Origin of the sequence: Actinomycetospora sp. (assembly GCF_036497585.1) — a bacterium.
In the GTDB taxonomy this organism is placed as follows: domain Bacteria; phylum Actinomycetota; class Actinomycetes; order Mycobacteriales; family Pseudonocardiaceae; genus Actinomycetospora.
The window spans coordinates 1-52,031 of record NZ_DASXJD010000166.1; the positions used below are offsets into that span (position 1 = coordinate 1).

Consider the following 52,031-nt stretch of genomic DNA (forward strand, 5'->3'; position numbering starts at 1 on the left):
GGAGGCGGCCCCGACGGCGGGGACGGCGCCCGGGCCGGCGACGGCGGCGTCGGGCCCCGCGACGGCGGCGTCGGGCCCCGCGACGGCGGCGTCGGGCCCCGCGACGGCGGCGTCGGGCCTGACCACCGCGATGGCCGGTGCCGGGACGGGCGCGACGCCGTCGGGACCCACCGCCTCGGGCCGGACCGCCTCCGGGCGGACCCCGTCCGGGCGCACGCGGGCCGGGTCGAGCCGGCGGCGCATCGGCGCGGGCCTCGTCGAGATCGCGCCGGAGCCGGCGGCCGATCCCGCCGAGGCGGTGATGGCCGAGGCCGTGGTGCCGGAGTCGAGCCGGTACTGCGGCGTGTGCGACGCCCCGGTCGGGCGCGGACGCGACGGGCGGCCCGGGCGCACCGAGGGCTTCTGCCCGCAGTGCGGCACCCGGTTCTCGTTCACTCCGACCCTGCGCCGGGGCGATCTCGTGGCCGGGCAGTACGAGGTTCTCGGCGCGCTCGCCCACGGCGGCCTCGGCTGGGTGTACCTGGCCCGCGACCGGAAGGTCCGCGACCGCTGGGTGGTGCTCAAGGGGCTGCTCAACACCGGGGACGCCGCCGCGCTGGCCGCCGCCGACGCGGAGCAGGGCTTCCTCGCCCAGCTCGTGCACCCGCGCATCGTGCGGATCTACAACGTCGTCACCGGCGACGACGGCGCGACCTACATCGTCATGGAGTACCTCGGGGGCCGCTCGCTCAAGGCGATGCGGGACCCCCGCGAGCCGATGCCCCCCGAGCAGGCCCTCGCCTACGTGCTGGAGGTCCTGCCCGCGCTCTCGCACATGCACGAGCGGGGACTGCTCTACTGCGACTTCAAGCCCGACAACATCGTGCAGACGGGGACCGACCTGACCCTGATCGACCTCGGCGCGGTCCGCCGCATCGACGACCCTGGGGGCGACGTCTGGGGCACCGTCGGCTACCAGGCCCCCGAGATCTCCCCCGATGGCGCCGGCCCCTCGGTGGCCTCGGACGTCTACACGGTCGGGCGGACGCTCGCCGTCCTCGTCACCACGTTCGACTTCCACCGCACGATGCGCGACCGGCTCCCGGACCCGCATGAGGCCCCCGCGCTCGCCCACGAGCCGCTGCGGCGCCTGCTCGCCCGCGCCACCCACCACGACCCGGCCCGGCGGTTCGCCTCGATCGACGAGATGGCCGACCAGATGGTGGGGGTGCTGCGGCGCCTGACCGCCCACCAGGCCACGCCGGCGCCGCGTCTGTCGACGATGTTCGCCGCGCCCCCGGCGTCGGCCGGGATCACCGCGCCCTCCACGCCGGAGGAGCTCGCGGACGCCATGCCCGCCCCGCTGCCCGACCCGGACGACCCGGCGACCCCCGAGCTGGTGTCCGCGGCCGCGCAGGGCCCGCGCGCCGTCCTCGCCGCGGTCTCCGCCGACGACGCCCCCGACACCGACCAGGCCCGGCTGTCCGCCGTCGTCGCCCACCTCGACGCCGGCGACGTCGAGGCCGCGGGCCACGCCCTCGCCGAGCACGCCGTGCCCGGCGAGTGGACGTGGACGTGGCTGCGGGCCCGGCACGCGGCCGCCGCCGGGGAGGCCGACACCGCCGCCGGGCTCGTCGACGAGGTCGCCGACGCGCTGCCCGGCGAGCTGGCGCCGGAGTTCACCCTCGCCGCGCTCGGCGAGTACCGGGCCGCCCGCGACGGCGAGCGCGCCGGGCCGGTCGTCGTCGAGCGGTTCGCCGACATCTGGCGCACCGACCACACCTGGACCGGGGCCGCGTTCGCGCTGGCCCGGCTCCGCGCCGCCGCCACGGACCGTGCCGGGGCGGTCGCGGTGCTCGACGAGGTCCCCGCGAGCTCGGTGCACGTGGCCGACGCCCGGGTCGCCGCGGTGCACGTCCTCCTCGACTCGCGCGACGGCCGGGATCTGACACGCTCCACGGTCATGGAGGCGGGAGCACGGGCCGAGGCGATCGACCTCGACGCGCTGCGCGCCGCCGAGCTGCAGACCAGCGTGCTCGAGGCCGCCCGCCGCCTCGACGACGCCACGGGCGGTGACGCCGCCACCCTGTTCGACTGCCCGCTCGACGATCACGGGCTGGGCCTGGGCATCGAGGAGCGCTACCGGCTGCGCGCCCGCTTCGCGGGCACGGCCGCCGGGCGGTTCGCCCTGGTCGACGCCGCGAACGACGCCCGCCCGTGGACCGCCCGATGAGCCGGGGCGGGACGACGACGGCCGGCGGCGCGGCCTGCGACAGCTGCGGCGAGCACGGCGAGCCCGGCGACCGGTTCTGCGAGGGGTGCGGCGCGCCGCTGCCCGCCACCGAGGGCCCGCCGCCCCAGGAGCGGGAGGTCACCCGGGCCCGCCCGATCACCGCGCGCACCACCGCGCCGGGCACCGACCCCGCGCCCGACGGGGAGTCGCTCGACGGCGTCGCCACCGCGCCCGGTCCGGGTCCCGACGACGGGCAGCGGGACGGCGGCGGCGATGGCGATGGCGACGGCCTGGGCTACGACCCGGACGACCGCGACCACGCCGAGCGGTCGGTGCCCGGCGCCGCGGCCGTCACCGACGTCGGCCGGGTCCGTCCCGCCAACGAGGACGCGTTCGGCCTGGTCCGGCTCCCGCTCGGGGAGTCCGGCCGGGACATCGTCGTCGGCGTGGTCTGCGACGGGGTCGGCTCGGTGCCGGGCAGCGCGGCGGCCTCGGCGGTGGCGTGCACGACCGTGCTGGCCACCGCCCGCGACGCCGTGTCCCACCCCGACCCCGCCGACCCCGGGCTGGCCGACACCGGCGGCGTCGACGTCACCGAGCTCGCCTACGCCTGCGCCGAGGCGGCCGTCGACGCCGTCTCCGCGCTCGGCGGCCCCGGCCGCGACTCCCCCGCGTGCACCTACGTCGCGGGCATGGTCGTCGGCGACGTGCTCGTCGTGTCCTGGATCGGCGACAGCCGCGCGTACTGGCTGGTCCCCGACGAGCCCGACGCCTCGTGCGTGCTCACCACCGACGACTCCTGGGCCGCCGAGGCGGTCGCGGTGGGGCTGCTCGCACCGGAGGCCGCGTACGCCGACCCGCGCGCCCACGCCATCACCCGCTGGGTGGCCGCCGACGGTCCGCCCGGGCCGGCCCACGTGGTGGCGCACGCCGCCGACCGTCCCGGCGTCCTGCTGATCTGCAGCGACGGGCTCTGGAACCACATCCCGCACCCGGCCGACCTCGCCCGCCTCGTCCACGACGACGGGCCGCCCACCACGGCGCGCGCCATGCTGACGGCGGCGCTGGAGGACGGCGGCACCGACAACACCACCCTCGTCGTCGTCGACGTCGCGCCGGAGGGGAGCCCCGAATGACCGCGCCCGCCCCGTCGTTCACCCTCGAGGCGTTCCACAACGAATACCTGCCCGAGGGCGGCGGCGAGGTCGACGCGATCGTCTCGGTCACGGGCGCCGGCCTGGGCGCCGTGACGACGGGCACCGACGCCGCCGAGGTCATCGTCATCGACTGCTCGGGCTCGATGGGCGACCCGGCCACCAAGATCGCCGCGGCGCGGCGCGCGACCCGCGCCGCGCTCGACGCCCTGCCCGACGGCGTCGTGTTCGCCGTGATCGCCGGGCGGCACGACGCGCGGATGGTGTTCCCGCAGGCCGAGCGCATGGTGGTGCTCGACCGCGTCACCCGCCGTCAGGCGCACGCCGCGGTCGAGCACCTCCGCCCGAGCGGCGGCACCGCGATCGGTACCTGGCTCCGGCTCGCCGAGCGGCTCCTCTCGCCCCACCCGCGCCGGCTGCGGCACGCGATCGTGCTGACCGACGGCCGCGACGAGCACGAGACGCCCGAGGACCTCGCCGCCGCGCTGGACGTCTGCGACGGCGCGTTCACCTGCGACGCCCGCGGGATCGGCACCGACTGGGTGGTCGACGAGGTCCGCGGGATCGCCTCGCGGCTGCTCGGCACGGCGGACATCGTCGCGGAGCCCGAGCACCTGGCGGCCGACTTCGAGGGCATCGTCGGGCGGGCGATGGGTAAGGGCGCGGGCGACGTCGCGCTGCGCGTGTGGACCCCGCGCGGCGCGCGGGTCACGTCGGTGAAACAGGTGTCCCCCACCGTCGAGGACCTCACCGACCGCCGCACCCCCGACCCGGCGAAGCCGCTCGTCGGGCTCTACCCCACCGGGGCGTGGGGCGACGAGACCCGGGAGTACCACGTGCGCGTCGCGCTCGACCCGCTGTCCGCCGGCGAGGAGATCCTGGCGGCGCGGGTCGGGATCGCCGCCCCGTCGATCTCCGACGCGCCGCTCGACGAGACCCGGGTCCGGGTGACCTGGACGCCGGACTCCGCGCTGTCGACCCGGCTCGACCGCCGCGTCGCCCACTACACCGGGCAGGCCGAGCTCGCCGAGGCCATCCAGGAGGGCCTCGACGCCCGCCGCACCGGCGACGTCCGGACCGCCACCGCGCGCCTCGGCCGCGCGGTCGCGCTCGCCGCGGCGTCGGGCAACGAGGACACCTCGGCGCTGCTGGCCCGCGTCGTCGACGTGGAGGACCCGGCCACCGGTCGCGTCCGGCTGCGTCGGGAGGTCACCGCGGCCGACGAGATGACCCTGGACGTGCGGTCCACCCGGACCGCGCGGGTGCGGGAGGGCTGACCGGCGTTGACGAGCACCCATCGGTGCCGGAACGGGCACGACTCCGGGACGCCGGACTTCTGCGACGAGTGCGGTGTGCCGATCGAGGGCGGGTCGGCTCCCGGGTCGGTGGCTCCCGGGTCGGCGGCCGCCGGGCCGGCGGCTCCCGCGCCGTCCCCGGCACCGGCGCCCGAGGCCTACCCGGGCGAGGCGTGCCCGCTGTGCGGTACCCCGCGCAGCGGCCGCTTCTGCGAGGAGGACGGGCACGACTTCGTCGTCTCCGGGTCCGTCCCCGCGCCGTCGGCGCCGGCCTCCCCTCCGGAACCGGTCGCCGGCGTCGCGACCCCGCCCGGGGACGGGGACGGCTGGGTCGTCACCGTGGAGGCCGACCGCCGCTACTACGAGAGCGTGCTCGCCCGGGAGGGCCCCGACATCGGCGAGGTCAGCTTCCCGAACTACTACCCGAGCGCGGAGATCCCGCTGGCCGGTACGGAGATCCGGATCGGGCGGCGCCGGGTCCACGGGTCGACGCCCCCGCCGCAGGTCGACCTCGCCGGCCCGCCGCTGGACCCGGGGGTGTCCCACCTGCACGCGGTGCTGCTGCCGTTGCCGGACGAGCAGGGCGCCGAGGGCTGGTCGGTGCTCGACCCCGGCTCCACCAACGGCACGACGATCAACTACTCGGACGACCCGATCGCCCTCGACACGGTGGTGCCGCTGCGCGACGGCGACCGGGTGCACGTCGGCGCGTTCACGACGCTGGTGCTGCACCGCCGCTGAGGACATCGCCGCGGCCGGCCGGTCGCCGGGACTCCGGGCCCGCCGCAGCGGCACACCGCCGTGGACCTGCTGACCGACCGGCCGGCCGTCACCTCGGCATGGCGTCCGCCTTCCGTTCGTCGACCTCGCTCGACTCCTCGGAGCCGACGGGCGTGGCCGACCTGACGGACGCCGGCCGCACCGTGAGCTTCACCATCGGAGCGACCCGCTGGGAGGGCACCGTCGTGATCTCCTCCTCCGGCTCCCCGGCGACCGGCCCCGTCACGGGCTCGGCCACCTCGCGACGCTCGGGGCTGGTCCACCGGCCGTCGGAGCGGCGCAGCATCCCGGGTAGGAGGGTCCGCATCGCGAGGTAGGCGTCGATCAGGCGCAGCACCGGGAACGCGAGGAAGGCGGCGAAGTAGCGGGTCCGGCGCTCGATGAGGACGACCACGCACGTCAGGAGGAAGTCCGGCGCGAGGATCCCGAAGAGGAGGGCCGGGAGGCTCATGTGGGCCGAGAGAACGGCGTACAGGGGACCCTCGACGGGCCAGGTGAGCGCGGCCGGGACGAGGCCCGGCAGCACCAGCACGAGGACGAGGAGAGGGAGCAGGAGGAAGGTGATGGCCGCGGTCACCAGCTCGAGCAGCAGCAGGCAGAGCATCAGGCCGAACAGGCTCGGTCGCGGTGGCAGCCGCCGGACGGTCTGCCAGAGCCCGAGCGACCAGCGCCGTGTCTGGCGCACGTAGTCGATGAGTCGGACCGGGTCCTGGGTCTCCGCCATCGCTTTGAGGGTGAAGCCGACCCGGCCGAGCTTGTGCCGGTACAGCTCGAACGTCATGTTGAAGTCCTCGATCACGAGCCCGGGCGGGTTCATGTCGATCTCGGGCAGGACCCGGGTCCGGTACATGCTGGCGAACCCCGGCACGATGTGGGTCGCGTTCACCCGGGCCCAGGTCTGCCCGAACTTGATCAGCCGCTGGGTCAGCGTGTAGATGCGCTGCCGGTGGCAGACGAGGATCTTGCCCATGAGGGACAGGCGGTCGCCGTCCCAGGCGCTGCGCACCGACCCGGCGACCGCGGCGACGCCCTGGTCGGCGAACATCGGCAGCGCGGCCTCGAAGTACCCGGGCAGGATGCGGGTGTCGGCGTCGAGGAGCAGGACGTAGTCGAAGCGCTCGACCAGCCCGAACCGGGCGATCGCCTCCTCGAGGGCCCCGGCCTTCCCCAGATTGGTCGCCGTCGAGATGACGTTGACCCCCATCCGTTCGGCCAGCTCGACGGTGCGGTCGGTGGACCCGTCGGAGACGACGTGGACCTGGTCGGCCGGGATGAGCGCGATGATCGCGGCGAGGCTCTCGGTGATCACGACCTCCTCGTTGTGCGCCGGCATCAGCACGGCCACCTGCGACAGGTCGGGCACCGGGACGGGCGGGACCACCTCGGTGGCGCTCCCCCAGCCACCGTGACGCCGGGCGCGCCGGCGGGCGCGGCGACGTCGCCACGCGGCGAGCGGGTGCTCGTCGACGAGACGGCAGAGCCCGATGAGGCCCCAGATGAGGATGTTGAGACCGACGATGCCCATCGCGAGCAGCCAGACGGGGATCATCCGGAACCTCCGGTCGAGGACGGGGACGCCGCGTGCGGTGCGAGATCCGCCCACAGCGCCGGGTCGGGCGGGGCGTACATCCAGAGGAAGACCGAGTGCACGCCGAAGGGTTCGGCGACGGCGCGCTTGGCCTGGAGGCTGGCGGCGTTCTCGAACCAGACCTCGTGCTCGCCGGTCGAGTCGCTGTAGCGGAACCAGGGCGACTGGCTGAGCGGGTCCCACTGCACGGTCACGCCGTGCGAGGACGCCAGAGACACGGCCTGCGCGTAGGAGATGGTGGCCCCCTGGTCGCCGGACCAGTCGTAGCCGGCCTGGTCGAGGCCGAGGACGAGCTTCTGTGGCGGGATCACGGTGGTGGCGTAGGCCAGCACGTCGTGCACCCAGCCAGCCGGTGCGATCGGACCGGGCGGCGACGTCGACCAGTGGTAGTCGTAGGTCATGAGCCGCACCTCGTCGGCGGCGGCACCGATCGCGGCGTAGTCCTGGGCGACGTTGCGCTGGTCGCTCCCGGCGTCGTCGGTCTTGGCGAACACCGCGACCGAGAGCGTCTTGTGCGCGCCGTGCAGGGAGTCGGCGAGCTCGCGGACGAACGCCGAGAAGGCCTCGCGGTCGTCGCCCTGCAGCTCCTCGTAGTCCAGGTCGATGCCCGCGTAGTTCTGGGACACGGCGAGCTGGGTGATCGAGGAGATGTTGCGCTTCATCGTCGCCGGGTCGTGCAGCACCGGCGCCACCGCATCGTAGGAGAACTCGCCGCCCACCAGGTTGGACACGCTGGGCAGGAGCGGCACCCCGAGCGCCCGCAGCTTCGCCATCGTGGTGTTGGCCGTCGCGGTGTCGCGCCGCGGCACGGCCGACTGCACGGCCCCCGTCGGGCCGACGTTGTAGATCCACGGCGAGATCTCGTCGACGACGTGGCGGTTCGCCTCGACCGCAGCCGTCCCGGCACCCAGGTCCCAGTACGGGATCGCCGCGATCACGGTGCCCGGGGGTGGGACCTCGGCCGCGGCCGCCGACCCACTGCCTCCGCGGTCGCCCATCACGGCCACCCCGCCCATGACGGCGACGACCGCCGCGACGGCGAGCGCGAGGAGCAGGAGGCTGGGCCTTCGGCGTGGCGGGGCTCCATGGACGGCCCTCCTCTCGGAATCGGGGGGTTGGGGGTCGGGAGGAGTGGTCATGCCGGCCTTGTCACAGCCACGTACCGGCCCTGCTGGTCCGCGACGACCGCGTCGATGACGTCGTCGAGGTCACGGGTGGGCCGGAACCCGAGGAGCCGCTCGGCGAGCCCGCAGTCGGGCACCCGTCGTTGGAGATCCTCGTAGCCGCGCCCGTAGACCTCCTCGTAGGAGCGGCGCACGATCGTGCTCGACGAGCCGGTCCGGTCGATGACCCGGGCCGCGAGCTCGGCGATGCTGACCGGTTCGGACCGGCCGATGTTCACCGCGCTGCCGGTCGCCTCGTCGCAGGCGGCCAGGGCGACGATGGCCGGGACGACGTCGAGCACGTGGCAGAAGCACCGGATCTGCTCGCCGGTGCCGAACACCGTGAGCGGTTCGCCCGCCAGGGCCTGCGCGACGAAGCGGGGCACCACCATCCCGTACAGCCCGGTCTGGCGGGGTCCGACGGTGTTGAACAGCCGGGCGATCACCCCGTGCATGCCGTAGGCCTCGACGGAGGCGCCGACGAGGCTCTCGTCGAGCGCCTTGGCCTCGGAGTACGACCACCGGTACCGAAGGGGCGACCCGACGATGCGGTCGTCGTCCTCGCGCAGGCCGATCTTGGTGTTCTTGCCGTAGACCTCGCTGCTCGACGCCACGAGGAGCCGCGCGCCGTGCCGGCGGGCCGCCTCGAGCACGGTGTCGGTGCCGTGCACGTTGACGCGGATGCCCTCGACGGTGCGGTCGCGGACGACGAAGGCGCCCACGGCGGCGGCCAGGTGGAAGACGGTGTCGGCACCGGCGGTGAGGTCGTCGACGAGCTCGGCGTCGAGGACCGACCCCCGCTGGAACGCCAGCGCGGGGTCGTCGACCACGCCGTGCAGGTTCTCGAGCGAGCCGGTCGAGAGGTCGTCGAGCCCGACGACCTCGTGCCCCTCCGCGAGGAGGTGCTCCACGAGGTGGGATCCGATGAAGCCGGCCGCGCCGGTGACGAGCGCGCGCATCACGCACCCCCCACCAGGGTCCGGGCCGGGGCGTCGTCGTGCTCGGCCGGTCGTGGCTGTGGGACCACGTCCCCCAGCACCTCGGTCACCCCGGCGAGCGGGCGTCGCCGCCCGTCGAGCCGCTCGTAGAGGTCGTCGATCCGTGCGGTGACCGCCGCCATCCCGTAGTGCGTCATGACGGCGGGCTCGCTGCGGCGCGGGCGCTCGGCCACCAGCTCCTCGGCCATCGCCTCGCGCAACCCGACGACGTCGCCGGGCACCTGGCGGGCGCGGTCGGTGGGGATGCCGTCGAGTGCTGGGCAGGTGGTGTAGAGCGCCGGGACACCGTTGGTGAGGGCCTCGAGGACGCTGAGCCCGAACGTCTCCTGCTCGGAGCTCGCGATGAAGAGGTCGAGCGCGGACAGCACCGCGGCCACGTCGTGGCGCTCGCCGGCGAAGGCCACGAAGGGGGCGGCCCCGGTCGTCCGGGCCACCTCCTCCAGGTGGGCCCGTTCGTCCCCGCCACCGACGACGAGGAGCCGGACGGTCGGGCCGAGCAGGGGCGCCGCGGCCTCGATGACCATGTCGAAGCGCTTGTTGGGGTCGAGGCGCCCCAGCACACCGATCACGGTGGCCGACGAGGGGAGGTCGAGCTCGTCGCGCACCTCCGCCCCGGCGACCGGGTCGGCGGCGACCCGGTCGAGGTCGAGCCCGTTCGGGATGATCTCGATCTTCCGGGCCGGCACGCCCCACCGCTCGAGCCGGTCGCGGACCGCGGTCGACACGGCGATCGTGACGTCCGAGCAGACATCGCTGGCGAGGTAGAGCGCCCGGACCCCGGCGGTCATCCGCCGGCGCTCGAGGTGGGTCTCGCCGATGGAGTGCTCGGTCGTCACGACGATCGGGACACCCGCGAGACGGGCCGCGAGCCGCCCGTAGATGCACGAGCGGTAGAGGTGGACGTGCACCACGTCGTAGCGGCCGCGGCGCATGAGCGCGGCGAGGTGGAGCAGGGCGGGGAGCTCGGTGTTGCGGGTCATCCCCAGGTTACGCACCCGGCCGCCGTCACGGACGATCATGTCGGCCACCGGTCCGGGGTTGTAGAGGGTGACCACGTCGGCGTCGTGGCGGGTGTGCCGCAGCAGCGAGCGCAGCTGCAGCTCGGCGCCGCCGACGCCGAGACCGGTGATGACGTGCAGGACCTTCACGAACGACCTCCGGGGGTGTCGGGAGCCACCGCCGCGCCCCGGGCGGGCGCGGCGGGCAGGGCGGCGAGGGTGCGGAGCAGGATCACGGTGTCGAGCCACGTCGAGCGGTACTCGACGTACTGGCGGTCGAAGCGGGCCCGGTCGTCGAGCGGGGTGTCACCGCACAATCCGTGGACCTGGGCCCAGCCGGTGAGCCCGGCCCGGGCCCGGAGGCGGTGCAGATAGCCCGGGACGGTGCGGGCGAACACCGCGGCGTACGCCGGGCGCTCGGGGCGCGGACCGACCAGCGCGAGGTCCCCCCGCAGGACGCCGAGCAGCTGGGGGAGCTCGTCGACGTGGGTGCGCCGCAGGAGGCGTCCCCAGGCGGTGACCCGGTGGGCGGGCACGACCCACCCGTCGTCCCCGCCCCCGGCGACCGTGCGCAGCTTGACCACGCGGACCGCGGCGCCCGCGCGGCCGACCCGCCACTGCCGGTAGAAGGCCGGGCCGGGGCCGGCGAGCCGACCCGGGCCGCCGAGGACGGCGGCGAGGAGGACCCACGGCCCGGTGAGTACGAGCAGTGCCGAGGCGAGCAGCAGCTCCCCCGCGCGGTGCAGCCGCGCACCGACCGCGGTGTCCCCGCGGACCGGGCGCAGCGGGACGAGCGTGGTGCCCCACAGGTCGTCGAGGTGGCCGTGGGGGACGTCGAGGCCGGCGCTGGGGAAGCGCGGCACGACCCAGACCCGGGCACCCGCCTCGCGGGCCCCCAGCAGCCCCTCCTCCAGGACGCCCGGCGACGGCGGGCCGGCCACCCCCGGACAGCCCGGCTCCTCGGCCGCGGTGGGGCACACGATGACCCGCCGCACCCCGAGACGCCGGACGAGACCGGGCAGTTCGCCGACGCCGCCCCGCAGGATCGCCCCGTCGTGCGGATCGGTCTGCGGGCCGTCGTCGTCGAGCACGCCGACCGGGTCGAGGCCGAGCTCCGGGCGGGCGCGCATCGTGGCCGTCAACGCGCGTGCGGTGGGGCCGGCGCCGACCACCAGCGTCGGCTCGCCCCCGACCCGCCGGCGACGGTGCCGCTGGGCGGCGCCGACGCCGGCACGCTCGAGGGGGAGCAGCACGGCGGCGACGGCGACCGCGGCGACCGGTACCCACGGCGCGCCCCGTCCCGCGCCGGCCAGCACGAGCAACGGCAGCGGCAGGGTCACCGCGGCGACGAGCCGGGGAACCCGCAGCCCGACGAACGTCGTGATCCGCGGGCGGTAGGAGCCGTCGGCGGCGAGCACGCAGACGGCCACCAGCCCGTAGGCGAGGGCGAGGAGGCCGGGCAGCCCGACGAGCGCGGCGGCCACCGCGACCGCCGCGCCGTCGAGACACCCGACCAGCGCGGCGGCCCCGTCGGCCCGCGAGGGCGCGTGCGACGGCGTGCGCGGCCCGCGCCGCGACGCCGTCTCCGGGGCTGCCGTCATCACGTCACCAGCGCCGAGGTGGGCGTCGAGGCGACGATGCTGCGGGCGGTGGCCTTCGCGGCGTGCGCGGAGCCGTAGGCGAAGCGCATGACCGGACCGAGGCTCGGGGCCACCGCGGGGCCGCAGAAGTACAGGCCCGGCACCGACGACCGGTAGTCCTCGGTGACCGACGGGGTGCCGCCCAGCGTGCGGATGCGCGCGCGCAGGGCCTCGTCGAGGAAGCCGATCCGGGTCAGGTCGATCCGGTACCCGGTCCCGGCCATGACGTGGTCGGCGTGCAGCACCCGCCGCCGACCGGAAGCATCCCGCAGGTCGAGCCGCACCTCGTCGCCGTCGGTGCCCGCCCCCTCGATCCGGTGGCCGGTGAGGATCGGGACGACCCCCTCGACGCGTGGCCGCAGCCAGTACGCCCCCGCCGGCCCGAGCGCCGAACGGGCGCGCGAGAGCCGCACGGACGACGGCAACCGGTGGTAGAGGTCGGGCTGGTTGGAGTAGAACCACGTGCCCCAGCCGGACCCGAGCGGTGCCTCGGGCTCCCGCACCCGCCGCCAGAAGGAACGCTGCGCGGCGAGCGGGTCGCCGTTCCAGGCGATGTGGTCCTCGCGGGCGACCAGCCGGGTGTCCGCCCCCGCCTCGTGGAGCAGCGCCGCGCTCTCCAGTGCCGACTGTCCGGCACCGAGCACCACGACGCGACGGCCGGAGAAGTCGGCCATGTCGGTCTGGTCGCTGGTGTGGGAGACCAGCCGGGCGGGCACGCCGGCCAGCTCCGGCGGCATCGACGCGGAGCCGGTGAGCCCGACGGCGACGACCACGCGGGAGGCGTGGACGACCTCGCCGTCGCCGAGCTCCACCCGGAACCCGTGCTCGTCCTGGGCCAGCCCGACGACCGGGGTGTCCTCGATGTCGGACACGAGCTCGCGGGCGAACCACTCGCCGTAGGCGATGAAGGTGTCGAGCGCGACCGGGAGGCCGTAGTCGGCGTAGGGCGTCTCGGTGCGGCGGCAGTAGGTCTCGAGCCGGTGGGTGCCCTGCGGGTCGGAGAGGCTCGACGCGAACCCCTGCGACTTGAGGTACATGCCCTTCGGCATGGTCTTCCAGGCCTGCATGACGCTGCCGAACTGCCGGACCCGCAGGCCCGTCGGTGCGAGGTGGGCCCCGAGCGACAGGCCGTAGGGGCCCGCGCCGATGACCACGACGTCGGTGCGGTCCTGCATGGTGGTGTCCTCCCCGGTGGTGCTGCTGGCGGTGACGGATGTGGTGGTGCGTGGCCGGCGGACGGATCGGGCGATCCCGGCCGCGCCGCGCCGGGCGGCCTCGGTGCCCGTGCGGGTGGCCATGAGCGCGAAGGGCAGCGGGTCGTCGACGGCGAACCAGGCCGGCTCGTCGATCCCACGCAGCGAGGCCGCCCAGGTGCGGCCGTCGAGCTCGCCGCGGCGGAGGTGGGTGAGCGCGGCGACGGGGTCGTAGGGCTCCACGACGAAGCGGCGCGGCAGCGGCGGGTCGGCGGGCACCCGCCGGCCGGTGAGGTCGAGGTGCGCGGCCACGGCCACGTCGATGCCGCGGGCCCCGCGGAAGACCCGGAACTGCGCCCCGAAGCGGGGGTTGGCGTCGAGCAGCTTGGCCCGACCGTCGCGGGGGTCGACCCGCAGGTCGAGGTCGACGACCCCGCGGTAGCCGAGGCGGCGCAGGAACCGGGTCGCGGCGTCCGCGAGCTCGGGCCACGGCTCGACCCGGCCGAGGCTGGTGAGCCCCGCGTGCGCCGGGTACGAGCGCTCCTTGACCCCGGTGCCGACGAAGACCGCCTCGCCGTGGCCGTCGAGGTAGGCGTGCACGAACCAGTCCTGCGGCCCGTCGTCCGCGCCCCCCGCGGGCAGGTACTCCTGCACCAGGAGCGACCGCGGGCGCGCGCCCGCCTCCGCCGCGACCTCGGCCAGGTCGGCGGGGGTGCGGACGACGGACGTGCTCGGGCGGCCCCCGCGGTCACCGAGACGCTTGACGACGAGCGGGAGACCGAGCTCCTCGCCGAGGTCGCGCACCCGGTCGGGGTCGGCGACCCGCTGGGTGCGCGGGGTCGGCATGCCGTGCTCGTCGCACAACAGGGGGAGCGCCGCCTTGTCGGCGAGCCGACGCGGCAGGTCCGGCGGGAGGCGGGGGAAGCGGAAGCGGTCGCGCAACTCGTCGCCGTGCTCGGCGAGCAGCATCGCGCCGGCGTCGTCGGTGGTCAGCAGCACCGCCGGGGTGCCGAGCGTGTCGGCGATGCGACCGAGCCCGGCCAGCACCCCCGCGGTGTCGGCGGGGTCGGGCCACCACGGCCAGCGCCGCGCCAGGTGGCGCGAGCGCGCGGCCGGCGCCCAGCGGTGCTCGTGCACGGCGTGCACGGCCACCCCGCGCGCCCCGAGCGAGCGGATGACACCGAGGGCGCCGTGGTGCATGGGGTTGGCGTCGGTCTTGAGCAGCACGGCGGGCACGGAGGTGTCGAGCAGACCGTCCGGGGGCCCGCCGCGGCGGAGCAGGAGCACTGGCGTCACACCACCTCGCGCGCCGTGCCCGGCGCGTCGAACCGGTAGGTCGCGTCCAGCACCCGCGGACACCGCCGCACCCACCCGTGGTCCACGCCCGGGTGGACGACCTGCACCACCGCGAGGTCCCACTCCCGCGAGCCCGGGTCGGCCACGGACGCGAGCTCCCGGCCGTCGTCGAGACGGATCGCCCGCACGAGCGGGTCGTGGTAGGCGACGTCCGCGCCGCGGTCGAGCAGGGTGGCGATCAGCGGGAGCGCCGGCGACTCGCGCACGTCACGGACCCCGGCCTTGTAGCTCACCCCGGCCACGACCACCCGTGCGCCGGCGAGGTCGATCCCGTCGCCGGCAAGGACCTCGCCGGCGCGGTCGGCCACCCGGCGTGGTCGGTCCTCGATCGCGTGCATGGTCGCGTCCACCAGCGGCGCCGGCGTGCCCGACGAACGGAGCTGGGCGAGCAGGTAGTGCGGGTCGCAGGGGATGCAGTGCCCCCCGACGCCGGGCCCCGGGAACACCGCGAGGAAGCCGTAGGGCTTGGTGCCCGCCGCGAGGGTGACCTCGATGGCGTCGAGGCCGAAGGCGCCGCAGGCGTCGGCGAACTCGTTGGCCAGCGCCAGGGAGACCGCCCGGAAGATGTTCTCGTAGAGCTTGGTGAGCTCCGCGGCCTCGGGTGAGCTGACCAGGAACACCGAGTCGGTGAGGGCGGAGACCACCTGGGCGGCCGCCGACGCGCAGTCCGCGGTGATCCCGCCGACCACACGCGGGGTCTCCCGCTGGCGGTGGTCGTGGTTGCCGGGGTCGATCCGCTCCGGGCTGAACGCGACGAACACGTCGCTGCCGGGCACCAGCCCGCGGGCGTGCAGCGGCCCGGCGAGGAGCTCCCGGGTGGTGCCGACGTAGGTCGTCGAGGTCAGGATGATCGTCTGACCGGGCCGGGCGTGCGCCACGACCGTCTCGCAGGCCGCGCGCATCGCGCGCAGGTCGGGGCTGCGGTCGGCGAGGACGGGTGTCGGGACGCAGATGATGACGACGTCCGCGGCGTCCAGCGTCGCGGGGTCGGTGGTCAGGTCCAGCCGACCGGCCTCCAGGACGAGCTCGAGGGTCCGGCGTGCCTCGTCGTCGAGGTCGACGTCGCGGTCGGCGATCTCGGCGAGCCGCGCCGGGTCGACGTCGAGACCGATCACCCGCTGCGCCGCGTGCTCAACGACCAGGGCGGTCGGCAGCCCGACGTACCCCAGCCCGACCACCGCGACCGCCCCGAGGCGCTCCGAGTCCGCGGGGCGGGTGAACGCGACGAGGTCCTTCGCCAGCAACCGCTCGCGACCGTTGATCGCGAGGGAGAGCTGGGGGGTGGTGGCGACCATCGAGGGTTCCCTCCTGGCGGTGATCCGCGGCGGGGCGTGCTGCCCGCCGATCACCACCCTGCGGTGCGCACGGCCGAAGGAGATCGGTCAACCACACCAGTCGTCCTACGCAGCGCAGGCGAACGTCCCGCGCCCGCCGCCACCACGGCGGTGACCGCGGCGAGGTGGTCGAGGCCGTGCCGGAGGTCGAACTCGCGGGCGACCGCGGCGGCCTCGACCCCCTCGGCAGAGCACCGATCGGGATCGGAGAGCCGGGCCGCCACGGCGGCCGCGAGGGCGGCCTCGTCGTCGGGCGGCACGAGGGCGCCGGTCCCCTCCCCCACGGCGTCGGCGAGGCCGGGGACACCGCTCGCGACCACGGCCCGCCCGGTCGCGAGGGCCTCGAGCAGCGCTAGCGAGAGCCCCTCCCAGCGGGAGGGCAGGACGACGACGTCGGCGGCCGCCAGCCACGGCCGCACATCGGCCACGGCACCGACCACCTCGATGCCGGGCTGCCGCGGGACGGCCGCCGCGCCGGGGTCCCCGACGAGCAGCAGCCGGGCCCCGGGCACGGCCGCGCGCACCGCGGGCCAGGCGCGCAGCGCGACGTCCTGGCCCTTCTGGCGGCACACCCGCCCGACGCAGACCGCCAGCGGTTCGTCGGGCCCGAGCAGCAGCGCCGCCCGCGCGGTGCGCCGTGCGGCCGGGCCTGCCGGGCGGAACCGGGTGAGGTCGACGCCGTTGCGGACCACCTCCAGCGGCCCGGGCACGCCCGCCTCGACGGCGAGGCCCGCCTCGCCCGGACCGACGCAGACGCACAGGTCGGTCCAGCGGGCGCCGAACCTCTCCCACGCGCGGGCCGCCCCGGCGAGCGCAGGCCCGACGGCGAGCCACGACCAACCGTGCGGAGAGACGATCGTCGGGACCGCGCCACGGATCGCCAGCCGACCCGCGAGCGCGGCCTTGGACGAATGCAGGTGCACGACGTCGGGCCGAGCGAGATCCATCAGTGCCCGCAGGTCCCGGATCTCACGGACGACCCACGGGCCGGGCGCGCGCCGTGCCGACCACGTCAGGTGCGGGATGCCGCGACGGACCAGCGCGACCGGCAGGGCGCCGGTGCCGGGGCACGCCACCGCGACCTCCCAGCCGCGCTTGCGCTGGTCGGCCACGATGCGCTCCGCACAGACCGCCGTCCCGCCCTCCACCGGCTGGGCGACGTGCAGGACACGGGGCGCCACCGGTCAGCCCCGGCCGGCGGTCGACAGCGGCGGCCCCTCCCGGCTGGCCGGGCGGGCGCCGGCGGCCTCCCGGACCTCGGCGGCGGCGTGGCGTCCCCGCTTGGCTGCCAGCCGCAGCGCCCCGTCCCGGTCACCGACGTAGGTCCGGGGCAGGGCGAGCGGGCCGGGGTCGGGCGGTCGCCCGGTCGCGCAGGCGTGGTCGTAGCCCGCGGCGGCGACGGCGGTGACCGTGCGGGCGTCGTGGGCGCCGTAGGGGTAGCAGAACCCCGTCACCGGCCGCCCCACCAGATCGGAGAGGACGTGGCCGCTCGCCGACACCTCGCGGGCGAGGCCCGCGGCGTCGATCGACCCGTCGAGCCGCACGTGGGTCATCCCGTGCGCGCCGACCTCCATGCCCGCGTCCGCCACCGCGGCCACGTCGGCGGCGGTCATCAGGTCCTTGCGGTCGCCCTCCGGGTCCCAGTGGTTCTGCCCGCCGAGCATTCCGGCGACGACGTAGACCGTGGCGCCGAAGCCGTGCCGGTGCAGTAGTGGCACGACGGTGTCGGCGAAGTCGCGGTACCCGTCGTCGAACGTGAGGCCCACGAGGCCGCGGGCGGCGCCGCGGCTGCGGGCGGCGAGCAGCTCCCCCACCCCGACCCCGCGCAGCCCGCCGCGGCGCAGCCAGGAGAACTGGGCGTCGAGCCGCTCGGGGCGCACCGTCACCAGGTAGGGGTCGTCCCGGTAGTCCGCGACCGAGTGGTACATCAGGATCCAGGGCTTCACCGGACCACGTCCTCCCCTGCCGCGCCCCGGGTAGCGAGCTCGTCGTCCGGCGGCCCGTCCGGTGACCCCTCCGGCGGGTCATCGATCGGGGAGCGGGGGCCAGGGACCGTGGGGGCGCCGGCGCGGCCGGCACGTCCTCGGCGTCGTCGCCGCAGGAAGTGGTGGGTGAGCCCGGCGAGGGCGGCCAGCAGGCCCAGCACGGCTGCGACGGCCGCGCCGAGCTCGAGCAACCCGCGCAGCCCCGGCGAGATCAGCGGCGGCGCCGGTGGCGGCGGCACGGGTCCTTGAACGTAGGCCGCGCTCTGCACCCAGCCGACGGCCCCGACGACGAGGCCCGCCGCGACGCCCTCGGTGTCCGGCGGCGGGGGCGGGGTGTCCCACGTCACGGGTTGCCACGCCGGCGCCGGGGCGACCCACGGGCTCGACGTCCAGTACACCCACGAGCCGGTGGACGTGCGGCGGTACACCTCGAACTGCGTGGGTACGGTGGAGCGGTACTGCGCGGCGAGGTGGATCGGCACACCGGGTGTGGCCGTCACCGTGCACTGGCCGAGGTCCAGCCGCGGTAAGAGGGTCGCGTCGCCGTTGGTGTAGGAGCTGACGGTGACGGTCTCCGTCGCCGGCACACCCGGGGCCGGCGGCGTCCAGCGGTAGTCGGCGGTGTTCTGGCCGAAGCCCGACGCCTCCCAGCAGTCCGGGACCGTCGTGGAACTCTGGCTCAGGTCGCCGTTGGGCATGGCGGTCGCCGCGGGCGGGGGTGCGGTGTGGACCGGTCCGCCCGGTCCCCCGACGACCTGGCTCACCGTTCGGACGGCCAGCGTCCCAGCGCGCTGCTGGTCGGCCAGCCAGCCGGCGAACTGGTCGAACAGCGCCGGGCTCGTCGAGAGGTTCCCGCAGGTGGTGCACGCCTCGTGGTGGAAGATGAGCGGCACCCAGCCCCCGCCGGCGGCCTGGGCGCCGGTGACCAGCCCCTCGAGGTCGGCGAGGGTCGTCGCCGTCGTGATGTCGGGCGGCGTCCGGATCGCGTACGGGTCACGTGGGGGCACGCTCTCACCGGGGACACAGTCCGGGCACGTGGCGCTCACCGGACCGACCCCGCCACGGTCCAGGCGCGCGCTGGCGTAGCCGCAGTCGCGCGCCGCGGCCTCGACCGGCGGCGAGGCCGCGCCGAACGGGTAGGCGAACGAGACCGGGTCGAAGCCCCAGGAGTGCAGGGTGGCGCGGTCGTCGCAGATCTGGCGAGCCGTCTCGTCCGGCGCGTCCTCGGTGAGGTTCGGGTGCGAGACCGTGTGTCCACCGATCTCGTCGCCGGAGGCCGCGATCTGCGCGAGATCGGCGCGGGTCATGTAGTTCGGCTGGCCGATGGCGCCGGAGTTGATGAAGAAGGTCCCGACGAGACCGTGCTGCTGCATCGTCTGCAGGTACTGCATCTGGCCGGCGAGGCCGTCGTCGAAGGTCAGCGAGACGATCGGGAGTGTCGGGCCGGAGGCGGCGACCGGCGCCGGCGCGGCAGCCGGGGCAGGGCTCGGCGGCGCCGCAGCCGGCGGCGCCGCAGCCGGCGGGGCGACGGCCGGGACCAGGAACCCCACCGCGACGGCGATCGCCGCGAACACGGCCAGCACCGCCACCATGAGCAGGCGCGATCCACCCGTGGCGCGAGCGCCCTGCTCGGAGCCGGGCTGCTCGGAGCCGCCCTGTTCCGGTCCGGTCCTCGTCATCGTGCCCCCACCGGATCGGATCGGACGTCGACGGTGCCCGTGAGACCGGCGGATCGGGCCAGCGCGACCGCCTCGAGCCTGCTGTGCACCCCGAGCTTGGCGTACAGGTTGCCGATGTGGCTGCGCACGGTGTGCGCGGAGAGCCGCAGGTGCTCGGCCAGCGTCGCGGTGGACTTCCCATCCACCATCGCCGCGAGGATCTCCCGCTCACGGTCGGTGAGCCGGTCCAGCGGACCGTCCCGACGAGCGCCCCGGGCGTCCGCCCGCAGCCGGTCCAGTGCCGCTGCGAGCTGCGCGGGCGGGAACCATCCTCGACCGTGTGCGGCTCCCCGGATCATCGCCACGAGCTCGCCGACGTCGGCCTCCTTCGAGACCCACCCCTCCGCACCGAGCAAGGCCACCTCACCGGCGGTCCGGGGGTCCTCGTCGGCCGAGAGGGCGACGACATGGGCGCCCGGGAGCCGACGGCGCAGCGCGAGGATCAGCTCCCGGCGCTCGTCGTCGAGCGGCGAGACCTCGAGGACGACCACGTCGGGCCTCGCCCGCACGGCGTGCGCCACCGCGGTCTCCACCCCGGTGGGCCCACGGCTGTCGACCACGAGGTCGGGCTCCGCGCCGAGCCGGGCGGCCAGCGCCTCGACCAGCATCTGGTGGTCGTCGAGGAGGAGGATCCGCAGCGTCACGAGAAGCATGGTGGGGGCAGGGCGGATCGGGGACCTCGTGCAACTTGACCAGGAGGTGCTGGGGCGGACGCGGGAACGTCGGGTCACCGCGCGCCGAGCAGGGCGTGCCGGGTGGCCAGCGCGGCCGCCTCGAGGCGGGTGTGGGCGCCGAGCTTGGTCAGGACCGCCTGCACATGGGTCCGGACGGTGGTCACCGAGATGCCGAGCCCCGCCGCGATCTCGGACGTGCCGCGGCCTTGGACGATCAGCCGCAGGCACTCCCGCTCGCGAGCGGTGAGGTGCGCGGCGAGCCGCCGGATGTCGTCGTCCTCGCCTCGGGGCGCCGCAGCGCGCCGGCGAGGAGGGAGCTCCACCGCGATCTCGCCGTCGAGGACGCGGTGGATCGCGTCGACGAGGGCCGTGACACCCCGGGTCTTGTGGACGAAGCCGCGCGCCCCGAGGTCGAGGGCACGGCGGGCGGCGCCGTCGTCGGTGTCCGCGGTCACCATGACGATCCGCGTGCCCGAGCTGGCGGCGAGGAGGCCGGGGATCAGGTCGAGCCCGTCGCCGTCGGCGAAGGTGCGGTCGAGCAGGCAGATGGCCGGCCGGTGCTCCGCGACGGCGGCGAGGACATCGGAGGCCCGGTGGGCGACCGCCCGGACCTCGAGCCGACGCTGCCCGAGCACGGTGCTCAACGCGTCAGCGAACACCCCGTGGTCGTCCCCGACGACCACCGCGGTCACGCCCGCACCTCCCGTCCCGACACCGGCGGCCTCCTCGTGTCCCGGTCCCGCAGCACGACCTCGGCCAGGGCGCCTCCCCCGCGGCGTGGACGCGATGTCACGTCGGCCGCGAGCCCGTGGGCGGGCGAGCGCACGATCGCGAGGCCTTTGCCGCGCGCGCCCGCCGGGCCCCGCTCGGGGCCCGGCCCGTCGTCGAGGACCCGCATCCGGGCACCCGCCGCGGCGTCGAACTCCCCCTCGACCCGCACGGCTGCGACGAGCGCCGAGAGCGTCACCACCTCGTGGCCGATGTCGTGGAGCAGTGCGGCGTCGGCCGTGTACACGCTCTGGGCCCCCTCTCGGTCCCCCCGGATCGCTCCCCCGCGGTGTGCTCCCCATCGTCGGGATCTCCGTGCTCCGCGGCGACGACCGATAGGCCGCGGGAACGGCGGACGTTCGAACCCCGTCCCGGTGCCCGAAGGTCCCGGGCTCATCGGGCATCCCGCAGCGCCCGGACCGCGTCGACCCGCGTGTGCACCCCGAGCTTGCGGAAGATCTCGTTGATGTGCGTCCGCACCGTGTTGTACGACAGCCCGAGGTGCTGGCCGATCGACCGGTTGGCGCGGCCCTCGGCGAGGGCGTCCAGGACCTCGCGCTCACGCTCGGTCAGCCGCGCGAGCGGGCACCCGGACCGACCGGCGATCGCGTCCGCCCGCAGCGACGCCAGCAGCTCGCCGTGCACCTCGCGGGGGAAGAAGGCCCCGCCCATCACCACGCCTCGCAGCACCCGCAGGAGGTCGTCGGCGCTGCACCGTCGGTCCAGCCAGGCCGCGGCACCGGCGCGGGCGGCGTCGAGGGGGCCACCGACCGCGTCGTCGACGGAGAGCACGACGACCCGTGCCGCGGCGGGTGAGGCATCGACGGCGGCCACGGCGTCGGCCGGGTCCGAGACGTCGATGAGCACCACGTCGGCTTCCGGTCCGTCGACCAGGTCCAGATCGGGCTCGACCGCCATGCGACGGCCGAGCGCTTCGGCGAGGAGTCGGGAACCGGTGAGGTACCGGACACGGAACGAACCCATGCCAGGACGCTAGTTCGGATCTCGCCGCGGGCCCTCATCCATCTTGACGGACGGCGAACGCATGCGGGGAGCTCCCGCGGCCGACGTGACATTTTCGCAATGCGGGCGGCGGCCAACCAACGGGACGGGTCGGACGTCATTCGAGCAAGTGACGACGGTCGAGTCCCGGGGGATCCATGACCAGCGTTCTGATCGCCGACGACCACCTGCTCTTCACCGACCTGGTCGGCGCCTACCTCGTCGATCGCGGCATCGCGCTCGCGGGCGTCGCGGCGACCGAGGCCGAGGCGCTGGCAGGCACCCGCGCGAGCCCGCTCGACGTCTGCCTCGTCGACCCGGCTGCGCTGGCGGAGGGCCCTCCCGCGGCCTTCCTCTCGCGGCTGGTACGGGCCGCCCCGGAAACCGCCGTCCTCGTCCTCACCGGGAGGCCGCACCCCGGACCCGCCGCGGCCGCGGCCGCCGGTGCCGCCGGCTACCTGCTCAAGAGCGCCTCGGGGGACGAGCTCGTCGCGGCGATCGAAGGCGTTGCGCGCGGCGAGGTCGGGCTCGGGGTCGTCGCCGCGGCGGAGGCCCTCGGGCCCGACGTTCCCTCCGGGGAAGGCGCGGCGACCGACGGCGTCGCCGACGCACTCCGCCGGCTGGCGCGGCTGCGCGCCCGGGAGCGGGAGTGCCTGGAGCTGATCGTGAACGGCGCCTCGACCGAGGAGATGGCCGAGACCATGGGCGTCACCGTGGCCACCGTGCGCAGCCATGTCAGGGCCGTGCTGGCCGCCCTCGGCGTGCACTCCCGGCTCGGCGCGGCGTCCTTCGTGCTGCGGTACGGGCTCGTCGGCCCGGTGCCGCACGCGAGCTGACGGCCGGCGCTCCGCGGGTCAGGTCGTGCCGGCCTGCCACTGCGCCCAGGACAGCGCCCAGTCGCCCCAGCGGTCCCACACCGGCAGCGCCGGGCCGCCGGAGTTGGCGACCTCGACGACGTCACCGACGCCGAAGTGGTCGAAGAACCACTGCGCGTCGGCCGGGCTGAGGTTGACGCACCCGTGGGAGACGTTGTCGCTGCCCTGCTGGGCGACCGACCACGGCGCCGCGTGCACGAACTCGCCGTCGTTGGAGATGCGCTCGTCGAGGAGCACGGTCTCCTTGTAGTAGCCGGGCTGGCCGGGCATGACACCGTAGGTGGCGGAGTCCATGACGACGCTGGGCTGCTTGTCGGAGATGACGTGCGTGCCGGTGTGGGTCGGGAACTGCGGCGACCCGAGGCTGATCTTCATGGTCTTGACGAGCGCGCCGTTGTCGAAGATCTGCATTTGCTCGGCGCCGCCGTCGGCCTTGGCCACCCAGGCGTCGTGCACGTGGAAGGTCTCGTGGACGTCCTTGGCGCCGAAGGCGCCGCCGCCGAGGTCCGCGCCGAAGAGCTTGCTGTCCAGGGTGATCGAGGTGCCCGGCTTCCAGTACGCCTGCGGCCGGTAGTCCACCTGGGTCGAGGAGATCCAGTGCCACGCGCCGGGCTGGGGCGGATTCGAGGTCACCGCCAGCGCCTTGACGGCCGCGTCCTTGTCGGTCACCGCGTGGGAGAAGGTCACCGCGACCGGCTGCCCGACCCCGACGTTCGTGCTGCCCGGGTCCACCGCCGCGCTGTCGGTCTGCTTGGGCGCGAGCGTCGACACCGTCGACTGCAGATGCGTCGGGGTGCCCTGCGGGGTCACCGCGTCCGCGACGACGGTGTAGCTGCGCCCGTAGGCGAGCGGTTCGGTGGTGGTCCAGGTGGCGCCGTCCGGCGAGGTCGTCCCGGTGACGGCGTCCCCGGAGGGATCGGTCATGTGCACCGCGGTGATCCGGCCGCCGTCGGCGTGCACGTGCACCGGGGCGGTGGGGTTGACGTCCGCGGCGGGGTCGACGGTCACCCGCGGCCCGGGCGGGGGCACCGCGGCCGACGGGGAGCCGGACACCGCCGGCGAGGAGGACGTGCCGGAGGCCGATCCGCTCCCGGAGCACCCGGCCGCGCCGAGCACCAGGGCGGCCGCCAGGCCGAGCATCGCGACAGTGCGCCGCCGTGGCGTCGATCCGTGCCGGTCGGTCCCCGCGCGCACCGCACGCCACCTCGTCACACCACGCCCCCGCTCCCCGGCGCCGAGCGCGCCGGCGACGACGGTCCCACACACGCTGCGTCCGCCAGGTCATCGGGTCGGCGTGTTTCCGCAGGTCCAGCGCCTGATTCGTACCCTGCTGGGCGCCGCGCGCCCGGTTCGTGCGGGAGTGCGCCGTTACCGTGGACGCTCACAGTGGGCGCCGCCCGCGTAGGTGCGCGGGCGTGGACGTGAGCGCGACGACGATGTCCCGTCCAGGACGGCGGCGACTGCGGAGGCCCTCACGTCGTTCACTGGTACCGGCGGTAACAGGTAACCGTCAACGTGACCGTCACGGCACGTGATCCACGTCGAACCGGACGAACCCGGGGTTGGCTTCGAGCGCACTCGAAGGCCTAGCGTCGGGTCCATGACGGCACTGGGCCTCCCCGACGCGCCGACCGCGGAGCCGCACGTCCACCCGGCGAGCCGGCTGCGCACGATCCTGGACTCGGTCGCGGCCGAGGACGGCTCGCTGCCGCCGCTCAACGAGGAGCTCGTCCGCGCGATGAGGCTGCCCGACGACCTCCCCGAGCCCCTGGGGATCTCCGAGGTCGCCGAGATCACCGGCATCACGGCGCACACGCTGCGCTACTACGAGCGGATCGGGCTCGTCGAGACCGCGCGCGACGCCGCGGGCCGGCGGGTCTACGACCGCGACGCCCTCGGCCGCATCGCCTTCGTCACCTGGCTGCGGCTCTCCGGCATGCCGATCGCCTCGGTCGGCCGCTACCTCGAGCTCGTCAAGGCCGGTCCCGACACCCGGGACGAGCGGCTCGCGCTCCTGCTCGAGCAGCGCGCGGCGATCGTCGCGCAGCTGCGCGACCTGCAGGGCGCCCTCGCCGTCGTCGACTACAAGATCACGACCTACGGCGGCAGCTGCGGAGCCTGACCGCCGGGCGCCCGGGGGTGGTGGGCCCGCGACTCACCCGCACGGACGTCACCCCCGCACGACGGTCGCAGCGAGTAACCTCCCCCGGCGAGCGGGCGGCGGACGGAGCGGCGGGGGGACGGCGTGTCGGTGACGGAGGTGGGCGCCGGCGCCACGATCGGCCGCTACCGCCTCGAGGAGCTGCTCGGCCGGGGTGGCATGGGCGAGGTGTGGCGCGCCTACGACACCGGCCGCGAACGCACCGTCGGCCTCAAGCTGCTGCTGCAGCCGCTCGCGCACGACGCCGAGTTCGTCGCCCGGTTCCGGCGCGAGGCCCGGCTCGCCGCGCGGCTCTCCGATCCGCACATCCTGCCGATCCACGACTTCGGGGAGCTCGAGGGCCGCCTCTACATCGACATGCGGCTCGTCGACGGCCCCGACCTCGCCAAGGTGGTCTCGGGCGGGCCCGTCCCGCCCGACCGCACCGCCGCCGTCGTCGCCCAGATCGCGAGTGCCCTCGACGCCGCCCACGCCGGCGGCCTGGTCCACCGCGACGTCAAGCCCGCCAACGTGCTGCTGGCCGCGCGCGACCCGGTGTTCGCCTACCTCACCGACTTCGGCGTGGCCGCCGAGCAGGACCGCTCGGAGAACCTCACGAGCGCGGGCACGATCATCGGGACGCTCGCCTACCTCGCCCCGGAGACCTTCGAGGGCCGCCCCCCGGGCCCGTCGTCGGACATCTACGCGCTCGGGTGCGTGCTCGCCGAGGCGCTCATCGGCCACCCGCCGTTCCGGACCTCCACCCCGCTCGACGCGATGCGCGCCCACTTCGACGAGCCGCCGCCGCGCCCCTCCGAGCAGGTGCCCGGCGTCCCGCCGGCGTTCGACGAGGTCGTCGCCCGCGCGATGGCCAAGGACCCGGCGCGGCGCTACCAGACCGCAGCGGAGCTGGGCGCGGCCGTGACGGCGGCCGTCACCGCACCGGTGTCCCCGCCCCGGGCGGTCCCGTCGGTCGACGCCACCGCCGCCGTCCCGACGACGGCGGCGCCCACCTCGGCGGCCCCGGCGCCCGCCGCGTCCCCGGCGCCCTCGGCCCCGCCCGCCACCACGGGGGGCGGCAGCCGTACCTCGGTCGGCCGGCCCCCGGCCGTCCCCCTCGAGCTCCCCGCGCCGCCGGTGGGGCGGATGGCACTGCGGCCGGACTACCGGGTGTCGCCGGGCCCGCTGCGCTACCCCTCGCCCATGCCGTTCCTGGGCAACCAGTCGTTCGTCGACACGGTGCGGCAGTGGCTGCACTTCTCCCCGGGCGGTTCGCTGCTGCTCACCGGGGCGGCCGGATCGGGGCGGACCACCGTTGTCGCCCGCGCGCTCGACGAGCTGCACACCGAACTGGTGACCGAGACCGAGCCGACCCCGGTCGTCGTCGTGTGGGAGCCGCTCGGGCGTCCCGCCACGCCCGAGGAGCTCGTCCTGCGCTGGACGCGGGGCCTCGCCGAGGCCCTGGAGCGCGCGGGGGTCGTACCCCGCCTGTCCTCCGAGGTCGCCGAGCTGCTCGACGTCACCAACCGCCGCGCGCACTACGCTCTCGGGCTCGCCGAGGCCGAGCAGGACTTCGTGCGGCTGGTGGCGGCGCTCGCCGAGGAGGCGGCCTCCGGGTCGGGCTCGCGGCGGTGGTTCCGGCGGGGCGGCTCGGAGCCCTGGTCGGGCCGGCTGGTCGTGGTCCTCGACGACGTCGACGAGCTCACCGCGGACGAGGCCGGGCCCGCGGCGTTCGAGACCATCGTGCGCGCGCTGGCGAACGTCCTCACCACGACGCCGGTGCACTTCGTGTTCGCGGCGGGCGTCGATGTGCTCGACCTCACCCGGCGGTCCGGGACCCGCGCGAGCGGCACCTTCTCGACGATCTTCGGGCGGGCGCTCTACGTGCACGGGCTCGGCCCGGGCGCCGCGGCCGAGCTGCTGCGCGGCGTCCTGCGGTCCGGGGGCGCCGAGCCGGGCGCCGGGGAGCTGGCCGACCACCTGGAATACCGCTCGCAGGGGCTGCCCCGGCCCCTCCTCGCCGAGCTCGACGAGCTGGTCGAGTGGCACCCCGACGGGCCGCACGTGGTGATCGACCAGCCGACCGCGCTCGCGATCTCGTTCCACGCCGCGCTGCAGCGCCGGCTCGGGCCGCTCTGGGCGCAGGCGCGCCCCCGCGGGCCGCTCACCCACGCCGTCGACGTCGACCGGCGCCGGTACGCGGCCCACCTCGTCGTCGACTGGGTCCTCGACCGGCGCGGGACGACGTTCACCGCCTCGGACTTCCTGGCCGACCGCACGGCCGCGCGGAGCCGCGGCCGGGACCTCGCCTCCGACGACGAGTGCCTCGAGCTGCTGCGCGAGCTCGTCCCGATCGGGCTCCTCGAGTCCCGCGAACCCGACTCCCCCGCCGCCACGTTCATCGGCGCCCCCGGTCCGACCGAGACGGTCTACCGGCTCCCGCGCGCCGTCCTCGACGCCGCCGCCCTCGTCACCCCCGCGCCCGAGCTCGGCCGCGTGGGCGACGGGCGCTACGTCCTCGTCGAGGAGCTCGGACGCCGCGCGCTCGGGCGGACCTACCGGGCGCACGACACCTTCACCAACCGGGACGTCGCGATCAAGCTGCTCGACGTCCGCGAGCAGAAGCACGACGACGTCGCGCGCGCCCGCTTCCGCCGCGAGGTCGCCCTCTCCCGCCGCCTCGACCATCCGCTGCTCGCCGTCACGGCCGGCGTCCTCGACGACCACGGGCGCCTCGGGCTGGTCCACGAGTTCGTCCCCGGGCTGCCCCTCGACGAGCTGCTCGCGCGCGGCCCGCTCGCGCCGCCGGTGGCCGTCGACCTCACCCTCGGGCTGCTCGACCTGCTGCACCACCTCGCCGGGGCCGGGGTCTCGCGGCTCGACCTCACGCCGTCGCACATCGTGGTCACCCCGGACGGCCGGCCCGTCGTCGTCGAGCTGGGGCTCGGGCGGACCGCCGACGCGGACGGGGTGCCGGAGCGGCTGACCGCACCGGGCCTCGTCGTCGGGACCCCGCTCTACCTGTCGCCCGAGCAGCTGCGGGGCAGGCCGGTGGACGCGCGCTCCGACCTGTACTCGCTCGGGCTGATCCTCGTCGAGATGCTCACCGGCGTGCCCGCCCGGCGCGGGTCGGCGGCGACGATCATCGCCCAGGCGCCGACCCACCGTGTCGAGGTCGGCACGCTGCCCTGCTCGCGGGAGCTGCGCGAGGTCCTGGTGCGGCTGCTCGATCCGGACCCCGACGCCCGCTTCGCCGACGCCGCGGCCCTCGCGGGCGCGCTGGCGGCGGTGCCGGAACGGTAGGTGCGCTTCGCGCTCGTGAGCACTTTCCGGGGCTATAGCCCCGGAAAGTGCTCACGGGCCTTCGGCACATCCCTCCGCCTCGAGGAACGCGTCGCGCAGCGACTCGACCATCGCCGGGTCGGGGTGCTCCCACAGCCCGCGGTCGACCGCCTCGAGCAGCCGTTCCGCCATGCCGTGCAGCGCCCACGGATTGGCGTCGCGCAGGAACGCGCGGTTCTGCTCGTCGAGGACGTAGTTCTCGGTGAGCGAGCCGTACATCCAGTCGCTGACCGTGCCCGCCGTCGCGTCCCAGCCGAAGAGATAGTCGACGGTGGCAGCCATCTCGAAGGCGCCCTTGTAGCCGTGGCGGCGCATGGCGGCCATCCAGCGCGGGTTCACGACGCGGCTGCGGAACACCCGCGCGGTCTCCTCGACCAGGGAGCGGGTGCGCACCGACTCCGGCCGCGTGGAGTCCCCGACGTAGGCCGCGGGCGCGGCGCCGGTCAGCGCCCGCACCGTCGCGATCATGCCGCCGTGGTACTGGTAGTAGTCGTCGGAGTCGGCGATGTCGTGCTCGCGGGTGTCGATGTTCTTCGCCGCGACCGCGATCCGCCGGTACGCCGCGCGCATCTGGTCGGTCGCGGACTCGCCGTGCCGGTCGCGGCCGTACGCGTGCCCGCCCCAGGTCGTGTAGATCTCGGCGAGGTCGGCGTCGCCGCGCCAGTCCCGGGAGTCCATCGCCTGCAGCAGGCCCGCCCCGTACGCCCCGGGCGGCGAGCCGAAGATCCGGGTGGTGGCGTCGCGCCAGCTGCTGCCGGTCGCCGCGTCGGCCCGGGCGTGGGCGGCGACGAAGTTGTCCTCGTCGGCCTCCTCGAGGCTCGCGACGAGCGCGACGGCGTCGTCCATGGTCGCCACCACGTGCGGGAAGGCGTCGCGGAAGAACCCGGAGATGCGCAGCACCACGTCGACGCGGGGCCGGCCGAGCTCCGCGGTCGGGGTGACCTCCAGCCCCGTCACCCGTCGCGACGCCTCGTCCCACACCGGCCGCACGCCCAGCAGCGCGAGGGCCTCGGCGATGTCGTCGCCGCTGGTCCGCATCGCGGCGGTCCCCCACAGCGAGAGACCGACGCTGGTGGGCCACTCGCCGTCGTGGTCGGCGCGGTAGCGCTCGAGCAGCGAGTCCGCGAGCATCTGGCCGGTCTCCCAGGCCAGCCGCGACGGCACCGCGCGCGGGTCGATCGAGTAGAAGTTCCGGCCGGTCGGGAGTACGTTCACCAGCCCGCGCAGCGGCGAGCCCGACGGGCCCGCGTCCACGTGGCCGCCGCCCAGGGCGTGCAGGACGCCGTCGATCTCCTCGGTCGTGCGGTCCAGACGCGGCACGACCTCGGTCGCCGCGAAGCGCAGGATCCGCACCACCGTGTCGTCGTCGGTGCGCCCCAGGACCTCGGTGACGACGTCCGACGCCTCCTCCGCGGCCCAGTCCCGCTTCTCCATCCCGACGACGAGGCTGCTCGCGAGCTCCTCGGCCCGGTCGACGTCGATCCTCGACGCCGCACCGGCTGCCTCGTCGAGACCCAGCGCCTCCCGGAGCCCGGGCAGCGCCTGCGTGCCCGACCACATCTGCCGCGCCCGCAGGATCGCGAGCACCATGTCGACCCGCTCCTGCCCGGCCGGGGCGCGCCCGAGGACGTGCAGGCCGTCGCGGATCTGGGCGTCCTTGATCTCGCAGAGCCAGCCGTCGAGGTGCATGACGAACTCGTCGAAACGCTCGTCGTCGGGCTGGCCGGTGACGCCGAGGTCGTGGTCGAGCTTCGCCGCCTGGATGAGCTGCCAGATCTGGCCGCGGATGGCCTCGATCTTGCCGGGGTCCATGGCCTGGATGGAGGCGTACTCGTCGAGCAGCTGCTCGAGGCGGGCGAGGTCGCCGTACGACTCGGCGCGCGCCATCGGCGGCACGAGGTGGTCCACGAGGGTGGCGTGGGCGCGGCGCTTGGCCTGGGTGCCCTCGCCGGGGTCGTTGACGAGGAAGGGGTAGACCAGCGGGAGGTCGCCGAGGATGGGGTCGGGGGCGCATGACGCGGAGAGGGCCGCCGTCTTGCCCGGCAGCCACTCGAGGTTGCCGTGCTTGCCGACGTGGACGACGGCGTGGGCTCCGAACCCGTGTTGATCCTCTCTGGCCTGCACCCAGCGGTAGGCCGCGAGGTAGTGGTGGCTCGGCGGCAGGTCCGGGTCGTGGTAGATCGCGATCGGGTTCTCCCCGAACCCCCGCGGCGGCTGCATCATGACGACGACGTGGTCGCGGACCAGGGCGGCGAGCACGATCGCCTGCTCGCCGGTCGCGTCGTCGAGGAACATGCTGCCCGGCGGCGGACCCCAGTGCTGCTCGACGTCGGCGCGGAAGTCCTCGGGGAGGGTGCGGAACCACGCGGTGTACTCAGCGGCCGGGATGCGCACCGGGTTGGCGGCGAGCTGCTCCTCGGTGAGCCAGTCCTGGTCGTGGCCGCCGGCGTCGATGAGGGAGCGGATGAGGAGGTCGCCGTCCTGCTCCGCGAGGCCCGGGACGTCGCCGACGCGGTAGCCCGCGTCGCGCATGGACTGCAGCAGGGCGACGACGGAGGCCGGGGTGTCGAGCCCGACGGCGTTGCCGATGCGCGCGTGCTTCGTCGGGTAGGCGGAGAGGACGAGCGCGATCTTCTTGTCGGCGTTGTCCAGGTGCCGCAGCCGGCCGTGGTTCACGGCGAGCCCGGCGACGCGCGCGGCCCGCTCGGGGTCGGCGACGTAGACCGGCAGGCCGTCCTCGTCGGTCTCCTTGAAGCTGAACGGCACCGTGATGATGCGGCCGTCGAACTCCGGGACGGCGACCTGGTTGGCGGCGTCGAGGGGGCTCACGCCGTCGTCGTCGGCGAGCCACTCGTCGCGGGTGCGGGTCAGGCAGAGTGCCTGGAGGATCGGGACGTCGAGACCGGCGAGCGCCCCGGTGTCCCAGGACTCGTCGTCCTGCCCTGCGGAGGCGGTCGCGGGCTTCGACCCACCCGCGGCCAGCACCGTCGTGACCAGGACGTCGGCGTGGCGCAGGCGCTCGAGGAGCTCGTCGTCGGGGGCGCGCAGGCTGGCGCAGAACAGCGGCTCCGGGACCCCGCCGGCGGCGACGACCGCGTGGCACAGGGCGTCGACGAACGCGGTGTTCCCGGCCATGTGATGGGCGCGGTAGTAGACGACGGCGACCCGGGGCCTGCCCTCTGGTGCCAGCGAAGCCCTATCGGCGTGCTCCCCTCGACTGCTTGCATCCGGTGACAGTTTCGCCACATCGTCGTCCGACCAGCCGGGCAGCCGACCCCACGACGGCATCTCCGCCGGCGGCGCGAACCCGTACCCGGTCAGCAGCACGGTGTCCGAGAGGAACGCGGCGAGCTCGCGCAGGTTCTCCGGCCCGCCCTGGGCGAGGTAGAGGTGCGCCTGGGTCGCGACGCCCACCGGCACCGTCGAGGACTCCATGAGCTGCGCGTCCGGCGCCTGCTCCCCACCGAGCACCACGACCGGGAGCGGCCCGGCGAGCAGCGCCTCGAGCCCCGCCTCCCACGCCTGCCGGCCGCCGAGGAGCCGCACGACGACGAGGTCGACGCCGTCGAGGAGCGCCGGCAGGTCCTGCTGCGGATCGACCCGGGCGGGGTTGGCCCACCGCCAGGGCACGGCCGGGCCGTCGCTGCCGTCGCTGCCCTCGCTCCCGGCCCGGGCCGAGCGGAGGTCGGTGTCGGAGGTCGAGAGGAGCAGCAGCACGCAGGACATCTCACCATCTGTCTAGATGCTGGGCCATGGCCCCGTACTGTGTGACCATGCTCCGCTCCCGGCCTGACGCCTGCCCGGGCGCCTGGCGCCGGCACGACGCGGCCGACGGTGCGCTGGCCCGCTTCCGGCCCGTGGGCGGCGCGACCAGTCCGGCCGAGCTGCGGATGCTCGCCGGCGCCGCGGCGCTCGGCGGCTCGCCCCTCGAGCTCACCTCCCGGGGATCGTGGCAGGTCCGCGGCCTCGCGGCCAGCACCGCCGACGACCTCGCCGACGCCCTGCGCGCCGACCGCCCCGACGCGCTCCTCGACGCGCGGGGCCGCGACATCCCCTGCGGGCTGCTCGCCTCCCCCCGCTCGACCCGGCTCGACGAGGTCGCGGGGCGGCTCGCCGAGGCCCTCCGGGGCCGGACAGACGTGCCGGGCCGGCTGCTGATCGCGCTCCAGGACGGGCCGGGCGGGGACGTCAGCGGGCAGGGCGCCGACATCACCGTCGTCCTGACGCCGAGTGGACCCCGGTCGGGCGAGAACGCTCGATCCGGCCCCCGTAGCGGTCCTCTCGACGCCGAACCGACCGCGGCGCTCCTGCTCGACGGTCCCCACGGCGTCGTCGACACCGGCCTGCGCCACCTCGACCCCGCGGCAATCGCCCTCGCCGCCGTCGACGCCTTCACCGCCCGCCGCAACACCGCCTGGCGGGTGCGGGAGCTCGACGAGGGCACCCGCGCCGCCGTCGTCGCCGACGTCCGCGACCGCACCACGGCGGACGTCGTGACCCCGGAGCTCCTCCCTGGCCCGCCCGACCCCACCGCCCTCGGCCCCGGCGAGGACGGCACCCTCGAGGTCCTCCCCCGCCTCGGCGAGCTGGACGGACCCGCGGTCGCGACCCTCGTCACCGTCCTGGAAGCCCAGGACGCGACCCTGCGCGCCACCCCGTGGCGCACCCTCGTCCTGCGCGGCCTCACCGACCCCGACGACGCCGTCCGCCGGGTCGCCGGCCTCGTCGAGACCGACCCGACGTCACGCTGGCGCGGGCTCTCGGCGTGCGTGGGGGCGCCGCGCTGCGTGAAGTCGCTGGCCGACGTGCGTGGTGACCTCGCCGACGCCGTCGCGTCGGGCCACGCGGGCGGCCGGGTCCGCCAGCACTGGGTGGGGTGCGCTCGGGCGTGCGGGACACCGGGCGGTCGGGTCGCGGTGGTCGAGGCGCTGGACGTCAGCAGCGGTGCGGGGGGCCGCGATGAGCAGCGAGGGACCTACCGCACGGTGGTCCGCTCGGGAAGGGTGACCGGATGACCTCGGGCAGCGCCGGCAGCGTCGCCGACCAGCACGGGATCCACGAGCCGGCCTCGCCGGCGATCCCGGCTTACGTCGCCGACGGAGCCGAGATCTACCGCCGCTCCTTCGCGATCATCCGGGCGGAGGCCGACCTGGGCCGGCTGCCCGACGACGCCCACGACCTCGTCGTCCGCATGATCCACTCCTGCGGGATGACCGACCTGGCCGCCGACACGGACGTCTCCCCCGGCGCCGTCGCCGCCGCGCACGAGGCGCTGCGCGCGGGCGCCCCGGTGCTCTGCGACGCGATGATGGTGGCATCGGGGATCACCCGGCGGTTCCTGCCCGCGGGCAACGACGTCGTCTGCATGCTGCACGACCCCGACGTCCCCGCGACGGCGGCGGCCCTGGGCACCACCCGCAGCGCCGCCGCGCTCGAGAAGTGGCTGCCGCTGCTCGAGGGTGCGGTGGTCGCGATCGGCAACGCCCCGACCGCGCTCTTCCGGCTGCTCGAGCTCGTCGAGGCCGGGGCGCCGCGACCCGCCGTCGTGCTGGGCCTGCCCGTCGGGTTCGTGGGCGCGATGGAGTCGAAGGCGGCGCTGGTGGCCCACCCGGCCCGGCTCGAGCACGTGGTGGTGCACGGCCGGCGGGGCGGCTCGGCGATGACCGTCGGCGCCGTCAACGCCCTCGCGCTCGGCGCGGGCGCATGAGCGGGCGGCTGTACGGGGTCGGGGTCGGTCCGGGCGACCCGGGGCTGGTGACGCTGCGGGCCGTCGAGCTCATCCGCGCCGCGGACGTGGTGGCCTTCCACTGCGCGCGCCACGGCCGGTCGAACGCGCGGGCGATCGTGGCCGACCACCTCGGGTCGCAGATCGAGGAGCCGCTGACCTACCCGGTCACCACCGAGGACACCGACGACTACCAGGGCCGCATCGACGCCTTCTACACCGAGGCCGCCGCCCGGCTGGCCGCGCACCTCGACGCCGGCCGCGACGTGGTGGTGCTCGCCGAGGGCGACCCGTTCTTCTACGGCTCCTACATGCACCTGCACAAGCGGCTGGCGCACCGGTACGACGCCGAGGTCGTGCCGGGGGTGACGAGCGTGGCGGCCGCGGCGGCGGCCCTCGGGACCCCGCTGGTGGAGCGCGACGAGGTCCTGACGGTGCTGCCGGGCACGCTGGACGAGGACGAGCTCGCGCGCCGGCTCGCGGACACCGACGCGGCGGCAGTGATGAAGCTGGGCCGGACGTTCACGGGCGTCCGGACGGCGCTGCGGCGCTCGGGCCGGTCCGACGAGGCGCACTACGTCGAGCGGGCCAGCACGGCGAACGAGCGGCAAGGGCGGTTCGAGGACGTCGACCCGGCGTCGGTGCCGTACTTCTCGGTCGGGATCGTGCCGTCGCGGGTGCACGTGGCGACGACGGGTGCGGCACGGGCGGACGGGGATGCGGCGCGTGGTGCCAGCGAAGCCCTATCGGCGTGCTCCCCTGCATTGCTTGCACCCGGTGGCAGGGAGGCCACGTCGTCGAGCACCAGCCGGACGAGCCCAGGCGCCGTCACTGTCGTCGGCCTCGGCCCGGGCGCCCGCGATCGGCTGACCCCCGAGGCCGCCACCGCGCTGGCCGAGGCGGACGACGTCGTCGGCTACACCACCTACGTCGCCCGCGTGCCCCCGAACCCCCGCCAGCGCGTCCACGGGTCGGACAACCGCGTGGAGTCCGAGCGGGCCGCGTTCGCCCTGGACCTGGCACGGGCCGGCCGTCGGGTCGCCGTCGTGTCCTCCGGCGATCCCGGGGTGTTCGCGATGGCGTCCGCGGTGGTCGAGGTGGCGGCGGAGGACTACCCCGACGTGCCCGTCCGCGTCGTCCCCGGCGTCACCGCCGCACACGCCGTCGCCGCGAAGATCGGCGCGCCGCTGGGCCACGACTTCGCGACGATCAGCCTGTCGGACCGGCTGAAGTCCTGGGACGTCGTCGAACGCCGGCTCGCCGCCGTCGCCGAGACGGACATGGTCGTCACCCTCTACAACCCGGCCAGCCGATCACGGACCTGGCAGGTCGAGGCGGCGCAACGGATCCTGCTGAAGCACCGGGAACCCTCGACCCCGGTGATCGTCGGGCGCGATGTCGACGGGCCGGAGGAGTCGGTGCGCGTCGTCGAGCTCGGGTCGCTGGAACCGGGAGAGGTCGACATGCGCACCCTGCTCATCGTCGGGTCCTCGCAGACCCGGTGGGCCCGCACCGGCGCCGTCTACACCCCGCGGCGCTATTGGTAGGTGCGCTGCGCGCTCGTGAGTACTTTCGGTGGCTATAGCGACCACAACTACTCACCTGCCGGAGGCATCCCATGCAGACTCTCGTCGACCTCAACGCCGACGCCGGCGAGAGCCTGGGCCGCTGGAAGCTCGGCCACGACGCGGCGCTCATGGAGCACGTGACCTCGGTGAACGTCGCGTGCGGCTTCCACGCCAGCGACCCGGTGACGATGCGCGAGTCGGTGCGCACCGCGACGCGCACCGGCACCGCGATCGGCGCCCACCCCGGCCTGCCCGACCTCGTGGGCTTCGGGCGCCGGCGCATGGCGCTGCGCCCCGACGAGGCGGCCCAGATCGTGCTCTACCAGGTCGGCGCGCTGCAGGCGACGGCCCGCGCGGAGGGCGCCGAGGTGGTGCACGTGAAGCCCCACGGCGCGCTGTACGGGATGGCGCTGACCGACGACGCCGTCACCTCCGCGATCACCGGGGCGGTGCTGCGCCTCGATCCCGACCTGCGGATCTTCTGGCTGGCCGGGCCGACGGCCGACCTCGCCCGCTCGCTCGGCGCCCAGGTGGTGCGCGAGGGCTTCGCCGACCTGGAGTACGACGACGACGGGCGCATCATCGTCGAGCCCGACCCGCAGGCGAAGGACCCGGACGCCGTCGCCCAGCAGGCCGTGGACCTGCTCGAGGGGCACGTCACGTCGAATTCGGGACGCCGGCTGGAGGTCGAGGTCGACACCATCTGCCTGCACGGCGACCGCCCCAACGCCGTCGAGGTGTGCGAGGCGATCGTGCGCCGGTTCGACGACCTCGGGGTGGAGCGGCGCGCGCCGCTCAGGTCGTGAAGCCCTCCAGGAACGTGATGTCGTAGTCGCCGGAGACGACGGTGGGGTCGTCGAGCAGGCGCCGGTGCAGCGGGATCGTCGTCGGGACGCCCTCCACCCGGTACTCGGCGAGGGCGCGGCGGCCGCGGGCCAGCGCGGCCTCGCGGTCGGGCGCCCAGACGAGCAGCTTGGCGACCATCGAGTCGTAGAAGGGCGGGATGACGTCGCCCGCCGCGAGCGCGGTGTCGACGCGTACGCCGGGCCCGCCGGGCAGCTCGAGCGTGGAGACCTCACCCGGCGTCGGGAGGAAGTCGTCGTCGGGGTCCTCGGCGTTGACCCGGAACTCGATCGCCGCGCCCCGGAGGGCGACGTCGTCCTGCCCGAACGGCAGCGCCTCGCCGTCGGCGACCCGCAGCTGCAGCGCGACCAGGTCCAGGCCCGTGACGAGCTCGGTGACCGGGTGCTCGACCTGGATGCGGGTGTTCATCTCGATGAAGAAGAACTGCTCCCCGTCGAGGAGGAACTCGACCGTCCCGGCCCCGACGTAGCCGACCTCCCGGGCCAGCGCGACGGCCGCGTCGCACATCGCGCGACGCACCCCCGGGTCGAGGCCGGGCGCGGGCGCCTCCTCGAGCACCTTCTGACGACGACGCTGCAGCGAGCAGTCCCGCTCGAAGCAGTGGACGACGGTGCCGTGCGCGTCGGCGAGCACCTGCACCTCGACGTGCTTGGGGTGCGGCAGCGCCCGCTCGAGGTAGACCACGTCGGACCCGAACGCCGAGGCCGCCTCGCGCTGCGCCTCCACCACGACCGTCCGGAGCTCGTCGTCCGACGACGCGGGGCGGATGCCCCGGCCGCCGCCGCCGGCCGCCGCCTTGACCAGGACCGGATAGCCGATGTCGGCGGCCGCCGCGATGGCGGCCTCGACGTCGGCGACCTCGTCGCTGCCCGGCACCACGGGCACCCCGGCGCGCGCCGCCACGGCCCGCGCGGCCGCCTTGTCGCCCATCTGCTCGATGACCTCGGCCGCCGGGCCGACCCACACCAGCCCCGCGTCGGCGACGGCACGCGCGAAGGACGCCCGCTCGGAGAGGAACCCGTAGCCCGGGTGCACCGCGTCCGCGCCGGCGGAGCGGGCCGCCTCGAGGAGCGCGTCCGGGTCCAGGTAGCTCTTCGCCGCCGAGGACTTCCCGATGTGCACCGCGTCGTCGGCGTGCCGGACGTGCGCGGCCCCGGCGTCGGCGTCCGAGTAGACGGCGATCGAGCGGAGCCCGAGCTCCCGGCAGGCCCGCACGACCCGCAGTGCGATCTCGCCGCGGTTGGCGACGAGGACCGAGGAGATCCTCACGTGTCCAGTTCCACGAGGTTCTGGCCGATCGTGACCTCGTCCTCGTTGTCGACCAGCCAGCGGGAGACCGTGCCCGCGGTGTCGGCCTTCACCTCGCGGTAGGTCTTCATCACCTCGATGAGACCGATGGTGTCGCCCTCGGCCACCGTGGCGCCGTCGGCGACATAGGGCTCTGCGTCCGGGGAGGGCCGGCGGTAGAAGACGCCGGGGGTACGGGCGGAGATGGTGTGACTGGCCACGCGTTCCTCCTCGGGGGTTCCCTCAGGCGAGGGAGCGGCGGACGCGGTCGAGCCGGGTGGCCCGGTCGCGGCGGACGGCGAGCGCCTCGTCGAGGTCGACGGGGACGAACCGCGTGTGGTCACCGGTCTTGGTCTGCGCGAGTCGGTCCCGGTCGACGCTGACGACGGTGCCGAGCGTGGCGTACCCGCCGCCGGTCACCGCGTCCTGCAGCAGCACGATCGGCTCGACCCCGCCGGGCACCTGCACCGACCCGACGGGGTAGCCGCAGTCGGTGACGTTGGCCGCGTCGCTGCCGGCCCCGAAGGGCTGCTCGCGGGGCACGAACTCCAGCTCGGCGCCGCGGTAGCGGTAGCCGACCCGGTTGGCGTCGGGGGTCACCTTCCACGCGGTCGACGTGAACCTCTCGAGCGAGTCGGGTGTGAGCCGGTAGCTGTGCAGCCCGACGAGCAGGCGCAGCTCCGCGGTCGTCGGGTGCTCGGGGACGTCGGCGTCGTCCACGCGGCGCCCGGCGCGGGGGTCGACCGCGGCGTCGCCGAGCGGCAGCTCGTCGCCCTCGGCGAGGGACCGCCCCTGGAAGCCACCGATGCCGACGAGGGTGTAGGTGGAGCGGCTGCCGTAGTAGGTGGGGACGTCGATCCCGCCCGCGACGGCGACGTAGGGCCGCGCGCCCGCGGCGAGCTGCCCGAAGGCGAGCGTCTGCCCGGCGCGGACGGCCAGCGACTCCCAGGTCGGGACGGCCTCGCCGTCGAGCGTCACCGGGATGTCGGCGCCGGTGACGGCGACGACCGTGTCGGTGGTGAACTCCAGGGTCGGCCCGAGGTAGACCGCCTCCAGGGCCGCGGCGCCGGGTGCGTTGCCGACCAGGGCGTTGCCGACGTGGTAGGCGTAGGAGTCCAGCGCGCCCGACGGCGGGAAGCCGATGGCGTAGTGACCCAGCCGACCGGTGTCCTGCACCGTCGTCTCCAGGCCGGGGTCGCGCACGAGGATGCTCATCGGTCCAGCTCCCCCACCAGCGCGGCGTTCGTCCCGTCGGGATCGGCGATCCAGCGTGAGGGCGAGAACTGCACCGGCCGGGTGCGGTACCGCCACTGCCGCGCGTCGACGAGGCCGCGGACCTCGTCGTACTCGCCCTGGTCGATGCGGCGGAAGCGGATCAGGTCGCCGTGGCGGAAGAACACCACCGAGTCCTCCTCGGCGAAGTCGGGCTGCTCCTGGGCGCCGTCGAAGATCGGGGCCGGGGCGGACCCGAACAGCTGGTAGCCGCCGGCTCCCTTGACGGGGTAGATCACCGCGAAGGCGCCGCCGAACCCGAACGCGCGTTCCGGGGTCTCGGTGCGGGGGCGCACGTACTTGGGCACCTCGACCTGGCGCTCGCGGGGCACGAGCTGGAAGCACCACGGCAGTCCAGGGACGAACCCCATCATCGTCACCAGGTACGGCGACCCGGCGAGCGCGTCGATGAACGACTCGGCGGAGTCGTAGCCGTTGATGCGGGCGCCGTAGTCGAGGTCGGTCCCCGACGGGTCCTGGTGCCGGTCGCGGAAGCGCATGAGGACCTCGTGGGTCCACGGGTCGGCGAACATGATCGGGACGTCGACGATGCGGGTGTCGACGACGAAGTCCGGGTCCTCCGACGCCGCCGACCCGACCTCGGTCTCGATGCGCTGCAGCTCCCGGACCAGGTCGCGCGGGTCGATGCGGTCGGGGTCGACGCGGACCAGGTACGAGGCGTTGGAGGGGCAGATCTCCTCGACGCCGGGCAGGGCCTCCTGCGCCAGCCGTCGCGTGATGGCCAGCGAGGCGAAGTGGGCCGGCAGGCTCATCTCCGGGGAGATCTCGACGTAGACGAACTCGTCGCCCCCGAAGTCGTACCGGGTGCCGGCCTCGCTCATGGTCCCGGTCACGTCGGTCATGAGGACACCCTGCCAGGTGGGCTCCGCCCCCGTGAGCATTAATCCGTGTCATAGGGCGGATCAGTGCTCACGAGCGCGAAGCGCACTAGGCCGAGGCGAGCTCGACACCGCCCGCCGCCACGGCCTTCGCCGCGACCAGCGACTCGTGCGTCGGCGCGTCCGGGACGTGCGCCGGCCTGAGCGCCGCGAACTCCCGGCGCAGCACCGGCACGACCTCCTCGCCGAGCAGGTCGAGCTGCTCGAGCACCGTCTTCAGCGGCAGCCCGGCGTAGTCGATGAGGAAGAGCTGGCGCTGGTAGTCACCGACGTACTCGCGGAACCCGAGCGTCCGGTCGATCACCTCGGCCGGCGAGCCGACCGTCAACGGCGTCTGCGTGGAGAAGTCCTCCAACGACGGACCGCCGCCGTAGACCGGGGCATGGTCGAAGTACGGCCGGAACTCGTCGATGGCGTCCTGGGACCGCTTCCGCATGAACACCTGACCGCCGAGCCCGACGATTGCCTGGTCGGCCGACCCGTGCCCGTAGTGCTCGAACCGCCGCCGGTAGAACTCGACCATCTGCTGGGTGTGCGAGGCGGGCCAGAAGATGTGGTTGTGGAAGAAGCCGTCCCCGTAGTAGGCGGCCTGCTCCGCGATCTCGGGCGAGCGGATCGAGCCGTGCCAGACGAACGGCGCGACATCGTCGAGCGGTCGCGGGGTCGAGGTGAACCCGTGCAGCGGCGTCCGGAACCGGCCCTCCCAGTCCACGACGTCCTCGTCCCAGAGACGGCGCAGCAGCGCGTAGTTCTCGATCGCCAGCTCGATGCCGTTGCGGATGTCCTGGCCGAACCACGGGTAGACCGGGCCGCTGTTACCGCGGCCCATCATGAGGTCCACGCGTCCGCCCGCGAGGTGCTGCAGCATCGCGTAGTCCTCGGCGATCTTGACCGGGTCGTTGGTCGTGATCAGCGTCGTGGACGTGGAGACCACCAGCCGCTCGGTGAGCGCCGCGATGTGGCCGAGCAGGGTCGTCGGCGAGGACGGCACGAAGGGCGGGTTGTGGTGCTCGCCGGTCGCGAAGACCTCGAGCCCGACCTCCTCGGCCTTCTGCGCGATCCTCACCATCGCCTGGATGCGCTCGGCCTCGCTCGGCGTGCGCCCCGTGGTCGGGTCCGGCGTCACGTCGCCGACCGTGAAGACCCCGAACTGCATGGCGGCCGCCTCCCTCTTTTGTTGAAGCGTCAACTACTGTAGTCCCTCAACTCCGCCGTCACCGCGGTTGTTCCCGCACGACGGTGAGCGCCCCGGCCACGTCGTCGACCACCCGCACCCCCGCCGGCAGCGGGGGCCGGTCGATCAGCACCACCGGGAGGCCGAGCTCCCGGCTGGCGACCAGCTTGGCCTCCGTGGCGCCTCCGGAGTCCTTCGCGACGACGACGTCGACCCGGTGCCGGCGCAGCAGCGCGCGCTCGTCGGCGAGCGGGAACGGGCCGCGCGCGAGAACGAGCTCCGACCGCGCCGGTAGCACGTCGGGCGGCTCGATCGCGCGGACGAGGAACCAGGCGTCGACGTCGAGGAACTCCCCCACGCCCTGCCGGCCGATCGCGAGGAACACCCGGCCGGAGCCGACGACGGCGGCCGCCGCGGCACCCGTCGTCGGGACCCGTCGCCAGTCGTCGCCCGGGCCCGGCGACCACGCGGGCCGCCGCAGCACGACGAGCGGCGTGCCGGTGCGGGTGGCGGCCGCGGCGGCGTGCTCGGTCATGCGGGCGGCGAAGGGGTGGGTGGCGTCGACGAGGAGGTCGACGTCCGCACACGCGGCGGCGAGCCCCTCGACGCCGCCGAACCCGCCGGTGCGCACGGTCCCGGCCGGGAGGCGCGGGTCGCGGGTGCGCCCGGCGAGCGAGGTGGTGACGACGACGCCGGGCTCGGCCGCCAGGGCATCGGCGAGCGCCCGGGCCTCCGCGGTGCCGCCGAGCACGAGGACCCGGAGCCCGGAGCGAACGGCACGCCCGCTGCTTCCAGGCGCCCGAGCGGGCCGCTCGCTCACGCGCGTTCACGAGCCGCCGAGTAGAGGTGGCTCTCGCAGCCGGCGTCGCCGAGCCCGACGACGGGCCCGACCACGATCACCGCCGTCCGCCGGATCCCCGCCTCGCGCACCCGGTCGGCGATGTCGGCGAGCGTCCCGCGCACGATCAGCTCGTCGTCCCGCGAGGCGCGCGCCACCACGGCGACCGGCTCGGACGACGGCCGGTGCTCCCGCAGCGCGGCCACCACCTCGTCGCAACGCTGGACGGCGAGGTGCAGCACGAGCGTCCCGCCCGCGGCCGCCCAGACGTCGAGCGACTCGCCCGGGGGCATCGGGGTCGCGTTGGCGGCGTCGCGGGTGAGCACGACCGACTGCCCGACGCCGGGCACGGTCAGCTCGGTGCGCAGCGCCGCCGCCGCGGCGGAGAACGCCGGCACGCCGGGGACGATCTCCCACGGGATGCCGGCCGCGTCGAGGCGCCGGGTCTGCTCGCCCACCGCGGAGAACACGGCCGGGTCGCCACTGCACAGCCGCGCGACGTCGTGGCCGGCCTCGTGCGCGGCGAGCAGCTCGGCGACGATCTCGTCGAGGGTCATCCGCGCGGTGTCGACCTTGTGGGCGTGCGGCGGGCACTGGGCGAGCAGGTCCTCGGGCACGAGGGAGCCGGCGTAGAGGCACACCGGGCTCGTCGCGATCGCCCGCAGGCCACGCACGGTGATCAGGTCGGCCGCGCCCGGGCCGGCGCCGACGAAGCGAACGGTCACGGGGTCCTCCAGGGCGGTGTCAGCGACGGTCCGTCGCTCACATCTGACGTCAGGGTGGCGCCGGCCTGACATCCGCCGGGAACGCCGTCGGACCCCACCCGCAGCATCCACTGCGTCACCGGGGCCATCGCCTTCCACCCCAGGTAGCGCCCGACGGGGGCCGCGCGCGACACCGCGATGCGCCGGATCGACCCGCCGTGCTCGGCGCGCGCGGCGGCGAGGGCGGCCTCCCCCTCGACGGTCACCGCGTTGGCGACCAGCCGGCCCCCGGCCCGCAGCGCCGTCCGGCACGAGTCGAGCATGCCCGGCACCGAGACCCCGCCGCCGACGAAGACCGCGTCCGGCGCGTCCATCCCGGCCAGGACCTCGGGGGCGTGGCCCTCGACGACCCGCAGCCCGGGCACGCCGAGTGCCTCGGCGTTGGCGGTGATGCGGGCCGCCCGGTCGGCGCGGGTCTCGATGGCGATCGCGCGGGCGGTGGGCTCGGCCCGGCACCACTCGATGCCGATCGAGCCCGCGCCGCCGCCCACGTCCCAGAGCAGCTGGCCGGGCAGCGGGCGCAGGGCGGCGAGGGAGAGGGCACGCAGCTCGGACTTGGTGAGCTGGCCGTCGTGGTCGTAGGCGGTGTCGGGGAGGCCGGGGGCGCGGCCGAGGAGGTCGTCGTCGGGCAGCGCGGGGCAGGTGACGGCGACGACGGCGAGCGGGTCGGTCGTCGTCGCGTCCCAGTCGGCGGCGGTGCCGTCGGTGCGCGACTCGTGCTCCGCGCCGAGCGAGGTGAGCACGGCCAGGCGCGCGGCGCCGTAGCCGGCCCCGACGAGCAGCGCGGCGAGGCGCGCGGGGGTCTCGGCGGAGTCGGCGAGGACGAGGAGCCGTCGGCCCGGGGCGAGGGCCGCGCGGACGGCGGCCAGCGGGCGTCCGACGGCGGACACGGTGACGACGTCCTGCTCGGCCCACCCGAGCCGCGCCGTCGCGAGGGCGAGCGACGACGGGTGGCCGACGACGACGGCGTCGGGCCGCAGGCGCAGGACGGTCGACCCGATGCCGAAGAACATCGGGTCGCCGCTCGCGAGCACGACGAGCTCGTCGCGGGCGTGCCGGTCCAGCAGCCCCGGCAGGGCGGGCATGAGCGGGGACGGCCAGGACTCCCGCGCGGCGGTGATGCTCGTCGGCAGCAGCTCGAGCTGGCGCGGGGCACCGAGGACGACGGCGGCCTTCTCCAGCGCGGTGCGCGCGGGTGGTGCGAGGCCGGGCCAGCCGTCGGCCCCGATCCCGACGACGGTGACGCTCACCGGGTGCGGGGGTGGCGGTCGTGGACGGGCACGGCGGTCCACCCTAGGTGCTCGGTGGGCCGATGTCCCCGATCGCCGGGCGTGACGAGGTCCTCGTCGCTCAGCCCTTGGACGCCACCTCGTCGGCGTACTTCTTCGTCATGTGGTCCACGGCCTCGAGCTGGGTGGTGGCGAACTCGTCCCGCCGCAGCCCGGCGCGCTCCTTCGCGGCCTGGGTGGACTCCGCGTGCGAGCGCCCTCCCCAGGTCGTGCCCTGGAAGTGCGGCATGACCTCCTGGGCAATCAGCTCGTAGGACCGCTTCGTGGCCTGCGGGTTGGCCCACTCGTGGCCGAGCAGGAGCATGGCGCCGAACCCGCCCGACTGGTCGGCCAGGCGCTGGACCTGCGCCCGCGCGTCGTCGGGCGTCCCGATCGCGCCGATGCCGGCCTCGTTGATGAAGTCGATCATCTCCTTGATGTCGCCGCCCTCGACCGCCATCTGCGGGAAGGCCGCGGTCTTCTGGAAGTACCGGAACCACGACTCGATGCCGTACTCGACCTCGCGGTAGGCCTGCTCCTTGGTCTCCGCGATGTGCATGAGTCCGACCAGGCGCCACTTCGAGCGGTCCGGCTCGGGCTGGCCGTAGTGCTCGGCGCGCTCGCGGACCACGTCCCAGTGGTGGGCCAGCGCGTCGAAGCCGTCCTGGGTCAGCGTCGCGCCGATCGAGAGCAGGCCGACGCCGTGCCGCCCCGCCATGCGCGGCCCGGTCGGGGAGGCCACCGCCGCGACGGCGACGTCGAAGCACGGCTCGGTGTAGGGCCGCAGCTGGAGCTGGGCCTCGATGAGGTTGTGCGTCTTGGTCTGCTCGGTGACGACCTCGCCGGCCAGCAGCCGCATGATGATGTCGAGGTTGACGTCGAGGAGCTCGCGGGTGTCGGTCGGGTTCAGCCCGATCATCGACGAGTCGCTGGGCAGCGAGCCGGGGCCGACGCCGAGCATCGAGCGCCCGCGGGTGAGGTGGTCGAGCAGCACCATGCGGTCGGCCACCCAGAGCGGGTTGTGGTAGCTCGCCGAGGTCACCCCGGTGCCGAGCTTGATCCGCCGGGTCCGCTCGGCGGCCGCCGCGATGAAGATCTCGGGCGAGGCGATGATCTCGCTGCCCGCAGAGTGGTGCTCGCCGATCCAGGCCTCGTCGAACCCGAGGGCGTCGAGGTGCTCCATCAGCTCCAGGTCGCGCTGCAGGGCGAGTGTGGGGTTCTCCCCCGCCCGGTGGAACGGGGCCAGGAACGTGCCGAATCGCAGCCTGCTCACGCGTCCTCCTCGACGTCGGGTCGACCCCGAACGTAAGGCGGGTCACACCGTTGTGTCCATGACGTGTCTGATCCAACGTGTTGCGTCAGGTGGCCGCACCCGCACGGTGCGTGATGTGCGCTCCGCGCACGTGAGCAGAAATCCGCCCGCCGTCGGATACGGCGGATCAGTGCTCACGAGACCGAAGGCCACCTACGGCCGGTACGCCGTCCCACCCGCGAGCGCGTAGAGCCGACCGCGCTCGTCGACCAGCTCCGCGCGTCCCACCCGCAGCCGTCGACCGCCGTGCTCGACGACGACCCGGCACATCACCGGCTGGCCCGCCGCGCCGACGGGGCGGATGAAGCTCACCGAGAAGTCGTCGGGCACGACGTCGAGGGCGTGCACCAGCCCGCGCGCAGCGATCCCCGCGAGCGCCCCGCCCTGCACGACACCCGCCGAGTTCAGCGAGGTCCGGTCGGGGTGCGCGACCATCGTCGTGCCGTCGCGGGTGGGGTCCTCACCCCGGTGCGGCATGATCATCCGCCACGGCGTCGGGCGGCTCGACCAGGACGGCGCCATCCGCCCGTAGCGGCCCGCGAGGTCGTCGGTGAGCACGGCGTTGCGCCCGACGCAGCGCGCCACCGGCCGGCCCTCCCGGTCGGTGATCTCGGCCGAGCTCAGCCCGACGCCGCCGCGGGCGGAGTCGAGTCGTCCGGTCGCGGTCAGCGCCTCTCCCGAGAGCGGGCTGCCGAGCAGCTGCACCCCGAGGCGCACCGTGACGATGCGGTCGCCCGCCCGCAGGGTGCTCGAGTAGGAGACGCCGAGAACGAAGTCGGCGAGGATGAGGAGCGACTCGAGCAGCCCGTCGCCGGGCACCGTCGGCATCCGCGCCGAGCAGCTGCCGCGGTCGATCACCGTCAGCTCGGCGTGCGTCGCGGCGTGGATCGGCGCCAGCGGGGCCCCCTCCTCGACGAGGCGGCGCAGCACCGCCAGGGGGCTCGGGTCCTCGCTCACCCGCGCGATCATGCCGGGTCCCGGCCCCCGGCGACGATCGGGCGACCTCGCACCGCCCGACCGTCACCCGTGGGCCCCCCGCGCGGCGTCAGCGCGCCGTCGTCGGCACCCGGACGGTCACGCCGGTCAGCTCCTCGCAGGCGGTGAACAGGGCGGCCTGGACCTCGCGGTCGTGCGACGCGGCCGTCGACCCGACCGGGATCGGGTGGCCCGACGACTCGCCCCAGCCGTCGGGGCCGACGTAGGTGCCGCCGGGCAGGTCGGGGACCGTCGCCGCGTAGAGCTCGGGCAGCGCCCCCATGTCCGGGCCCTGGGCGAAGAACCGGTTGCCGAGGCCCATGATCGCGTCCTGGATCGACTCGGTGCGCGACTGCAGGTTGGTCGCGGTGTAGCCGGGGTGGGCGGCGACCGAGCGCAGCGGCGAGCCGGCCGCGACGAAGCGGTGCTCGAGCTCGTAGGCGAGCATGAGGTCGGCGAGCTTCGACTGCCCGTAGGCCAGCCAGCGCTGGTAGCGGCGGCGCTCCCAGTTGAGGTCGTCGAGCCGGATCGAGCCGATGCGGTGCATGAGGCTGGACAGGAAGACCACGCGGTCGGTGAGCTGGTCGAGCAACAGGCCGGTCAGGGCGAAGTGGCCGAGCACGTTGGTGCCGAGCTGCATCTCGAAGCCGTCGGCGGTGCGCTGCGCCGGGATCGCCATGAGGCCGGCGTTGTTGATGAGGACGTCGACGGGGCCGTCGAGGCGGGCGGCGAACTTCCTCACCGAGCCGAGGTCGGCGAGATCGAGCTCCTCGACCGTCGTCGTGCCGGGGCTGCCGTCGCGGGTGATGGCGGCGGCGGCCTGCTCGCCATTGTCGGTGTTGCGGCACGCGAGCACCACGTGCGCGCCGTGCGCCACGAGCTCGCGGGCCGCGACGAGGCCGAGCCCGGAGTTCGCGCCGGTGACGACGACGGTGCGGCCGGTCTGGTCGGGGATGTCAGCGGAGGTCCACGGGGCCATGGCGGTGCGGTTACCCGTCCCACGGCGGGCGACGCCTCCCCCGGGCCGCGAACCGCTCACAGGGCGACGGCGATCTCCCGATAGACGGCCGGGTTGACGCAGAGCCCCACGTGGCTCCCGCGCACGACGAGGTTGCGCACCCGGGCGCCGTCGTCGGGCACCACGCACGACTCGGGTCGCACGATCCCGTCCTCGCTGGTGCGGATCGAGGTCAGCGCCACCGGGCTGGCGCGGCGCAGGTCGCCCGAGAAGGCGCAGGGGCAGTTGGTCGTGAGGCACTGCGGCCGCGCGGGCCGCAGCAGGTTCTGCCCGAGGCGCGCCCACCCGACGGCGGCGAGGGTGAGGACCGAGGCGTCGAACGGCGAAGGACAGCGGGCTCCCCATCGTGATCACCTGGCGCACCCGGCTCGGGCGCCGGACCGCGGCCGCGTGCGCGAGCAGCCCGCCGCGGCTGTGCCCGACGAGCGTGACCGGGCGCCCGGTGCGCCGCACGACGTCGGTCAGCCGGCGGTCGAGCCGGCGCACGGCGGCCTCGGAGCAGTCGACGTTCCAGGCGATACCCGAGCGGTAGGTGCGGTAGCCGAGGCGGCGCAGCCATCCCCGCATCACGGCCAGCGACGCGTCGCCCGCGAGGAACCCGGGGACGAGCAGCACCGGAGCGCCGTCCCCGCGCGGGACACCGATCCCGCGGTGGACCGGGCTCGCGAGCAGCGTCGCGAGCTCGAACTGCCAGCGGGCCTCGCCGATCAGGTTGCCGCGGAAGGGCGGCACGATCGGCGCCGCCGCCTCCGACGTCTCCGACGCCACCACGCCACGGACGCTACTGGGGCTTCGCGCACGAGGCCGCAGGCCGAACGTGGGATAGTGGCCGGGTGCACCTCTCCGGCGATGCGGACGCGGTCGCCGTCGACGGCGACCACCGGGTGTGCGCGGCCATCGCAGCACTGCCGGAGGCGGCGACGATGCACGGCTGGGTGTCGCGCTTCGCCCTGCTGGCCGACCCGACGCGGCTGACCCTGCTGCTCTGCATCCACGAGGTCGGCGAGATCTGCGTGTCCGACCTCGCCGTCGCCGCCGGCCTCAAGGACTCCACGACGAGCCAGGCGCTGCGGCTGCTGCGCGCCCAGAACCTCGTCAGCGCGCACCGCGACGGCCGGGTGGTGCGCTACCGCCTGGCCGACCCCGTCGTCACCGACCTGCTCGACCGCATCCACGACGGGGGGTCCTTCGAGCCCCTCGGCGCCGCGGCCGTCACCCCAGGAGCAGCTCGAGGATCTCGGACAGACGCTTCGCCTCGATGAGGAACGAGTCGTGGCCGTAGGGCGACTCGATCCGCTCCACCGGCCCCGACGACGGGATCAGCTCCGCCAGCTCCTCCTGCTGGTGCAGCGGGTAGAGCCGGTCGGACGTCGACCCCGCGACGACGGTGCGCGCGGTCACCCGCCCGAGCGCGTCCGCCATCGAGCCCCGGCCCCGGGACACGTCGTGGCCGTTCATCGCCGCGGTCAGCGCGACGTAGGACCCGGCGTCGAACCGGTGGACCAGCTTCTCCGCGTGGTGGTCGAGGTAGGACTCCACCGCGAACCGCCCCGGCGCCGCGGCGTCGTAGGGGTCCTCCCCCGGCTGCGGCCGCCGCCCGAACCGGGTGTCGAGCTCCTCGGCGGTGCGGTAGGTGGTGTGGGCGATCCGGCGCGCGACGCCGAGCCCGACGTGCGGGCCCTCGCCGCGGGGCCGGTCGTGGTAGTCCCCGCCGCACCAGTACGGGTCCTCGCGGATGGCCGCGAGCTGCGGCGACGCCCACGCGATCTGGTCGGCGGACGCCGAGGCGCAGCAGGCCAGCAGCAGCAGCCGCTCCACCCGCTCGGGATGGGTCACCCCCCACTCGACGGCGCGCATCCCGCCCATGGACCCGCCGAGCACCACCGCCCAGCGGTCGATGCCGAGCTGATCGGCGAGGCGCACCTCCAGCGCGACCTGGTCGCGGACGCTGGTCGCGGGGAACCGTGAGCCCCAGGGCCGCCCGTCCGGCGCCGGTGACGCCGGCCCGGTCGTCCCCTGGCAGCCGCCGAGGACGTTGGGGGCCACGACGAACCACCGGTCGGTGTCGATGGCGAGCCCGGGTCCGACGACGGCGCCCCACCACCCCGGGGTGGGGTGACCGAGCCCGGCGGGCCCGGTGACGTGGCTGTCGCCGGTGAGGGCGTGCAGGACCAGCACCGCGTTGTCGCCGCGGTACTCGCCCCACGTCTCGTAGGCGACGGTGACGTCGGGCAGCGCCGCCCCGCCCTCGAGCGGCAGCGGGTCGGGCAGCGTGACGAAGCGGCGGCCGCCGACCGGGTCCCCCTCCCGCCACGCACCGGTGGCGGGAGGGAGGACCGGGACGGTGCCCCGATCGGCGTGCTGTATTGATTCGAGCGGGGCGCCGGGCGAGCCCGAGGCGCGTCCGCCGGGGACGAGCGAGGTCACGCGCCCGACGTGGCCGACTTGGCCGCGGTGAACCCGGCCTCGAGGTCGGCCTTGAGGTCCTCGACGTTCTCGATGCCGACGGCGAGCCGGACCAGGCCCGGCGTCACGCCGCTGGACTCCTGCTCCTCCTCGGAGAGCTGGCTGTGCGTCGTCGACGCCGGGTGGGCGATGAGGCTGCGGACGTCACCGATGTTGACCAGCTGCGAGTGCAGGCTGGTGCCGTCGACGAATGCGCGGCCGGCGTCGACCCCGCCTCGCAGGTCGAAGGAGACGATCGCCCCGACGCCCTTGGGCAGGTACTTCTTCCCGGCCTCGTACCAGGGGCTGGACTCGAGCCCGGCGTAGTAGACCTTCTCCACCTCGTCGCGGGCCTCGAGCCACTGCGCCAGCGCCTGGGCGTTGGCGACGTGGCGCTCCAGGCGCAGCGAGAGCGTCTCGATGCCCTGGATGATGAGGAACGCGTTGAACGGCGAGATCGCCGCGCCGGTGTCGCGCAGCAGCTGCACGCGCAGCTTGGCGGCGTAGGCGCCCGGGCCGAGGGCCTCCCAGTACTTCAGGCCGTGGTAGCTCGGGTCCGGCTCGGTGAAGCCGGGGAAGCGGTCGCCGTGGGCGCCGAAGTCGAAGGTGCCGCCGTCGACGACGAGGCCCGCGATGGTGGTGCCGTGCCCGCCGAGGTACTTGGTGGCCGAGTGGATGACGATGTCGGCGCCGTGCTCGATCGGGCGGAGCAGGTAGGGCGTCGGCACGGTGTTGTCGACGACGAGCGGGACGCCGATCTCGTGCGCGACCCCCGCGATGCCGGCGACGTCGAGGACGTTCGAGCCCGGGTTCGCGATCGTCTCGGCGAAGAACAGCTTGGTGTTCGGGCGGACGGCGTTGCGCCACTGCTCGAGGTCGTCCTGGTCCTCGACGAACGAGACCTCGATGCCAAGCTTGGGCAGCGTGTAGTGGAACAGGTTGTAGGTGCCGCCGTAGAGGCTCGGGCTGGAGACGAAGTGGTCGCCCGAGTTCGCGATGTTGAGGATCGCAGCGGTGGTGGCGGCGGACCCGGACGCGAACGCGAGCGCCGCGGCCCCGCCCTCGAGCGCCGCGACGCGCTGCTCGAGCACGTCCTGCGTCGGGTTCATGATCCGCGTGTAGATGTTGCCCGGCTCGGCGAGGCTGAACAGGTCGGCGCCGTGCTGGGTGTCGCGGAAGACGTAGGACGTCGTCTGGTAGATCGGGGTGGCCCGCGCTCCCGTGGTCGGGTCGGGCGACGCGCCGGAGTGGATCTGCTTGGTCTCGAAGGACCAGTTGGCCTCGGGGGTGCTCATGGCGGCGCGGTCTCCTGTCGTGAGGGGGTTCGGGGGTCAGCGGACGGATCGGGTGCTCCGACGACAGAACTCGTCGAAGGCGTCGATGCGGCGACTGGGCCAGAACTCGTCACGGACGGACTCGAGCACGGCGGTGTGGAGCACGCGCCCACCCTAGAGGGTCGGTCCAGGGAGCGTGACCATTCACGTGGGGCACCGCACGGCCGCCGCGGCGCCCGCCAGGGCGATCAGCTCGTCGCGTGGTGAGGGCGACGCCGGCGCGACGGCGAGCCGCAGGATCCCGACCGCCCGCCACAGCTCCGCGCGGGGCGCGAGCCCGGCGAGCACGGCCGCGGCGAGGCTGTCGTCCACCGGGCTCGGCGCGCCGCTCGCCGCTGCCAGCGCCTCGGCGCCGAGGGTGCGGGCGACGACCAGCTGCCAGAGGTACTCCTCGGTCGAGCAGTCCCCGAACGAGCAGTGCACGGGCGCCCCGAGGTCGGTGACCGGGCGGGCCGCCTCCTGCGCGGCGGCCGCGAGCCGGGCGAAGGCGGCGGGGGCGTCGTCGCCGAGGAGGTCGCCGTCGAAGGCCTCCGGCCCGACCTCGGCCATGGTGCGCCCGGCCAGCAGTGCCGGAATCCACGCCTCATCGCGGGCGAGGTGCCGGACGGCGTCGCCCACCGGGCGGTGGTCGGGGTCGGTGGCGAAGACCGGCGGGAGGCTGGCCGGCCACGCGTCGCCGAGGCCCGCCACGGCTTCTGCGGTCGCACGGTCGGCCCGGACGAAGGTCTCCACGAGGTCCATGACGGCCATCGTGGCGTGGGAGGCGGTCAGGTCCTGTCCTCGCCGCCGCCGTGCCCGAGATCAAGGAGTCGCTGCACTCGCACGGAGATCCGGTCGGCACGCAGCGACTCCCTCGACGGGCCGAACCGACCGGCGCGCCCGCGGCGCCTACGGCCCGGCGGTGACGCCGAAGTGCTCCGCGAACGCGTCGGCCCCCGCGTCCGTGACGACGACGGCGCGGTGGGTGTCGCGGCGCCGCACCCACCCGCGGTCGAGGGACAGGTCGAGCAACCCCCGCCCGAGGCGCCCGCCCAGGTGGTGGCGCTGCTCGCTCCAGTCCACGCGGTAGCGCA

General features: G+C 75.1%; 43 protein-coding genes and 2 pseudogenes. 12 read left to right on the top strand and 33 right to left on the bottom strand.

The features are described from left to right. From VGH76_RS16260 to VGH76_RS16275, 4 genes are all read left to right on the top strand, one after another. On the top strand, window positions 1–2,212 hold a 2,212-nt coding region (locus VGH76_RS16260), incomplete at its 5' end, for a serine/threonine-protein kinase (RefSeq protein WP_331557739.1). Then, window positions 2,209–3,348 (top strand): PP2C family protein-serine/threonine phosphatase, encoded by a 1,140-nt coding sequence (locus VGH76_RS16265; protein ID WP_331557740.1) that lies wholly within the window; start codon window positions 2,209–2,211, stop codon window positions 3,346–3,348. The genes VGH76_RS16260 and VGH76_RS16265, both read left to right, overlap by 4 nt. After that, the gene (locus tag VGH76_RS16270; RefSeq protein ID WP_331557741.1) at window positions 3,345–4,643 is read left to right on the top strand and encodes a VWA domain-containing protein; all 1,299 of its coding nucleotides are present in this window, start codon (window positions 3,345–3,347) and stop codon (window positions 4,641–4,643) included. Before VGH76_RS16265 ends, VGH76_RS16270 begins: the two co-directional genes overlap by 4 nt. A 75-nt stretch (window positions 4,644–4,718) precedes the next feature. Then, complete coding sequence (locus VGH76_RS16275) at window positions 4,719–5,402, top strand: FHA domain-containing protein (RefSeq protein ID WP_331557742.1); 684 nt, start codon at window positions 4,719–4,721, stop codon at window positions 5,400–5,402. A gap of 88 nt (window positions 5,403–5,490) precedes the next feature. On the opposite strand, the gene VGH76_RS16280 is transcribed toward VGH76_RS16275, so the two are convergent. From VGH76_RS16280 to VGH76_RS16345, 14 genes are all read right to left on the bottom strand, one after another. After that, on the bottom strand, window positions 5,491–6,990 hold the full coding sequence (locus VGH76_RS16280) for a glycosyltransferase family 2 protein (RefSeq protein WP_331557744.1): 1,500 nt from the start codon (window positions 6,988–6,990) through the stop codon (window positions 5,491–5,493). Further along, a complete protein-coding gene (locus VGH76_RS16285; protein WP_331557745.1) occupies window positions 6,987–8,027 on the bottom strand; it encodes a glycosyl hydrolase family 18 protein in 1,041 nt (346 codons plus the stop codon). The genes VGH76_RS16280 and VGH76_RS16285 overlap by 4 nt, the downstream gene beginning before the upstream one ends. A 137-nt stretch (window positions 8,028–8,164) precedes the next feature. After that, the gene (locus tag VGH76_RS16290; protein ID WP_331557746.1) at window positions 8,165–9,151 is read right to left on the bottom strand and encodes an NAD-dependent epimerase/dehydratase family protein; all 987 of its coding nucleotides are present in this window, start codon (window positions 9,149–9,151) and stop codon (window positions 8,165–8,167) included. Beyond that, window positions 9,151–10,338 (bottom strand): glycosyltransferase, encoded by a 1,188-nt coding sequence (locus VGH76_RS16295; RefSeq protein WP_331557747.1) that lies wholly within the window; start codon window positions 10,336–10,338, stop codon window positions 9,151–9,153. Before VGH76_RS16295 ends, VGH76_RS16290 begins: the two co-directional genes overlap by 1 nt. Further along, window positions 10,335–11,789 (bottom strand): sugar transferase, encoded by a 1,455-nt coding sequence (locus VGH76_RS16300; RefSeq protein ID WP_331557748.1) that lies wholly within the window; start codon window positions 11,787–11,789, stop codon window positions 10,335–10,337. Before VGH76_RS16300 ends, VGH76_RS16295 begins: the two co-directional genes overlap by 4 nt. Then, entirely contained in the window at window positions 11,789–14,317 is a 2,529-nt protein-coding gene (locus VGH76_RS16305; protein WP_331557749.1) for an FAD-dependent oxidoreductase, read from the bottom strand. Before VGH76_RS16305 ends, VGH76_RS16300 begins: the two co-directional genes overlap by 1 nt. After that, window positions 14,314–15,672, bottom strand: coding sequence for a nucleotide sugar dehydrogenase (locus VGH76_RS16310; protein ID WP_331557750.1), 1,359 nt, complete (start codon window positions 15,670–15,672; stop codon window positions 14,314–14,316). Before VGH76_RS16310 ends, VGH76_RS16305 begins: the two co-directional genes overlap by 4 nt. A gap of 50 nt (window positions 15,673–15,722) precedes the next feature. Continuing rightward, a complete protein-coding gene (locus tag VGH76_RS16315; RefSeq protein WP_331557751.1) occupies window positions 15,723–16,892 on the bottom strand; it encodes a glycosyltransferase in 1,170 nt (389 codons plus the stop codon). Between the two features lie 3 nt (window positions 16,893–16,895). Continuing rightward, window positions 16,896–17,657, bottom strand: a complete 762-nt coding sequence (locus VGH76_RS16320) for a polysaccharide deacetylase family protein (RefSeq protein ID WP_331557752.1) — start codon at window positions 17,655–17,657, stop codon at window positions 16,896–16,898. After that, on the bottom strand, window positions 17,654–19,375 hold the full coding sequence (locus VGH76_RS16325) for a polysaccharide deacetylase family protein (RefSeq protein WP_331557753.1): 1,722 nt from the start codon (window positions 19,373–19,375) through the stop codon (window positions 17,654–17,656). Before VGH76_RS16325 ends, VGH76_RS16320 begins: the two co-directional genes overlap by 4 nt. After that, window positions 19,372–20,058, bottom strand: a complete 687-nt coding sequence (locus VGH76_RS16330; protein ID WP_331557754.1) for a response regulator transcription factor — start codon at window positions 20,056–20,058, stop codon at window positions 19,372–19,374. Before VGH76_RS16330 ends, VGH76_RS16325 begins: the two co-directional genes overlap by 4 nt. Window positions 20,059–20,141: 83 nt before the next feature. Next, complete coding sequence (locus tag VGH76_RS16335) at window positions 20,142–20,780, bottom strand: response regulator transcription factor (RefSeq protein WP_331557755.1); 639 nt, start codon at window positions 20,778–20,780, stop codon at window positions 20,142–20,144. Further along, window positions 20,777–21,103: a hypothetical protein gene (locus VGH76_RS16340; protein WP_331557756.1), complete on the bottom strand. Its 327-nt coding sequence runs from the start codon at window positions 21,101–21,103 to the stop codon at window positions 20,777–20,779. Before VGH76_RS16340 ends, VGH76_RS16335 begins: the two co-directional genes overlap by 4 nt. A gap of 146 nt (window positions 21,104–21,249) precedes the next feature. Then, window positions 21,250–21,840 carry a response regulator transcription factor gene (locus VGH76_RS16345; RefSeq protein ID WP_331557758.1) on the bottom strand — a complete coding sequence of 197 codons (591 nt, stop codon included), beginning with the start codon at window positions 21,838–21,840 and terminating at the stop codon, window positions 21,250–21,252. A 176-nt stretch (window positions 21,841–22,016) separates the two neighbouring features. Here VGH76_RS16345 and VGH76_RS16350 point away from each other — a divergent pair, with 176 nt between their 5' ends. Further along, window positions 22,017–22,694: a response regulator transcription factor gene (locus VGH76_RS16350; protein ID WP_331557759.1), complete on the top strand. Its 678-nt coding sequence runs from the start codon at window positions 22,017–22,019 to the stop codon at window positions 22,692–22,694. 18 nt (window positions 22,695–22,712) lie between these two features. Here the strand turns inward: VGH76_RS16350 and VGH76_RS16355 are convergent, their stop codons facing one another. Then, a complete protein-coding gene (locus VGH76_RS16355; protein ID WP_331557760.1) occupies window positions 22,713–23,927 on the bottom strand; it encodes a L,D-transpeptidase in 1,215 nt (404 codons plus the stop codon). Between the two features lie 406 nt (window positions 23,928–24,333). Between VGH76_RS16355 and VGH76_RS16360 the strand changes: the two genes are divergently transcribed. Beyond that, complete coding sequence (locus VGH76_RS16360; RefSeq protein WP_331557761.1) at window positions 24,334–24,855, top strand: MerR family transcriptional regulator; 522 nt, start codon at window positions 24,334–24,336, stop codon at window positions 24,853–24,855. A gap of 129 nt (window positions 24,856–24,984) precedes the next feature. Next, entirely contained in the window at window positions 24,985–28,176 is a 3,192-nt protein-coding gene (locus VGH76_RS16365; RefSeq protein ID WP_331557762.1) for a serine/threonine-protein kinase, read from the top strand. A 51-nt stretch (window positions 28,177–28,227) separates the two neighbouring features. On the opposite strand, the gene cobN is transcribed toward VGH76_RS16365, so the two are convergent. Beyond that, window positions 28,228–31,932, bottom strand: coding sequence for a cobaltochelatase subunit CobN (gene cobN, locus VGH76_RS16370; protein ID WP_331557763.1), 3,705 nt, complete (start codon window positions 31,930–31,932; stop codon window positions 28,228–28,230). 56 nt (window positions 31,933–31,988) lie between these two features. On the opposite strand from cobN, the gene VGH76_RS16375 reads away from it, so the two are divergent. The 4 genes from VGH76_RS16375 to VGH76_RS16390 all read left to right on the top strand — a co-directional run bounded on the left by VGH76_RS16375 (window position 31,989) and on the right by VGH76_RS16390 (window position 36,314). Further along, entirely contained in the window at window positions 31,989–33,230 is a 1,242-nt protein-coding gene (locus tag VGH76_RS16375; RefSeq protein WP_331557764.1) for a hypothetical protein, read from the top strand. Window positions 33,231–33,292: 62 nt separating this feature from the next. Beyond that, the gene (locus VGH76_RS16380; RefSeq protein WP_331557783.1) at window positions 33,293–33,922 is read left to right on the top strand and encodes a precorrin-8X methylmutase; all 630 of its coding nucleotides are present in this window, start codon (window positions 33,293–33,295) and stop codon (window positions 33,920–33,922) included. Beyond that, window positions 33,919–35,487, top strand: coding sequence for a precorrin-2 C(20)-methyltransferase (locus VGH76_RS16385; RefSeq protein WP_331557765.1), 1,569 nt, complete (start codon window positions 33,919–33,921; stop codon window positions 35,485–35,487). Before VGH76_RS16380 ends, VGH76_RS16385 begins: the two co-directional genes overlap by 4 nt. A gap of 71 nt (window positions 35,488–35,558) precedes the next feature. Then, window positions 35,559–36,314 (top strand): 5-oxoprolinase subunit PxpA, encoded by a 756-nt coding sequence (locus VGH76_RS16390; RefSeq protein ID WP_331557766.1) that lies wholly within the window; start codon window positions 35,559–35,561, stop codon window positions 36,312–36,314. On the opposite strand, the gene VGH76_RS16395 is transcribed toward VGH76_RS16390, so the two are convergent. The 13 genes and pseudogenes from VGH76_RS16395 to VGH76_RS28030 form a co-directional block, all read right to left on the bottom strand. Next, window positions 36,304–37,641: an acetyl-CoA carboxylase biotin carboxylase subunit gene (locus tag VGH76_RS16395; protein ID WP_331557767.1), complete on the bottom strand. Its 1,338-nt coding sequence runs from the start codon at window positions 37,639–37,641 to the stop codon at window positions 36,304–36,306. The two genes, VGH76_RS16390 and VGH76_RS16395, sit on opposite strands and share 11 nt — an antisense overlap. After that, window positions 37,638–37,880 (bottom strand): acetyl-CoA carboxylase, encoded by a 243-nt coding sequence (locus VGH76_RS16400; RefSeq protein ID WP_331557768.1) that lies wholly within the window; start codon window positions 37,878–37,880, stop codon window positions 37,638–37,640. The genes VGH76_RS16395 and VGH76_RS16400 overlap by 4 nt, the downstream gene beginning before the upstream one ends. Window positions 37,881–37,902: 22 nt before the next feature. Continuing rightward, the gene (locus VGH76_RS16405) at window positions 37,903–38,874 is read right to left on the bottom strand and encodes a biotin-dependent carboxyltransferase family protein (RefSeq protein WP_331557769.1); all 972 of its coding nucleotides are present in this window, start codon (window positions 38,872–38,874) and stop codon (window positions 37,903–37,905) included. Then, on the bottom strand, window positions 38,871–39,794 hold the full coding sequence (locus VGH76_RS16410) for a 5-oxoprolinase subunit B family protein (RefSeq protein WP_331557770.1): 924 nt from the start codon (window positions 39,792–39,794) through the stop codon (window positions 38,871–38,873). Before VGH76_RS16410 ends, VGH76_RS16405 begins: the two co-directional genes overlap by 4 nt. An 85-nt stretch (window positions 39,795–39,879) precedes the next feature. Then, on the bottom strand, window positions 39,880–40,986 hold the full coding sequence (locus VGH76_RS16415) for an LLM class flavin-dependent oxidoreductase (RefSeq protein WP_331557771.1): 1,107 nt from the start codon (window positions 40,984–40,986) through the stop codon (window positions 39,880–39,882). A 58-nt stretch (window positions 40,987–41,044) separates the two neighbouring features. Beyond that, entirely contained in the window at window positions 41,045–41,755 is a 711-nt protein-coding gene (locus tag VGH76_RS16420; RefSeq protein WP_331557772.1) for a cobalt-precorrin-6A reductase, read from the bottom strand. A 65-nt stretch (window positions 41,756–41,820) separates the two neighbouring features. Next, window positions 41,821–42,567, bottom strand: a complete 747-nt coding sequence (cobM, locus tag VGH76_RS16425; RefSeq protein WP_331557773.1) for a precorrin-4 C(11)-methyltransferase — start codon at window positions 42,565–42,567, stop codon at window positions 41,821–41,823. Beyond that, a complete protein-coding gene (gene cbiE, locus VGH76_RS16430) occupies window positions 42,564–43,856 on the bottom strand; it encodes a precorrin-6y C5,15-methyltransferase (decarboxylating) subunit CbiE (RefSeq protein ID WP_331557774.1) in 1,293 nt (430 codons plus the stop codon). Before cbiE ends, cobM begins: the two co-directional genes overlap by 4 nt. 100 nt (window positions 43,857–43,956) lie before the next feature. Beyond that, on the bottom strand, window positions 43,957–45,147 hold the full coding sequence (locus VGH76_RS16435; RefSeq protein ID WP_331557775.1) for an LLM class flavin-dependent oxidoreductase: 1,191 nt from the start codon (window positions 45,145–45,147) through the stop codon (window positions 43,957–43,959). A gap of 192 nt (window positions 45,148–45,339) precedes the next feature. Beyond that, the gene (locus VGH76_RS16440; RefSeq protein WP_331557776.1) at window positions 45,340–46,143 is read right to left on the bottom strand and encodes a hypothetical protein; all 804 of its coding nucleotides are present in this window, start codon (window positions 46,141–46,143) and stop codon (window positions 45,340–45,342) included. Window positions 46,144–46,231: 88 nt separating this feature from the next. Continuing rightward, complete coding sequence (locus VGH76_RS16445; RefSeq protein ID WP_331557777.1) at window positions 46,232–47,140, bottom strand: oxidoreductase; 909 nt, start codon at window positions 47,138–47,140, stop codon at window positions 46,232–46,234. Between the two features lie 56 nt (window positions 47,141–47,196). Beyond that, a complete protein-coding gene (locus VGH76_RS16450; RefSeq protein ID WP_331557778.1) occupies window positions 47,197–47,322 on the bottom strand; it encodes a hypothetical protein in 126 nt (41 codons plus the stop codon). A gap of 238 nt (window positions 47,323–47,560) precedes the next feature. Further along, a pseudogene (locus VGH76_RS28030) lies at window positions 47,561–47,746 on the bottom strand (esterase/lipase family protein); the annotation flags it as partial. 266 nt (window positions 47,747–48,012) lie between these two features. Here VGH76_RS28030 and VGH76_RS16460 point away from each other — a divergent pair. Next, entirely contained in the window at window positions 48,013–48,441 is a 429-nt protein-coding gene (locus tag VGH76_RS16460) for a metalloregulator ArsR/SmtB family transcription factor (protein WP_331557780.1), read from the top strand. Here VGH76_RS16460 and metX read toward each other — a convergent pair. The 4 genes and pseudogenes from metX to VGH76_RS16480 all read right to left on the bottom strand — a co-directional run. Continuing rightward, a complete protein-coding gene (gene metX, locus VGH76_RS16465) occupies window positions 48,392–49,546 on the bottom strand; it encodes a homoserine O-acetyltransferase MetX (RefSeq protein ID WP_331557784.1) in 1,155 nt (384 codons plus the stop codon). The two genes, VGH76_RS16460 and metX, sit on opposite strands and share 50 nt — an antisense overlap. Before the next feature lie 56 nt (window positions 49,547–49,602). Beyond that, window positions 49,603–50,919, bottom strand: coding sequence for a bifunctional o-acetylhomoserine/o-acetylserine sulfhydrylase (locus VGH76_RS16470; protein ID WP_331557781.1), 1,317 nt, complete (start codon window positions 50,917–50,919; stop codon window positions 49,603–49,605). A 183-nt stretch (window positions 50,920–51,102) separates the two neighbouring features. Beyond that, window positions 51,103–51,699, bottom strand: coding sequence for a hypothetical protein (locus tag VGH76_RS16475; protein WP_331557782.1), 597 nt, complete (start codon window positions 51,697–51,699; stop codon window positions 51,103–51,105). Window positions 51,700–51,846: 147 nt separating this feature from the next. Beyond that, window positions 51,847–52,031, bottom strand: a pseudogene (locus VGH76_RS16480) (transcriptional regulator); the annotation flags it as partial.

Bases quoted from the DNA above. Each gene is read 5' to 3' on its own strand.
- VGH76_RS16265 (WP_331557740.1), top strand. From the start codon at position 2,209: ATGAGCCGGGGCGGGACGACGACGGCCGGCGGCGCGGCCTGCGACAGC.
- VGH76_RS16270 (WP_331557741.1), top strand. From the start codon at position 3,345: ATGACCGCGCCCGCCCCGTCGTTCACCCTCGAGGCGTTCCACAACGAA.
- VGH76_RS16280 (WP_331557744.1), bottom strand. From the start codon at position 6,990: ATGATCCCCGTCTGGCTGCTCGCGATGGGCATCGTCGGTCTCAACATC.
- VGH76_RS16285 (WP_331557745.1), bottom strand. From the start codon at position 8,027: ATGGGCGACCGCGGAGGCAGTGGGTCGGCGGCCGCGGCCGAGGTCCCA.
- VGH76_RS16290 (WP_331557746.1), bottom strand. From the start codon at position 9,151: ATGCGCGCGCTCGTCACCGGCGCGGCCGGCTTCATCGGATCCCACCTC.
- VGH76_RS16300 (WP_331557748.1), bottom strand. From the start codon at position 11,789: ATGACGGCAGCCCCGGAGACGGCGTCGCGGCGCGGGCCGCGCACGCCG.
- VGH76_RS16310 (WP_331557750.1), bottom strand. From the start codon at position 15,672: ATGGTCGCCACCACCCCCCAGCTCTCCCTCGCGATCAACGGTCGCGAG.
- VGH76_RS16325 (WP_331557753.1), bottom strand. From the start codon at position 19,375: ATGACGAGGACCGGACCGGAACAGGGCGGCTCCGAGCAGCCCGGCTCC.
- VGH76_RS16345 (WP_331557758.1), bottom strand. From the start codon at position 21,840: ATGGGTTCGTTCCGTGTCCGGTACCTCACCGGTTCCCGACTCCTCGCC.
- VGH76_RS16350 (WP_331557759.1), top strand. From the start codon at position 22,017: ATGACCAGCGTTCTGATCGCCGACGACCACCTGCTCTTCACCGACCTG.
- VGH76_RS16360 (WP_331557761.1), top strand. From the start codon at position 24,334: ATGACGGCACTGGGCCTCCCCGACGCGCCGACCGCGGAGCCGCACGTC.
- VGH76_RS16375 (WP_331557764.1), top strand. From the start codon at position 31,989: ATGCTCCGCTCCCGGCCTGACGCCTGCCCGGGCGCCTGGCGCCGGCAC.
- VGH76_RS16385 (WP_331557765.1), top strand. From the start codon at position 33,919: ATGAGCGGGCGGCTGTACGGGGTCGGGGTCGGTCCGGGCGACCCGGGG.
- VGH76_RS16390 (WP_331557766.1), top strand. From the start codon at position 35,559: ATGCAGACTCTCGTCGACCTCAACGCCGACGCCGGCGAGAGCCTGGGC.
- VGH76_RS16405 (WP_331557769.1), bottom strand. From the start codon at position 38,874: ATGAGCATCCTCGTGCGCGACCCCGGCCTGGAGACGACGGTGCAGGAC.
- VGH76_RS16410 (WP_331557770.1), bottom strand. From the start codon at position 39,794: ATGACCGACGTGACCGGGACCATGAGCGAGGCCGGCACCCGGTACGAC.
- VGH76_RS16415 (WP_331557771.1), bottom strand. From the start codon at position 40,986: ATGCAGTTCGGGGTCTTCACGGTCGGCGACGTGACGCCGGACCCGACC.
- VGH76_RS16445 (WP_331557777.1), bottom strand. From the start codon at position 47,140: ATGGCCCCGTGGACCTCCGCTGACATCCCCGACCAGACCGGCCGCACC.
- VGH76_RS16470 (WP_331557781.1), bottom strand. From the start codon at position 50,919: ATGAGCACCCCCGAGGCCAACTGGTCCTTCGAGACCAAGCAGATCCAC.
- VGH76_RS16475 (WP_331557782.1), bottom strand. From the start codon at position 51,699: ATGGACCTCGTGGAGACCTTCGTCCGGGCCGACCGTGCGACCGCAGAA.